Origin of the sequence: Thalassotalea euphylliae, assembly GCF_003390375.1 — a bacterium.
Classification (GTDB): domain Bacteria; phylum Pseudomonadota; class Gammaproteobacteria; order Enterobacterales; family Alteromonadaceae; genus Thalassotalea_F; species Thalassotalea_F euphylliae_A.
In genome coordinates, this window is the sequence record NZ_QUOT01000001.1 from 3,460,288 (window position 1) to 3,517,958 (window position 57,671).

Annotated in this window: 40 protein-coding genes, 2 tRNA genes, 3 rRNA genes and 1 pseudogene (2 of these 46 only partly in view); 36 read left to right on the top strand and 10 right to left on the bottom strand. The window is 42.4% G+C overall.

Annotated elements, in window-relative coordinates; all coding sequences use genetic code 11:
- The 7 genes from DXX94_RS15185 to rrf all read left to right on the top strand — a co-directional run.
- Window positions 1-79, top strand: partial view of a tyrosine-protein phosphatase gene (locus tag DXX94_RS15185; protein WP_116017178.1) — the final stretch only. It extends 647 nt beyond the left edge of the window; the window shows 79 of its 726 coding nt (coding positions 648-726); the start codon falls outside the window, past its left edge; the stop codon is at window positions 77-79.
- Window positions 76-771, top strand: a complete 696-nt coding sequence (locus tag DXX94_RS15190; protein ID WP_116017180.1) for a VpsP family polysaccharide biosynthesis protein — start codon at window positions 76-78, stop codon at window positions 769-771. Before DXX94_RS15185 ends, DXX94_RS15190 begins: the two co-directional genes overlap by 4 nt.
- A gap of 774 nt (window positions 772-1,545) precedes the next feature.
- Window positions 1,546-3,088: ribosomal RNA gene (locus DXX94_RS15195) — 16S ribosomal RNA — on the top strand.
- A gap of 92 nt (window positions 3,089-3,180) precedes the next feature.
- Window positions 3,181-3,256: transfer RNA gene (locus DXX94_RS15200), tRNA-Ala, on the top strand.
- A gap of 131 nt (window positions 3,257-3,387) precedes the next feature.
- Window positions 3,388-3,464: transfer RNA gene (locus tag DXX94_RS15205), tRNA-Ile, on the top strand.
- A gap of 375 nt (window positions 3,465-3,839) precedes the next feature.
- Window positions 3,840-6,724: ribosomal RNA gene (locus DXX94_RS15210) — 23S ribosomal RNA — on the top strand.
- Between the two features lie 179 nt (window positions 6,725-6,903).
- A 5S ribosomal RNA gene (gene rrf, locus DXX94_RS15215) occupies window positions 6,904-7,018 on the top strand.
- The 16S, 23S and 5S rRNA genes sit together here with 2 tRNA genes alongside, the layout of an rRNA operon.
- Window positions 7,019-7,261: 243 nt before the next feature.
- On the opposite strand, the gene DXX94_RS15220 is transcribed toward rrf, so the two are convergent.
- The 3 genes from DXX94_RS15220 to DXX94_RS15230 form a co-directional block, all read right to left on the bottom strand.
- A protein-coding gene (locus tag DXX94_RS15220; protein ID WP_116016061.1) for an IS3 family transposase occupies window positions 7,262-8,439 on the bottom strand; the annotation gives its coding sequence in 2 pieces (ribosomal slippage) (window positions 7,262-8,172 and window positions 8,172-8,439; 1,179 coding nt in all).
- 61 nt (window positions 8,440-8,500) lie between these two features.
- The gene (locus tag DXX94_RS15225; RefSeq protein ID WP_116017182.1) at window positions 8,501-8,698 is read right to left on the bottom strand and encodes a DEAD/DEAH box helicase family protein; all 198 of its coding nucleotides are present in this window, start codon (window positions 8,696-8,698) and stop codon (window positions 8,501-8,503) included.
- 3 nt (window positions 8,699-8,701) lie between these two features.
- Window positions 8,702-9,232: a hypothetical protein gene (locus DXX94_RS15230; RefSeq protein ID WP_116017184.1), complete on the bottom strand. Its 531-nt coding sequence runs from the start codon at window positions 9,230-9,232 to the stop codon at window positions 8,702-8,704.
- A 126-nt stretch (window positions 9,233-9,358) separates the two neighbouring features.
- On the opposite strand from DXX94_RS15230, the gene DXX94_RS15235 reads away from it, so the two are divergent.
- The 7 genes from DXX94_RS15235 to DXX94_RS15265 all read left to right on the top strand — a co-directional run bounded on the left by DXX94_RS15235 (window position 9,359) and on the right by DXX94_RS15265 (window position 19,025).
- Window positions 9,359-9,589: a helix-turn-helix domain-containing protein gene (locus DXX94_RS15235; RefSeq protein ID WP_116017185.1), complete on the top strand. Its 231-nt coding sequence runs from the start codon at window positions 9,359-9,361 to the stop codon at window positions 9,587-9,589.
- A 178-nt stretch (window positions 9,590-9,767) separates the two neighbouring features.
- Entirely contained in the window at window positions 9,768-10,352 is a 585-nt protein-coding gene (locus DXX94_RS15240; RefSeq protein WP_181901571.1) for a restriction endonuclease subunit S, read from the top strand.
- 27 nt (window positions 10,353-10,379) lie between these two features.
- Window positions 10,380-11,897, top strand: coding sequence for a type I restriction-modification system subunit M (locus DXX94_RS15245; RefSeq protein ID WP_116017189.1), 1,518 nt, complete (start codon window positions 10,380-10,382; stop codon window positions 11,895-11,897).
- A complete protein-coding gene (locus DXX94_RS15250; RefSeq protein ID WP_116017191.1) occupies window positions 11,887-13,098 on the top strand; it encodes a restriction endonuclease subunit S in 1,212 nt (403 codons plus the stop codon). Before DXX94_RS15245 ends, DXX94_RS15250 begins: the two co-directional genes overlap by 11 nt.
- Window positions 13,099-13,107: 9 nt before the next feature.
- Window positions 13,108-14,892, top strand: coding sequence for an anti-phage dCTP deaminase (locus tag DXX94_RS15255; RefSeq protein WP_116017193.1), 1,785 nt, complete (start codon window positions 13,108-13,110; stop codon window positions 14,890-14,892).
- A gap of 21 nt (window positions 14,893-14,913) precedes the next feature.
- Window positions 14,914-18,222 carry a type I restriction endonuclease subunit R gene (locus DXX94_RS15260; protein ID WP_116017195.1) on the top strand — a complete coding sequence of 1,103 codons (3,309 nt, stop codon included), beginning with the start codon at window positions 14,914-14,916 and terminating at the stop codon, window positions 18,220-18,222.
- Window positions 18,223-18,242: 20 nt separating this feature from the next.
- A complete protein-coding gene (locus DXX94_RS15265; RefSeq protein ID WP_116017197.1) occupies window positions 18,243-19,025 on the top strand; it encodes a M48 family metallopeptidase in 783 nt (260 codons plus the stop codon).
- A gap of 111 nt (window positions 19,026-19,136) precedes the next feature.
- On the opposite strand, the gene DXX94_RS15270 is transcribed toward DXX94_RS15265, so the two are convergent.
- The 7 genes from DXX94_RS15270 to DXX94_RS15305 form a co-directional block, all read right to left on the bottom strand.
- Window positions 19,137-21,329 carry an AAA family ATPase gene (locus DXX94_RS15270; protein ID WP_181901572.1) on the bottom strand — a complete coding sequence of 731 codons (2,193 nt, stop codon included), beginning with the start codon at window positions 21,327-21,329 and terminating at the stop codon, window positions 19,137-19,139.
- Entirely contained in the window at window positions 21,298-21,759 is a 462-nt protein-coding gene (locus DXX94_RS15275) for a hypothetical protein (protein WP_116017201.1), read from the bottom strand. Before DXX94_RS15275 ends, DXX94_RS15270 begins: the two co-directional genes overlap by 32 nt.
- Window positions 21,752-22,399 carry a hypothetical protein gene (locus DXX94_RS15280; protein WP_116017203.1) on the bottom strand — a complete coding sequence of 216 codons (648 nt, stop codon included), beginning with the start codon at window positions 22,397-22,399 and terminating at the stop codon, window positions 21,752-21,754. The genes DXX94_RS15275 and DXX94_RS15280 overlap by 8 nt, the downstream gene beginning before the upstream one ends.
- Window positions 22,392-25,478, bottom strand: a complete 3,087-nt coding sequence (locus tag DXX94_RS15285; RefSeq protein WP_116017205.1) for a hypothetical protein — start codon at window positions 25,476-25,478, stop codon at window positions 22,392-22,394. The genes DXX94_RS15280 and DXX94_RS15285 overlap by 8 nt, the downstream gene beginning before the upstream one ends.
- A complete protein-coding gene (locus DXX94_RS15290) occupies window positions 25,478-26,869 on the bottom strand; it encodes a tyrosine-type recombinase/integrase (protein ID WP_116017206.1) in 1,392 nt (463 codons plus the stop codon). The genes DXX94_RS15285 and DXX94_RS15290 overlap by 1 nt, the downstream gene beginning before the upstream one ends.
- Before the next feature lie 858 nt (window positions 26,870-27,727).
- Complete coding sequence (locus DXX94_RS15300) at window positions 27,728-29,293, bottom strand: sensor histidine kinase (protein WP_116017208.1); 1,566 nt, start codon at window positions 29,291-29,293, stop codon at window positions 27,728-27,730.
- Window positions 29,257-29,808, bottom strand: a complete 552-nt coding sequence (locus tag DXX94_RS15305; RefSeq protein ID WP_116001213.1) for a heme NO-binding domain-containing protein — start codon at window positions 29,806-29,808, stop codon at window positions 29,257-29,259. Before DXX94_RS15305 ends, DXX94_RS15300 begins: the two co-directional genes overlap by 37 nt.
- Window positions 29,809-30,223: 415 nt before the next feature.
- Between DXX94_RS15305 and DXX94_RS15310 the strand changes: the two genes are divergently transcribed.
- The 22 genes and pseudogenes from DXX94_RS15310 to DXX94_RS15420 all read left to right on the top strand — a co-directional run.
- Window positions 30,224-32,290, top strand: coding sequence for an LruC domain-containing protein (locus tag DXX94_RS15310; protein WP_181901573.1), 2,067 nt, complete (start codon window positions 30,224-30,226; stop codon window positions 32,288-32,290).
- A 105-nt stretch (window positions 32,291-32,395) separates the two neighbouring features.
- Window positions 32,396-33,031 carry a hypothetical protein gene (locus DXX94_RS15315; RefSeq protein ID WP_116017211.1) on the top strand — a complete coding sequence of 212 codons (636 nt, stop codon included), beginning with the start codon at window positions 32,396-32,398 and terminating at the stop codon, window positions 33,029-33,031.
- A gap of 382 nt (window positions 33,032-33,413) precedes the next feature.
- Complete coding sequence (locus DXX94_RS15320) at window positions 33,414-33,908, top strand: hypothetical protein (protein WP_116017212.1); 495 nt, start codon at window positions 33,414-33,416, stop codon at window positions 33,906-33,908.
- A gap of 1 nt (window position 33,909) precedes the next feature.
- A complete protein-coding gene (locus DXX94_RS15325) occupies window positions 33,910-35,439 on the top strand; it encodes a GumC family protein (protein ID WP_116017214.1) in 1,530 nt (509 codons plus the stop codon).
- Window positions 35,436-36,527, top strand: coding sequence for a glycosyltransferase (locus DXX94_RS15330; protein ID WP_116017216.1), 1,092 nt, complete (start codon window positions 35,436-35,438; stop codon window positions 36,525-36,527). The genes DXX94_RS15325 and DXX94_RS15330 overlap by 4 nt, the downstream gene beginning before the upstream one ends.
- Window positions 36,524-37,768 carry a glycosyltransferase family 2 protein gene (locus DXX94_RS15335; RefSeq protein WP_116017218.1) on the top strand — a complete coding sequence of 415 codons (1,245 nt, stop codon included), beginning with the start codon at window positions 36,524-36,526 and terminating at the stop codon, window positions 37,766-37,768. Before DXX94_RS15330 ends, DXX94_RS15335 begins: the two co-directional genes overlap by 4 nt.
- Before the next feature lie 101 nt (window positions 37,769-37,869).
- Entirely contained in the window at window positions 37,870-38,511 is a 642-nt protein-coding gene (locus DXX94_RS15340) for a sugar transferase (protein ID WP_116017220.1), read from the top strand.
- 160 nt (window positions 38,512-38,671) lie between these two features.
- Window positions 38,672-39,571 (top strand): gluconeogenesis factor YvcK family protein, encoded by a 900-nt coding sequence (locus DXX94_RS15345; RefSeq protein ID WP_116017222.1) that lies wholly within the window; start codon window positions 38,672-38,674, stop codon window positions 39,569-39,571.
- A gap of 362 nt (window positions 39,572-39,933) precedes the next feature.
- Window positions 39,934-40,281 (top strand): STAS domain-containing protein, encoded by a 348-nt coding sequence (locus DXX94_RS15350; RefSeq protein WP_116017224.1) that lies wholly within the window; start codon window positions 39,934-39,936, stop codon window positions 40,279-40,281.
- A 1-nt stretch (window position 40,282) separates the two neighbouring features.
- Entirely contained in the window at window positions 40,283-41,227 is a 945-nt protein-coding gene (locus DXX94_RS15355) for an OmpA family protein (RefSeq protein WP_116017226.1), read from the top strand.
- Complete coding sequence (locus tag DXX94_RS15360) at window positions 41,217-43,451, top strand: polysaccharide biosynthesis/export family protein (protein ID WP_258872187.1); 2,235 nt, start codon at window positions 41,217-41,219, stop codon at window positions 43,449-43,451. Before DXX94_RS15355 ends, DXX94_RS15360 begins: the two co-directional genes overlap by 11 nt.
- Window positions 43,452-44,201, top strand: a complete 750-nt coding sequence (locus DXX94_RS15365) for a tyrosine-protein kinase family protein (protein WP_116017230.1) — start codon at window positions 43,452-43,454, stop codon at window positions 44,199-44,201.
- Window positions 44,202-44,294: 93 nt separating this feature from the next.
- Window positions 44,295-46,817: a response regulator gene (locus tag DXX94_RS15370; protein ID WP_116017232.1), complete on the top strand. Its 2,523-nt coding sequence runs from the start codon at window positions 44,295-44,297 to the stop codon at window positions 46,815-46,817.
- A 212-nt stretch (window positions 46,818-47,029) separates the two neighbouring features.
- Window positions 47,030-48,934, top strand: coding sequence for a SpoIIE family protein phosphatase (locus tag DXX94_RS15375; protein ID WP_116017234.1), 1,905 nt, complete (start codon window positions 47,030-47,032; stop codon window positions 48,932-48,934).
- 89 nt (window positions 48,935-49,023) lie between these two features.
- Window positions 49,024-50,526, top strand: a complete 1,503-nt coding sequence (locus DXX94_RS15380) for a sigma-54-dependent transcriptional regulator (RefSeq protein WP_220348118.1) — start codon at window positions 49,024-49,026, stop codon at window positions 50,524-50,526.
- Window positions 50,527-50,562: 36 nt separating this feature from the next.
- Window positions 50,563-50,841: pseudogene (locus DXX94_RS15390) on the top strand (type II toxin-antitoxin system RelE/ParE family toxin).
- A complete protein-coding gene (locus DXX94_RS15395) occupies window positions 50,841-51,134 on the top strand; it encodes a HigA family addiction module antitoxin (protein ID WP_116017236.1) in 294 nt (97 codons plus the stop codon). Before DXX94_RS15390 ends, DXX94_RS15395 begins: the two are co-directional and overlap by 1 nt.
- A gap of 297 nt (window positions 51,135-51,431) precedes the next feature.
- Window positions 51,432-52,478 carry a glycosyltransferase family 4 protein gene (locus tag DXX94_RS15400; RefSeq protein ID WP_116017238.1) on the top strand — a complete coding sequence of 349 codons (1,047 nt, stop codon included), beginning with the start codon at window positions 51,432-51,434 and terminating at the stop codon, window positions 52,476-52,478.
- A gap of 62 nt (window positions 52,479-52,540) precedes the next feature.
- Window positions 52,541-53,878 (top strand): lipopolysaccharide biosynthesis protein, encoded by a 1,338-nt coding sequence (locus DXX94_RS15405; protein WP_116017240.1) that lies wholly within the window; start codon window positions 52,541-52,543, stop codon window positions 53,876-53,878.
- Window positions 53,860-55,257 (top strand): O-antigen ligase family protein, encoded by a 1,398-nt coding sequence (locus DXX94_RS15410; protein WP_116017242.1) that lies wholly within the window; start codon window positions 53,860-53,862, stop codon window positions 55,255-55,257. The genes DXX94_RS15405 and DXX94_RS15410 overlap by 19 nt, the downstream gene beginning before the upstream one ends.
- A 160-nt stretch (window positions 55,258-55,417) precedes the next feature.
- Window positions 55,418-56,779: a glycosyltransferase gene (locus DXX94_RS15415; protein ID WP_116017244.1), complete on the top strand. Its 1,362-nt coding sequence runs from the start codon at window positions 55,418-55,420 to the stop codon at window positions 56,777-56,779.
- Window positions 56,780-56,929: 150 nt separating this feature from the next.
- A protein-coding gene (locus DXX94_RS15420; RefSeq protein WP_116017246.1) for a glycosyltransferase family 4 protein crosses the window boundary here: on the top strand, window positions 56,930-57,671 show its 5' portion. Its footprint extends 431 nt past the window's final position; 742 of the gene's 1,173 nt are visible here — the first part of the coding sequence; it begins with the start codon at window positions 56,930-56,932; its stop codon lies beyond the right edge, outside the window.

Here is a 57,671-nt window from a genome sequence, read left to right on the forward strand (position 1 = left end):
TAGTCTTTTTGGAGAAGAGGTTGCGAATCTATTGTTTGTTACAAATCCTCAACTAATCGCTGAGAGTATGTTTAGGTGATATCAGCATGGCCTCGTAAAGCCGGTTTAGTAGTATTATCTTTACTATTGTTATTGATGGCTTGGCAAGCAATACAAATAGGTAGAGCGAACTTAAGCTACTTAGCTGCCCACAATGCCGCTGAATATTGGCGAAAAGAGAAGTTAACACCAAGCCAAGAGTCGCTTCAATCTGCACTAATGAGTGCTCAGAAAGCTAATTCGATAGACCCAAACAATCCTCATTACTTGTTAACTGAAGCATTAATTTGGGAGTGGCAAGGTATCACCTTGAATCAAATAGAAGACTTTTCAAAAGCGAAGTTATTATATCTTGAAGCAACTCAATATCGCCCAACATGGCCAGTTACGTGGGCAACATTAGCGATTTTAAAGTGGCGGCTTAATGAATTCGACGAAGAAATGTTGTATTTCTTATATCAAGCAGAGCGTTTTGGCCCTAATCGCAAAGAAGTACATGAAGCTTGGTTGGAAATTGGCTTGCACCTTTATCAACAAAAACACCAGTATACCGCTAAATTGATTAAGCCTATTCGGAAACACCTAAGAGCTATGCTAGGTAGCCATGATAAAGAGTATCATCGCTCAGCGGTGAATATCATAGAAAGGCACCAAGCGCAGCGATTAGCTTGTAGTTGGATTCAATATGATGTGAATTTAGCAGAGCAATTTAATACCAACTTTTGCAGCTAAGCATATCTCCATTTCACCCTCTAGTTAACAATTTATAGCTCACTTTATAAAACTTGAGTGTAACCTACGCTTAAATAGATAAATTACTATCAACGAAGTGGGTGGAACCACTAATATTTATTAGTTGAGTGTTAGGTTCTCAAAATTATTGTTGTTTACTTCTTTTATATTTATAAACCTGAAAATAGCTGATTTAGATGCCACCTGTTCTATCTATGTTCAATAAATATCTGGTTTGTACATAAATAAACCGAATAAATAGAAATATCAAAAAACTTTCAAAAAGGTGTTGACGCCCAGCTAAAAATCTCTAAAATGCGCATCCACTTCCACGGGGCAGCCCAACGAAGTGTTTTGATAAGTTTAGTGAGCAAGTTTGCTAAGTAAACGGGTCAGATAACTTAGAAAAATGAGTTAAAGATTTTTTTAAAAAGTTGTTGACATCAATACTAGGGAGCGTAAAATGCGCATCCGCTCTCGCAGCTTAAGTCACACGGCAAAAGGCGCAGAGCAACCACAAAACACGAGTGCGATGTTTTGTTTGAATCGAAAGATTCAGTTCTTTAACAATTAGTTATCATGCAATTTGTGTGAGCATTCACATGATGTTGATTTTACAAATATAGCTAAGCTTGTCTTAGCAAAAATTAACTCAGTGAACTCATGCAAAAACTACTTTTATATAAGTTTACTTTTTGTCTCACTTTTTTTAAAAGTGAAATAAAGAGTTGTACAGAATTCATTGAGCCGATGCTTAGGCATCACAAACGATTTTAATTGAAGAGTTTGATCATGGCTCAGATTGAACGCTGGCGGCAGGCTTAACACATGCAAGTCGAGCGGAAACGAAGAGGAGCTTGCTCCTTTGGCGTCGAGCGGCGGACGGGTGAGTAATGCTTGGGAATATGCCTTTTGGTGGGGGACAACAGTTGGAAACGACTGCTAATACCGCATAATGTTTACGGACCAAAGCGGGGGACCTTCGGGCCTCGTGCCAAAAGATTAGCCCAAGTGAGATTAGCTAGTTGGTGGGGTAAAGGCCTACCAAGGCGACGATCTCTAGCTGGTTTGAGAGGATGATCAGCCACACTGGGACTGAGACACGGCCCAGACTCCTACGGGAGGCAGCAGTGGGGAATATTGCACAATGGGGGAAACCCTGATGCAGCCATGCCGCGTGTGTGAAGAAGGCCTTCGGGTTGTAAAGCACTTTCAGTCGTGAGGAAAGGTTAGTAGGTAATATCTGCTAGCTGTGACGTTAGCGACAGAAGAAGCACCGGCTAACTCCGTGCCAGCAGCCGCGGTAATACGGAGGGTGCGAGCGTTAATCGGAATTACTGGGCGTAAAGCGTGCGTAGGCGGTTTGATAAGCCAGATGTGAAATCCCGGGGCTTAACCTCGGAACTGCATTTGGAACTGTTTGACTAGAGTACTGTAGAGGGTGGTGGAATTTCCAGTGTAGCGGTGAAATGCGTAGAGATTGGAAGGAACATCAGTGGCGAAGGCGGCCACCTGGACAGATACTGACGCTGAGGCACGAAAGCGTGGGGAGCGAACAGGATTAGATACCCTGGTAGTCCACGCCGTAAACGATGTCAACTAGCTGTTTGTGTTCTTGAAACGTGAGTAGCGTAGCTAACGCGCTAAGTTGACCGCCTGGGGAGTACGGCCGCAAGGTTAAAACTCAAATGAATTGACGGGGGCCCGCACAAGCGGTGGAGCATGTGGTTTAATTCGATGCAACGCGAAGAACCTTACCATCCCTTGACATCCAGAGAATTTTCTAGAGATAGATTAGTGCCTTCGGGAACTCTGAGACAGGTGCTGCATGGCTGTCGTCAGCTCGTGTTGTGAAATGTTGGGTTAAGTCCCGCAACGAGCGCAACCCCTATCCTTATTTGCCAGCGCGTAATGGCGGGAACTCTAAGGAGACTGCCGGTGATAAACCGGAGGAAGGTGGGGACGACGTCAAGTCATCATGGCCCTTACGGGATGGGCTACACACGTGCTACAATGGCGTATACAGAGGGCAGCGAGACCGCGAGGTGGAGCGAATCCCAGAAAGTACGTCGTAGTCCGGATTGGAGTCTGCAACTCGACTCCATGAAGTCGGAATCGCTAGTAATCGCGAATCAGAATGTCGCGGTGAATACGTTCCCGGGCCTTGTACACACCGCCCGTCACACCATGGGAGTGGGTTGCAAAAGAAGTGGCTAGTTTAACCTTCGGGAGGACGGTCACCACTTTGTGATTCATGACTGGGGTGAAGTCGTAACAAGGTAACCCTAGGGGAACCTGGGGTTGGATCACCTCCTTATCTTGAAGTAAAACGCACCATGTTGAGTGTTCACACACATTGCATTGATAACGAACGTATAAGAAGTAACCCTTTACTAATGCAGTAAATGAGGGGCTATAGCTCAGCTGGGAGAGCGCCTGCCTTGCACGCAGGAGGTCAGCAGTTCGATCCTGCTTAGCTCCACCACTTACCATTGGTACTGGCTCGAATAAAGAGCGCACCCCGCCACGTGTTTAAAGCGGTGAGGTCGGCCTGTTTTTTTTCAAGTCTGCCCAGACCTAGTAATAGGCAAAGGTGAACTCTTGAAATGATGATATAGGTCTGTAGCTCAGCTGGTTAGAGCGCACCCCTGATAAGGGTGAGGTCGGCAGTTCAAGTCTGCCCAGACCTACCACTACTTCTTAACAAAGAATGAGAAGCCAAATTAAAGGTATCGGAATGCTGATAAATTTAATTTGGTTTTTTAAACCACGATTTAAGCGAATGTGCCTTAAATTGAGTTCTTTAACAATTTGGAAAGCTGATATATATCCCGAATATACTTCTTGTTTTACATAAGAAAAATATTCGAATGGTGATTACAGTGTCGCGCTGTATGAACCAAACCTGAAATAAGATTTTTCCTTATCTTATTTCAATCTAATTCAAGCATACTCCATTACTGTTCTTTTTTAAGGATTGTTAATGAGTACGTGAAAATGTCAGTCATACATTAGCATCAAGATTTGTCTCTTGATGACTTAAATACGAAAACTATTTGGGGTTGTATGGTTAAGTGACTAAGCGTATATGGTGGATGCCTTGGCAGTTAGAGGCGATGAAAGACGTGTTAATCTGCGATAAGCCTAGGTAAGGTGATAAAAACCGTTATAACCTAGGATTTCTGAATGGGGAAACCCAGTGGCATAAGCCACTATCATTAAGTGAATACATAGCTTAATGAGGCGAACCGGGAGAACTGAAACATCTAAGTACCCCGAGGAAAAGAAATCAACCGAGATTTCCTTAGTAGCGGCGAGCGAACGGGAATTAGCCCTTAAGCTTATGGGCGTTAGTGGAACAAGCTGGAAAGCTTGGCGATACAGGGTGATAGCCCCGTACACGAAGACAAACATAAGTGAAATCGAGTAGGTCGGCACACGTGAAATGTTGACTGAACATGGGGGGACCATCCTCCAAGGCTAAATACTCCTAACTGACCGATAGTGAACCAGTACCGTGAGGGAAAGGCGAAAAGAACCCCTGTGAGGGGAGTGAAATAGAACCTGAAACCGTATACGTACAAGCAGTGGAAGCATGGACTTGTTCTGTGTGACTGCGTACCTTTTGTATAATGGGTCAGCGACTTATATTTTGTAGCAAGGTTAACCGATTAGGGGAGCCGTAGCGAAAGCGAGTGTTAACTGCGCGTTTAGTTGCAGGGTATAGACCCGAAACCCGGCGATCTACCCATGGGCAGGTTGAAGGTTGGGTAACACCAACTGGAGGACCGAACACACGTATGTTGAAAAATGCGGTGATGACCTGTGGGTCGGAGTGAAAGGCTAATCAAGCCGGGAGATAGCTGGTTCTCCCCGAAATCTATTTAGGTAGAGCCTCGGACGAATACCATTGGGGGTAGAGCACTGTTAAGGCTAGGGGGTCATCCCGACTTACCAACCCTTTGCAAACTCCGAATACCAATGAGTACTATCCGGGAGACACACTATGGGTGCTAACGTCCGTAGTGAAGAGGGAAACAACCCAGACCGCCAGCTAAGGTCCCAAAGTCATAGTTAAGTGGGAAACGATGTGGAAAGGCATAGACAGCTAGGAGGTTGGCTTAGAAGCAGCCATCCTTTAAAGAAAGCGTAATAGCTCACTAGTCGAGTCGGTCTGCGCGGAAGATGTAACGGGGCTAAACTATGCACCGAAGCTGCGGATTCAAACTTTGTTTGAGTGGTAGGGGAGCGTTCTGTAAGCCGTTGAAGGTGTGTTGAGAAGCATGCTGGAGGTATCAGAAGTGCGAATGCTGACATGAGTAACGATAAAGGGGGTGAAAAACCCCCTCGCCGAAAGACCAAGGTTTCCTGTCCCATGTTAATCAGGGCAGGGTAAGTCGGCCCCTAAGGCGAGACCGAGAGGTGTAGTCGATGGGAAACAGATTAATATTTCTGTACTTCTTTATATTGCGATGGAGGGACGGAGAAGGCTAAGCAAGCATGGCGTTGGTTGTCCATGTGAAAGTATGTAGGCTGAGAACTTAGGCAAATCCGGGTTCTTAAGGCTGAGATACGAGACGAGGCTCTACGGAGTTGAAGTTGTTGATGCCCTGCTTCCAGGAAAAGCTTCTAAGCATAGATATAAAGGAACCGTACCCCAAACCGACACAGGTGGTTAGGTAGAGAATACTAAGGCGCTTGAGAGAACTCGGGTGAAGGAACTAGGCAAAATAGTACCGTAACTTCGGGAGAAGGTACGCCGGCTCTGGTGATGGGACTTGCTCCCTAAGCTGAGGTCGGTCGAAGTAACCAGGTGGCTGGAACTGTTTATTAAAAACACAGCACTGTGCAAAATCGAAAGATGACGTATACGGTGTGACGCCTGCCCGGTGCCGGAAGGTTAATTGATTGGGTTAGCTCTGCGAAGCTCATGATCGAAGCCCCGGTAAACGGCGGCCGTAACTATAACGGTCCTAAGGTAGCGAAATTCCTTGTCGGGTAAGTTCCGACCTGCACGAATGGCGTAATCATGGCCACACTGTCTCCACCCGAGACTCAGTGAAATTGAAATTGCGGTTAAGATGCCGTATACCCGCGGCTAGACGGAAAGACCCCGTGAACCTTTACTATAGCTTGACAGTGAACATTGCTCCTACATGTGTAGGATAGGTGGGAGGCTTTGAAACTTGCACGCCAGTGTGAGTGGAGCCAACCTTGAAATACCACCCTTGTATGCGTGATGTTCTAACCTAGGCCGATTATCTCGGTTGGGGACACTGTCTGGTGGGTAGTTTGACTGGGGCGGTCTCCTCCCAAAGCGTAACGGAGGAGCACGAAGGTTGGCTAAGTACGGTCGGACATCGTACGGTTAGTGCAATGGCATAAGCCAGCTTAACTGCGAGACAGACACGTCGAGCAGGTGCGAAAGCAGGTCATAGTGATCCGGTGGTTCTGTATGGAAGGGCCATCGCTCAACGGATAAAAGGTACTCCGGGGATAACAGGCTGATACCGCCCAAGAGTTCATATCGACGGCGGTGTTTGGCACCTCGATGTCGGCTCATCACATCCTGGGGCTGAAGTCGGTCCCAAGGGTATGGCTGTTCGCCATTTAAAGTGGTACGCGAGCTGGGTTTAGAACGTCGTGAGACAGTTCGGTCCCTATCTGCCGTGGGCGTTTGAGAATTGAAGAGGGCTGCTCCTAGTACGAGAGGACCGGAGTGGACGAACCTCTGGTGTTCCGGTTGTTTCGCCAGAAGCATTGCCGGGTAGCTACGTTCGGAACTGATAACCGCTGAAAGCATCTAAGCGGGAAGCAGGCTTTGAGATGAGTTCTCACTGGGACTTTAAGTCCCCTGAAGGGTCGTTGGAGACTACGACGTTGATAGGTCAGGTGTGTAAGGGTTGTGAGGCCTTGAGCTAACTGATACTAATTGCCCGTGAGGCTTAACCATACAACACCCAAATGGTTTTTCACGTAACTGTTCCAGACAGTTACCTGATTTACTCCATCCATGGAGTTTGTAAGACTGACAGAATAAAGAAATTCACGTACTAACGTGTGCTTGAAATGATATATACAGCATTCCGAATTGAATTTACTTGCTTGTGCAGCAGGTAAATAACAGCTTCGCCTAGCGACAATAGCGTTGTAGAACCACCTGACCCCATGCCGAACTCAGAAGTGAAATGCAACTGCGCCGATGGTAGTGTGGGAGGTCCCATGTGAGAGTAGGTCATCGCTAGGCACTTAATTGAGAAAAGCCCCTGTCTAACGACAGGGGCTTTTTCGTATAGGCAAAACACTTTAGCGGCAATAGCGTTGTAGAACCACCTGAATCTTCGGCAACTGCTCCTTGCGTTGTACTAATCACCTACATCCGTGCAATTCGTACAGGCAATGGGCTCTTGCCACAAAAAGGCAGAAATGATCGCTCTTGAGTATCCATGCTATCGCGATATTAGATCTCTTTGCACATCAAGTGTAGTGGTCAACTTAAATTGGCCACGGTTTTGTATTCAAGCCAGTATCTTTTCTCTGACTCATTTGGGGTTAAACCAGCATTGTAGTGATGCGGCCTAACTGAGCTGTAATAACCAACAATATAGTGTGTTATTTCAGCTCTAGCTTCAGTAAAGGAACGGTAACCCGTTGTGGGTATCCATTCTGTTTTTAAACTTCTAAAGAATCGCTCCATCGGGCTATTATCCCAACAATTACCACGGCGACTCATGCTTTGCTTTATCTGACAACGCCATAGCAATTGACGGTAGCTTCGGCTGGTGTAATGCGTCCCTTGGTCGCTATGGAACATCACACCTTTAGGCTTACCACGCATCTCATAAGCCATCATCAGTGCTTTGCTCGTCAATGCTGTATCAGGCGATAGAGACATTGCCCAACCAATCGGTTTTCTCGCAAATAAATCAATAACAACTGCTAAATAAGCCCAGCGATTGCCAACCCAGATATACGTAACATCACCGCACCAAACCTGATTCGGCTTAACCACATCAAACTGCTGATTGAGATGGTTAGGTATCGCCACATGCTCTTGATTTACTTTTCTATAACGGTGCTTCGGTAACTGGCAACTCACCAAGCCTAAACGTTTCATATAGCCTGTCGCCCTGAAACGTGAAATATCATAGCCACGGTCTATCGCTATCGTGGATATTGTACGAGAACCCGCTGCGCCATTACTTTCACGGTGGATTTGCTTAACGACAGCGATTTCTTTTAATTGCTTGCTATTCGGCTTCTTAGAGCGCTTATTCCAATACTTAAAGCTACTGCGATGAACATTAAATGTTTGGCAAATGGTGAATTCCGCATAGCTCTCTTTGAGTCGTTTAATTAGTTTAAATTGTTCATCGAGTCCGACATCAAGAGAGCGGTAGCCTTTTTTAGAATTTCCTTTTCTAATTCAATGCGTTTTATCTTTTTCTCAAGCTCTTTAATCTTACACTGCTCTGGTGTCATTGGGCTGGCTTTGCTGGTGATGCCTTTGCGTTCATTACGAAGCTGACGCACCCACTTATCCATTGTCGACTTACCAACGCTCATCGCTTCTGCTGCTTCTCGAACGGAATAACCTTGATCAACAACTAATTGAGCAGCTTCTAACCGAAATTCTGGTGTGAAATTACGTTTGCCTGTTCTTGTCATTTTGTCACCTAATCAATTTTATGAGGTGATGATACCACCTCTAACTAGGTGGCCAAATTTGTTATACCACTACAATTGAAGAAGGAGAAAAGCAAAGTACAAGATCAATGTCACCTTGGTCATACATCAATTTAGCTAAGACTGAGGCCATCACGGTTTTGCCAGCACCTGGAGTAGCAAGGGCTAGAAAGTGCTTACTTGATTTGTATTTAGAAATTGCAGAGTGAATGCACTCCGACTGCCAATTTCTTAGTTTCATTTATTAGTTCTCTTTTATTGATTTAATAAGTTCGTATAAAACAGAAATCTTCCCTTTTAAGATATGGTTGTTCTCCTGAACCGCCATGTAACGACCTTTTAAATCTTCATGCTGATCAGGGTATATATCTTTCAAAGCGACATACTCTTTTACCGCACCCAATCCTTCTAATAGCGCAGAATTATATTGATTTAACCGTTGAAGAAGCATTTGGGAGTAACTGACAGGTGAACTCGCACTCGCCTCTTCATACGGAATTGGCGATACCATTTCTTTTAAAATTGCGTGATCAAACAAGTCGCTTTTGGTGTAACGAGTAAGACCTTTCTTCTTGGTTGTACTTCTTGTTAACCAACCCCTTCGGGTTAATTTTAAAAGCTCTTCATAAACGAAACGACGGGATACCGTTGGGTTAAGTTCTGCATCTTGCTTTATTGCTATATATGCCGTTCTAATTTCAGTTGCAGTGAAGTGATTGACGTTGGGCATAGACAAAATTTGGATGACTGTTTTGTCTAGTTCGAATTTTTCCATGCATAAACCTCAAAAAATATAATAAAAACACCTCAAATATGCATATATGCATTGATTAGGATTATATGCAATCGTGTAAAACAACGCAATGTGGGATATTTAATCTTTTGTGTTTGAGACAATCCAATGGACGATTTTGCGAAAAAATTAGGTAAAAATATCAAGATGATGAGAGTCTTCAAAGATCAAAGCCAAGCTGAATTATCATTTAAATCAGGCTTGGATCAGAGTTATTTAAGTAGAGTTGAGAAAGGTACAGTTAACGTAACTGTAATTAAGTTATGCGCTATCGCAAAAGCACTTGAATGTGAATTAACAGAACTACTGCCAGAAATAGATAAAACCAGTGCACTTTAAATTTCCTATTTACGCCACTCCTAAAATCAATACAACACAATTTTACTAAAAACATACCTCCTAAACAGTCAATTTCGATCACAAATAAATTGCACCATCCAAAAGATGCAAACTAAGTGTTGACTTAATAATCATTCCTCGCTATCTTTAATGCATCATTTATATGGTGCAATTAATAATGAATAAAACATTATCTGATATTGCGATTGTGAAAGCAGGCCACCCTTTTAGGGGAAAGATACCTGAAGACACGGAAGGTAACGCTTATGCGGTACAGATCAGGGATATTGATAACGATGGGATCATACAGTGGCATCAACTCATTCGCACAAATATTACGGGGCGTAAAACACCTGACTGGTTACAAAAAGGCGATGTGCTGTTTGCGGCTCGTGGTGGTCGTAACTTAGCAGGTTGTGTTGGCGAGATTAATAAACCAACGGTTTGCGCACCCCATTATTTTTTAATTCAAGTAACCGATAAATCAGTGTTACCTGAATTTGTAGCTTGGCAGCTAAATCAAGATGGTGCCCAGCGGTATTTTGCAAACTCTGCTGAAGGAAGCGCACAAACGAGCATTAGGCGAGCTGTATTAGAAGCAACTCCACTTGTGATTCCAACTATCGAAAAGCAGCGAGCTATCGTCGAGTTTGATAACAAAGTTAAACAGGAAAAACAGGTGCTAAATGCTCTAATAGAGAACAGAGCGAAACAGATGCAAGGCATAGCTAAAGAATTATTAGGCTCTGATTATCAGGGCTAAACAGAATTAAAATTAAGGACTTAAAAGATGACGACGACACAAATAAATCAAGACGAAATTAATAAGGCGGTATGGGCTGCCTGCGATACCTTTAGAGGCACGGTAGACCCCTCTATTTATAAAGATTTCATCTTAACCATGCTGTTCTTAAAGTATATCTCTGATGTATACCAAGATGAATACGACAAGCTTGTAGAGCAATATGGAGACAATCCTGAACTAATTCACGCAATGATGGCAAAGCAACGCTTTGTATTACCTTCAGGCTCAAGCTTTTGGGATCTATACGAGAAACGTCACGAAGCTGGTAACGGCCAGCGTATAGACCAAGCACTACATGCTATTGAAGAAGCAAACGGCACTAAGCTAAAAAATGTGTTCCAAGACATTAGCTTTAACACTGATAAGCTAGGTCAAGAAAAGCAAAAGAACGACATTCTACGTCACCTGCTAGAAGACTTTGGTAAAGACATTCTTAACTTACGCCCAAGTCGTGTTGGCTCACTCGATATTATCGGTAATGCCTACGAATATCTAATTAAGCACTTTGCCGCAGGTAGTGGTAAGTCGGCTGGTGAGTTCTATACACCACCTGAAGTATCAGACTTATTGGCAGCTATTTTAGAGCCAAAAGAAGGGGATGAAATCTGCGATCCAGCTTGTGGCTCAGGCTCACTATTAATGAAGTGTGGCGCAATGGTACGCAAGAACTCAGGTTCTAAAAAGTACGCACTATACGGGCAAGAAGCTATCGGCTCTACCTGGGCACTCGCTAAAATGAATATGTTTCTTCATGGTGAAGATAACCACCGCATTGAATGGGGCGATACCATTCGCCACCCTATGCTTTTAGACAAAGAAGGTACTGGTTTACTTCACTTCGATATTGTTACTGCAAACCCTCCTTTTTCACTCGATAAATGGGGCTTTGAAGGTGCGGCTAATGATGAGTTTGGTCGTTTCCGCCGTGGTGTGCCACCTAAGACCAAAGGTGACTACGCGTTTATCAGCCATATGATTGAAACATTGAAGCCAGAGTCAGGACGCATGGGGGTGGTAGTGCCACACGGTGTACTATTCCGCGCATCATCTGAAGGCAAAATCCGTACACAACTTATTGAAGAAAACTTACTCGATGCAGTGATTGGCTTACCAGAAAAGCTATTTTTTGGTACTGGTATTCCAGCGGCGATTCTTATCTTCAAAAAACATAAAGTTGACAACAATGTATTGTTTATTGATGCGAGTCGTGAGTTTAAGTCAGGTAAAAACCAAAACCAGCTAACTGAAGGTAATATTCAAAAGATTATAGACACCTACAAAGCCCGTGAAAACGTTGACAAATACGCTTATTTAGCAACATTTGATGAAGTTAAAGAAAACGACTTCAACCTTAACATACCGCGTTATGTTGATACCTTTGAAGAAGAAGCTGAGATTGATTTAGTGGCTGTTCGGAATGAACGTGTTCAACTACAGAATGAGCTAAAAACTCTAGAAGCAGAAATGGAAGGCTATTTAAAGGAGTTGGGTTATGGTGCCTAATGGTTGGAAACTTGGAGTAATAAGCGAACTTGCTGATACTGTTATGGGTTACGCTTTTAAGAGTGCAGACTTTACTAAAACAGGTATTCCGCTATTAAGAATGGGTAACCTTTACCAGAACACATTGAGTTTTGAGCGTAGTCCTATTTATTTACCTGAATCATTTAAAAACGAATATGAAAGATTTCTCGTTAAACCAAACGACTTGGTAATGTCCATGACAGGGACTATGGGTAAAAGGGATTATGGTTTTACCGTTGAAATTCCTGAAGGTGCCCCTTGCTCTCTGTTAAACCAGCGAGTAATTAAATTTGTACCAAAGCATGAATCTAGCTCTGGTTTTTTGCTGAACTTATTGCGAAGTGAAATAGTGTTATCGCGTTTATATGCAATTCCCGGAGGAACTAAGCAAGCTAACTTGTCTGCTAAACAAATACAAGAGCTGCCTGCTCCTATTCCGCCACTTCAAGAACAACACAAAATAGCTAAAATCCTATCCACTTGGGATAAAGCGATAAGCACCACAGAGTGCCTAATCGACAACAGTAAGCAGCAGAAAAAAGCGCTGATGCAACAACTGCTGACAGGCAAAAAGCGTTTGCTTGATGATTCAGGTAAACCATTTGAGAGTGATTGGGAAGATACCTTATTATCTGATTGGCTTGTCGAGTTTAAAGAAAAATCCATAAAACAAGATCAGCATCGTGTCTACACCTCTTCTAGAGCGGGTTTAGTACCACAAGACGAGTATTTCGGAAACTCTAGGATAGCGGATAGAAATAATATCGGTTTTCATGTGCTTCCTCCTGAGCATATTACTTATCGCTCTCGAAGTGATGACGGTTTTTTCACTTTCAATCTCTTTAAAAGTAATGAAAATGGGATTATCAGTCATTACTACCCTGTTTTTTCTACCAAAGGAAATAATTCATTTTTCATCGCACTATTTGAGCAGTTCCGAGGTGTTTTTGGGAAGCATAGTGTTGGTACATCACAGAAGGTTCTGTCTTTAAACGCTTTAAGAGGAATTAAATTAAAGATTCCAGCAAAAGAAGAGCAACGAAAAATAGCTACTGTATTAAACTCTGCTGAGAAAGAAATACAGATTTTAGAACAACAACTTGCTGACTTAAAACAAGAGAAAAAAGCTTTGATGCAGCAATTGTTAACGGGCAAGCGCAGAGTAAAAGTTAATAATTAAGGAGGATTTATGAGCCTAAAATTTACAGGAACATTTCAGGAACTTCAAAGTAAGCTTGCTTCGCTTAGCGGTCAGTGGGATGACTCACAGTCAAACAAAAAAGTTCTCCGTTTAGGCACTGGCATATTAAATTGGTTTGAGTCTACGGGCACGATTCAATTTCAAGGCAGAGGTACTGATAAAGAAAAATTGGTGAGTCAAGTTCCTCATTTGATTTACCCAGAGCAATTTGAGCAGAAAGAAGTTGTTGTCGCGCAAAATACGGATAGTTCATTAACTCAGGATATACCTGATAGCGACCTCACAATCGAACGAAAATACCTTAACTCAAAGATCAATGATAGCGAGTTAATTATTGGAATCGTTAGCGCTGTTGGAACAGAATCGAAGCGAGTCATCGATCCTTTGAAAGATAGATTACAAGGCTTTGGCTACAGCGTTGAAGAAATTAGGGTTTCAGGAATATTACCTGCATTCTCTAATGAAAGTGCTCATGAATATGAGCGTATAAAGCATTATATGGCTTCAGGTGATCAATTACGCAAAGAAACCGAAAATAATGCTATTTTGGCTGCGGGAGTAACTAAACAAGTTTCTACACAGCGTGACAGTCAACTAACCAAAAAAGCTTATATTGTTAACTCTTTAAAGCACCCTAGCGAAGTAGATTTACTAAGAAAAGTATATGGTGACGGTTTTTATTTAATAGGTATTCACGCTGATGAAAAAAGACGACACAAATACCTAACTGCCGATAAAGGCTGCACTCAAGAACAGGCAAGTGAATTAATAAAAATAGACGAAGATGAAAGCTTTAGTTATGGTCAAAAAACCAGAGATACTTACCACCTATCTGATTTTTTCTTAAACTTAGGCAAAAATGATGACCATGTTAAAAATCGACTTCAGCGGTTTTTGGAACTCATTTTTTCACACCCATATAAAAACCCAACATTTGATGAGTTTGCGATGTTTATGGCGTTTAACAGTTCAGTGCGCTCTGGCGACCTGTCTCGTCAAGTAGGGGCTGTTATTAGCCAAAATAATCAAATTATAGCAACAGGCGCAAATGATGTTCCTCGTTCAGGCGGAGGGTTATATTGGGCTGAGGCAGATCCTGAAACAGGAGAAGTAAACGATCACCCCGATGGAAAAGATTACACTAGAGATGGTGACTCGAATAAACAAGCTCAAGCTGAAATTGTAGAAGAAATAGCTAAAAAACTACTTGATGGTGGAGTGGTAGAAGCCGATAAAGAAATTGATTTAACGCAGGTTTTAAAAGGTAGTAAGATTTCCGATTTAACTGAATTTGGCCGTGTTGTTCACGCTGAGATGGATGCTTTATTATCATGTAGTCGAGCAGGCATACCTACAATTGGTACAACCCTTTATTGTACAACCTTTCCATGTCACAACTGTGCAAAGCATATCATTGCAGGCGGGATGAAAAGAGTTGTTTATGTCGAGCCATATCCGAAAAGTCGCGCACTTGACTTTCATTCAGAATCAATTCAATTGAGGTCTGAATTTGATACATCTCAACAAGATAATAATTTGATTGCGTTTGAACCATTTATTGGTGTAGGCCCAAGAAGGTTCTTGGATCTATTCTCTATGAGTTTAGGAGCAGGTTCAAAGTTAAAAAGAAAAGATAAGCAAGGTTCGACCCTTGAGTGGGATAAATCTCAGGCACCGATTAGAACACCTTTGGTTCCAAAATCATACATTGAGATTGAAAAGTCTGCTGCTGAAATGTGGGATGAAAATTCACAACCAGCAACTCCTTTTTAATTATTCAGGAGTGCATGACAAATGACTAATGAAATCGCAAATTTTAAAGAAGAATTCAGCTCTAAAATTCCCGCGCTGACCTTGCTTAGTAAACTTGGTTACTCGTTTATACCACCTAGTAGCTGTGAAGAAGTTAGAGGCAATTCTGTAACGGGAAAATCAACAAGCCAAGTGATGTTGTTGCCCGTTATGCGTGAGTTTTTGAGCAAACAAACGTTCCCGTTTGCAGGTAAAGACCATAAGCTATCAGATGCTGCAATCGATAAAATAATGCATGACCTCAGCCCTGCTATGAACGAGGGCTTAAAAGGTGCGAATGAAAAGCTCTACAATGCCATGATGTATGGCGTTGGGGTTACTGAGTTTGTTGATGGTAAGAAGGCATCACCAACCATTCAGCTTATCGATTGGCAAACACCTTCAAATAACTTTTTCCATTTTACTGAAGAAATGGTGGTGCAAAACAGTGAAGGCACAGGAAACCGTATTCCCGATATTGTTTGTTTTGTTAATGGCTTGCCTTGGGTGGTGATTGAAGCAAAGCGTCCTGACTCTTCAACTGAAGGAAAATCAACATTAAGCGAAGCGGTCTCGCAACAAATCCGAAATCAAGGCCAAAAAGAAATCCCACACCTGTTTGCTTACAGCCAATTACTGCTCGCAGTGAATGGACATGAGGGCTTGTACGCCACCTGTGGCACGCCTGAAAAATTTTGGGCGAAATGGAAAGAAGAAGAAATCATTGAAGCCGAGTTTATTCGGTTAAAAAATGCAGGTTTAAGCACCGAGCAATTGGATGCTATTTTCAACCACCGCCCAGCCGCAGCCAAAGACGAGTATTTAACTTTATTGGCAGGAGGCGACCTTGCGGTGACAGATCAAGACAGGCTAATTGTTAGTTTACTGAGACCAGACCGCCTTCTTGAAATGGCCCGTTTATACACTTTGTTTGACCAAAAAGCTGGCAAAATAGTGGCGCGTTATCAGCAGGTGTTTGGCATTAAAGCACTGATAGAGCGTATTACTAGCTTTGATGAAACGGGCGAACGCCCAGGTGCACGCAACGGTGGTGTAATTTGGCATACCACAGGAAGTGGCAAGTCATTTACTATGGTGTTTTTATCAAAAGCACTTATTTGGTTACGAGAACTTTCACAATGTCGCGTGATTATTGTAACTGACCGAGTTGACCTTGAAGATCAGTTAAGCCGCACTTTTGCCTCAGGTGGTGTACTCACCGAGCGCGATAAAAAAGATGCTATGGCAACATCGGGCAAACGTCTTGCAGAGCAAATTGGTAAAGGTAATGAGCGAGTTATCTTCTCAATTATTAACAAGTTTGGTTCAGCAATTAAATATGATGAATGCTATAACGATAGTCCGAATATTTTGGTTTTGGTTGATGAAGGCCACCGTAGCCAGAACGGTGAGAACAACATTCGAATGTTGCAAACTTTACCTAAAGCTGCGTTTATTGCTTTCACTGGTACGCCGTTGCTTAAAGACGATAAAACTGAAAACAAATTCGGCTCGATTATTCACTCTTATACTATGCAGCAAGCGGTTGAAGATAAAACGGTAACACCGCTGCTTTATGAAGAGCGTATTGCTGATCTTAATGTGAATGACAAAGCTATTGATGCCTGGTTTGACCGAATTACAGAAAAGCTCACGGAAAAACAAAGAACTGATTTAAAGAAGAAGTTTTCTCAGAAAGGTCAGATCTATCAAACAGAAGGCCGAATTGAGCTAATTGCACACGATATTTCTGATCATTTCCAAAACTTTAAGCAACAAGGTTTAAAAGGCCAACTAGCATGTGATTCTAAAGCCTCTGCAATTCGCTATAAGGAGCTTTTGGATAAAATAGGTAAAGTTACATCAGTTGTTGCAATGTCTCCTCCTGATACGCGTGAAGGGCACGAGGCGGTTGATCAAGAAAGTAAAGATATTGTTCAAAACTGGTGGAAGAACAATGTTGCCGAAATGTATGGGCAGGACGAGAAAGAATATACTAAAGCAATAATCAAAGACTATGGCCGTGATGATGGCCCTGACATCATGATTGTTGTAGATAAGCTTCTTACTGGGTTTGATGAGCCTAAAAATACCGTACTTTATATCGACAAGCCGTTAAAAGAGCATAACTTGATTCAAGCTATTGCTCGCGTAAACCGCTTACACAGTAAGAAGCAATTCGGCTACTTAATTGATTATCGTGGAATTTTGAAAGAGCTTGATATGACGATTGAGAAGTATCAAGAACTTGCTGAGCGTAATCAAAATGGCTTTGATGTTGATGATCTTAAAGGTTTGTATAACCGAATGGATACCGAATATAAAAAGCTACCAGGTTTGTACAACGATCTGTGGGCTATTTTTGATGGTGTTGCTAACAAAAAAGATCATGCCGCATTACGTCAAGCACTTGCACCTAAGATTGAGGATGTTCAAGGTCAGCTTTTAGATAAAAACCTTAAAAAGCGCGATGAGTTTTATGCTGCGTTAACGGCCTTTTCTAATTGTATGAAAGTAGCTTTACAGTCAGCGACTTTCTTCGATGATAAAAGTTTTGATAATAAGCGCGACCACTACAAAGAAACGCTTAAAATGTTCGTTAACTTGCGTAAGCAAGTACGTGAAGATGCTAATGAAACCGTAGACTATGACGAATATGCTGAAGACGTGCGTCAGTTGTTAGACAAGCATATTGCAGGCATTGAAGTAAAAGAGCCTGATGGTGCATACCTAGTTGGCAATTTAGGCAAAGATGTGAAACCTGAAGATCTAACTGACGACGAAGCTCGAAACCAAACGGATAAGATCACGGGCCGTATCACTAAAATGATCGAGCAAGATTTGGCTGATGATCCTTATGCGCAAGAATATTTCTCAAACTTACTCAAAAAAGCGATAGATGAAACCAAGGCCATGTTCGATGCGCCAGTGAAGCAATACATGCTATTTGCCGACTTTGAGCAAGAGGTTAAAGAGCGCAAAGTAGAAGGTATGCCGAGTGAGTTTACTGATACTGACGGCAAGCTAAACAAACATGCCCAAGCATATTTTGGATTATTTAAACAATTATTCGAAAAAGACGCTCACACAGGCAGTGATATTGATGAAGATAAACTTGTGAAATATGCCTTCGACATTGACGAAGTAGTTAAGACCGCAGTAGCAGAGTTTTCAATTAACCCAAGTGAAATTGAAAACGCTATTAGCGTAAAACTACTACCTATGCTATTCGCTGACTTCGGTATTGAGAATGCTCAAAAGCTTATTGAAGAGGTACTGAAGATCACGCGATTAGGGCTTTCTCGTCAATGATAGTGAAATTGTTGTTTTAAATGAGTGAAATAAACAAAACTACGCAAGAGCAAGGCGTATTTATGTACGGTGATGAGGTTATTAACTATGACATCATTCGCCGTACCTTTGAAAGAAATGATGCCAAGTCAAAGGCAAGAAAAGTCATCATCAAAGTGCACCCTGACCAACGTGTAGTTGCAACTGTACCGCATGACGCGACACCGGAATCTATTCGAGAGGCAATGCTAAAGCGTGCTCGATGGATCTGGGAAAGCATTAGTGAGTTTTCAGCTCAACATGAGTATGTAATGCCACGGCAATACATTAGCGGTGAAACCCAGTTTTATCTTGGTAGACGCTATGTTTTAAAGGTGATTGTTGACGGTGAACAAGTACCAAATGTGAAGCTTCATCGAGGAAAATTAACCGTCACCCTCAAAAAAGATAGTGATGATCGGGTGGTTAAAATTAAAGCACTTTTGAATAAGTGGTACACCCGTCGGGCCGACGCTATTTATCATGAGAGGTTACAAGCAATGTTACCCAAAGCGTCATGGGTAACTGGCTTGCCGCGCTTTCGAATAATGACGATGAAAAAACAATGGGGAAGCTGCTCAACAAAAGGCAACTTGATGCTAAACCCCCACCTTGTTAAAGCCCCAAAAGAATGCATTGATTACGTAATTTTGCACGAGCTTTGCCACATCGCTGAACATAATCACAGCGACAAGTTCTGGCGCTTGCTAACGCAAGTGATGCCTAATTGGAAGGAAGTAAAAGCTAAGTTAGATGACATGGCAGAACTTTATTTGAATGAATGACAAGATAAGGAATTAATATGAATAATCATCCTTAGAAAGAAGAGTAAAGGCGCTAGGAATTCTTAAGTTAAATGTAAAAACATTGGAATGTATGCTGTTGCTAAATTGTGACTAAACCTGAAAAGGTGATTTTAATAATTCAAATCTATTTGGTTTTTTTACCGCATTAATTGCGACTTTCAGTTTACCTGCAACTAAAGTAAGTTTTCTTGAGCGAGTGATTGCAGTATAAAACATACTTCTATCTAAAAGTTTACTGCTTTCGATTGCGCAAACAACTGTTGTGTCGTACTCAGAACCTTGGGATTTGTGTGTTGATATTGCGTAGGCTAACTGTAGGCCAAGCTCCCATGCGGTTGATTTAGTAATTGATATTTCTTTGCCATCAAACACAATATTGCAGCATATTTCCCCGTGTTCTTCTGAGTAGTAAACCGAGCTAACAATACCTGTATTTCCGTTGTAAAGGTTTATGTCATACAAGTTCTGATTAACAATTACCCAATCATTTTTCATGATCTTTAACTTGCCTAGAGACATGAAAACTTCTTGATTAGTTTGAATATTGCTTTGTATGAAATTATTGATAAGTCTAGCGGAGTCTTTACGGGACTCAGTAACATGTGCAGTTACAACTTGAGCATTAGGCATCAGTTGCTTTACTTGCAACAATCTATTGAATAGCTGAGTTTGGTCGTCACAAGGCAACAGGTAGACACCTTCAGTTTCACCTCTCCATTCTTCAAGCTTATGTAAGTTGCCAGATCTAACCCCCATTGATACTTTGTGAAGCATTCCCGTGGCCTTTGTTCTGTGTACTTCCCTGAGTTTGATAATCTTTATTTTATCATTATCACTGTTAACTAAGCGGTGAAAGAAAAGTCCAACTCCTACGGGGGATAATTGTGCTCTGTCTCCCACCAGTAGCAAGGAGTAGTCGATATCTTTTAATGACTTTATTAGTCTGTAAATCAGCAGTATATCTACCATTGAAGCTTCATCAATTATAATCCTGACTTTTTCATTTTGAGCTAACTTTTTTCTTTTTACTTTTTCAATAAAGCTATGTATGGTAAATGCTTCTGCACCTTCACCAATAGATTGTTTTGCTCGTTCCTTAGCTTTTCCTGCAAGAGCAAGAACATAGCTCGTTTCGGGTTTCGAAACGGAAACTACACCTTCCAAAATGGTAGTTTTTCCGGTGCCGCCATAGCCATCGATTATTACTAACCTGTTAGTAACAGCCCCTTTAATAGCTTCCAATTGTGCGTTTGTTAAATAGAACCCATCTCTTGTGTAAATTTCTTCTTTGAACACATCGATTGAAGAATTTACATCAATAAAAATGTCTTCTTGTGAAGGATGTTCAAGTAATGAGCGTATTTCCTTTTCGACTTCATATTCGATATAGCCAATCGAAGAAAGTTGGTAGTATTTGATCCCCTTATAAGTAACATGACAAATTGCTTTTTTCTTGAGTGCAGCCTTTAAAGCATTTATCGCTGTATCATAAGACCCAAGCTCTTTTTCCAAATAGGCTACAATGTCTTCTCTTCTGCAAGCGGTATGAGCCATACCTAATTGTTCATAGAGACAGTATTCAACTAGACCAATTAGCCGCTTTGGATCGTCTTGTTCTATTCCTAGTTTTGCTGCCGTTCTTTCAATGCTGTGCCAAATATTGGGAGCGATATCATAAAAAGCGACTAGAGAATACGGATTGGACTCTAGACGAGATACTGTATTGTAGCCACAGACCTTAAGTAAAGGCTTTGCAACGCTCAATGGAATACTATTTTCTTTCAAAAATTGAAGTGTTTCGAAGTGGTTTTTCAGGGCTTGCCAATTTCGGCAAAGCAATTTTGCAATGTGTTCGCTAAGCAGGTCAGTTAAGTGCTGCCATTTATTGTTATTGAGCAGTGTAATTAATGCTTCAGCACCAATTCCATGCTCGCCTAGTAGCTTGTCTATTTTAGCTTTACCCAGACCAAAGCCCCTGAACCTATGGTGTTTTAGAAGATGCCATCGTAATAGCTCTTTAGTTAAAACAGATTTGATTTCGATAGGGTGACATTCTGTTAAGTCGATATAGTTATTGTATTCATCGCTATTTACTTTCTGACCTGTTATTTCCCATACTTCCCCCGTAGCAGGTGAGCGTGTCGCAATTTGATACGGAACCTTACAAACTAGAGTTTTTCCGCCTTGAATAGGTTTTCCTGAAAATATATATCCACCGTAAGAGCCTAAACTTACAGAGGTGACTCTAATCTTATGGTTCAGCATAACTGAACGACCTTCCATTTTCAGACATTTCTTTATAGCGCTCATCAGATTCTTGTTGAATATTGGACACTTTGAACTCTAATTCTTCTACTTGCGCTCGCAACTTCTCAATCTCTGCTGTGGCTTGCTCTAAGGACTTCAATAATCTGCTATTTTCTTTTTTAACTTTTTCAGAAATATCGTTTAGAAGTGATTCTGGATTTTTAGGTGTATTTTGGCTTGTACCAACGGTTTTAGCATCTTCTTGAATAATTTGAGATAACTTTTTATTGGTATTTCCCATTATTTTATTAGTGTTTTCACTAAACCATTGTCTACGATTTCCACATTCTTTTGCCACGATAGTGAAGTTAATATCACCAAAGTTATTGCAAGGAAACTTTTCACCAGAGCTTTTGAGGGTAGTTACATAGGCTTGATAACGTTCAAATGGCGTTTTTTTAGTCATTTACGTTACCTATATGTTTAAAGTAGGTTTTTGCAAATTGAGAAGGCAACTTCCCGTGTAAATCATCAGCCATGTTGATGATGGTGTTGTTCTCTTTGTCTATAACAACAATGCCTTCGGTAGCTTTGACCAAAAAGTCAATTACACAGATGAGATCATCTAAGTCTTGTTTTAATTCTTGCAAAGAATTACTGTTTTCTATGCTTGTAGAGCTAAGTTTGGCTTCTCCAATTGCCTTAATTAAGGCTTCATTCTGTAAGGTTAAGTTGCTTATTTCGCGCTCAAGTTCTTCCCTTTTTTCCATATCAGAAAAGCTATTAAGTGCCTTAGCTTTTATTTTATCTAAATCGCTATGCTGGTCATCACCATAGTGGAGATAATAGATTGGCCCAAGCTCATTCCAATAAGGACTGTTAGCAATTGTGCGCCTAGAGATTACTTTCATATTTACTGGAAGATCTTCATTGAAAACCTCCGCACACATTTCTTGAAACTTAGTTTTATTTTTGAAATGTATGAGATCCAAGTAAGACTTCATTTTTGGTATGACAATTTCTTGTATTCTTTGAAGCCGAGCCTGTATTCTAGCTTCTTGAGAGGTCTTGAAGCGATTTTCTCCTTTTTTTGCTCCTTTAGTCATTACATTCTCCTTTGATGCTACTAGGGAGGCTTATAGTGTGCTGTAAGGTGTCTGGAATTACAGCTTTTTGCTCTTCTAAAGCTTTTGGCAATTGATTAACACTGATCCCCGTAATATCACATATTCCTTTAATGATACCTTTAAATTCGGATATTAAGTTTTTTCCAGTTGGGATATCAGATATTAGTTTTTGAAATTGCCCAGACTGCACAAGTATTTTATTGCGGAACAGTGAAACTTTTGCTCTTAATTGAGGAGTTAAAAACTCTTCACTATTAAGTGCCTCTTCAATTCGAACTAAGGTATTTGTCAACTCGTTGGAAGATTTCATCGACTGGAGTTTTTTCGTTAGAAATTCTGGTTTAGCGACTAGCCACTTGTCTTTGTGCTCCAAGCTATGGGCCATCTGTTCAAGACATGTAGCAGTAACGGTCCAAGCAGAAATTTCATTTGCATAAAACTTTTTGAGAGCAATCTCTCCTCGATATATGGATAGATCAGAGTTGGATTCTTTAGCTGAACTGATTATTTCCTCTAGTTCGGCAGATTTATCAGCGTATGCTCTTATTTTTGCCGCAATAGCTGGCAGATGATCTACTGTTTTCAAAGCATATGGACAACTACCGCAATTTTTGAATTCCTTTAATTCTGTATTTTCAATGTCAGAGGGGCATTTATTAGTAAAGGGGCACATATGTGTTGAGTTAAACGCAATGATTTCATGAACATCTTTATTTTCTCTAATATCATCCATAACTTTATTCAGTCCACTTTTTATTCCCGTGCCAAATGAAATTCCACCGAAGTCTTTTAATGCACCTAAAGGATCTGTTTTCATTGCGCTGGTTAGCGCAGAGTGATCACTTTTCGCATCAATAAACATAGGGCTTATAAAGTCTTTAAATTCTTCGTCTTGAGCTTTTTGTTGGTTATCTACCCAACTTTCATTTAGTTTGGCGTAGTAAAGGACATGCGCGTCATTTGAATGGCCTGTTATTCTTTGAATCACACTTGGAGGAAGCATTGTAATATTATCTGTTACTACCTGAGATCGCATACTGTGAGGTGTGTAATTTGTAGAAGTAGTTCTCCATTTTTTCATACACCCTTCAAGGCTGTCACAGTCGCTAATATCTAGTGGTGACACATATCCTATTTGCTTATAAAACCATGAAAAACCGATTAAGAAATTTTTAAAGTGTCTTCTGAAAGTATCGTCACTGACTACAGAAAAGTTGTCAGAAGTTGTGCTTGCACTATTTGCTGTAGCAAATAGTGGAGTAATGTCTTCAAACTCTGAGTTTTCAAAGTGGTCATAAGGTATTGGGCAGTCTTTCCCTGTGAGATATTTATTCCGCCATCTTAATTGCCTGTCGAGTATTCCTATGACAGATTCGGGTACATCGGCTACCCATGCCCCATGTGATTTATCTGTATTCACATATAGTTTGCTGGGCACGTATGATCTCTCTTGAAAGTCTACTCTTTCAACTTTTTCATCGTACAGGTTTTTGTCCAGCCACCTGAGATGCATATGGCGTATTCCTGTTTCAGCCATAACTACAGCTAGGTGAATAAAGTGAAGCATAAGTGACGTTTGGGTTAATTGACTATCTTTTGAATTATGTCCAAAAAGAGGGGAAACAAACTGCCTAGGAATCCTATCTATTGGCTTATATTGACCTTCAATATAAACCAAGGGCTGAAACCCTGTCGAGGCAGGTTCAATGCTTTGTAAATCGTTATTACCCTTTGTTAAAAAACTATCTTTATTGTCATAGCTTTCACTAATAAACCAAAGCCACTCAGCAATACCATACAAATAAGATAAAAATGCAGCGAAAACGTCTTCGTCAACGACTTCTTTGTTGGTTCCTTTCTGCCTACCAACGATTGGCAGATCTAATTTCTTTGAAATGGGATTTGAAAAACCTTGTTCAATTAGTGATACGTAGTCGAAAAAATCACTAACTTTACTGAACTGCTCTCGATAATGTTCTTTTCCTACACCATTTTTAAGAGCTTCTTTAATCAAGCCAATGTGGGCTTCTCTATTGATATCACGAATTAATGGTACTGGTAGTTCTTGTGCAATGAGCTTTTTTAAAACTTTACCGATAGCGAGAGAGTACGAGTAATACGATTTAGTCCCTTTATCGTACAGTTGTTTAACAAAGTCATTGCTAATCGTTGCCCAATTTTCAATATTAGGGTTAGACTCGATGACAAGTGGAGGAAAGTGTTCAACTGATAAATCAGGTGATGTCTTGTAACTAGTTTTACCAAAAGCTCCACCAGAGGACTTATCATAAACATCAGCAATGGTATATCGAACTTTGTCTGGCAACATGTCTATAAGAGCTATGTACCAGTCCACAGTTCTTGGCGTTTTTTGTTTGGGGGAGTTATTCATAAGGCTGAGAAGATCTGGTGTTATATCCTCAACTACCCATGCTGCACAGGCTCTAATATATCTATGTGCATACCAGTTTAAGTTTGTAAGGGATTTTTCACTGATATATTCCGTAATATTTTGACTTTTTAACTCTGAACAAAATGGCGAGCGAATATACCTTAACAACTCAGGGTAAGCATCAAAAGCCCATTCATACTGTTGTCCTTGACTATTGCGTAGAGTTGGAAGTGGACTAAATGAAACGGGAATAAGCAATAATTTTGAAACCCAGCAACAATGTATAAATAGCTGAAGATCTCGCTTTAATGCTCTTGCATGGTTTTGCGTTATAGGTTTATGTTTGGCTTCTTGAGGTAAGAATTTGACTACCTCAACACGTACTTGCTTATAATTGGACTTTGATAACTCAAATATACCTTCTATCCATTTTTTGTCAGTTTGTGTAGCTCTAATATCACCAAAAAACTTAAACAATGATAAGCGAGGTAGGGCTGCTCTTGCACTTTCATTTTCAATGTCATGTTGAGTAAGGTTATTAGCGTTTAAATCTTTCTTTATGCACTCCATTGCCAGGTTTAATGCTTTGATAGCTCTGTCACCAACTTCATTATCATGGCAAATAAACTGTAAGTTTTCAGTAGTGTTATAAATCGGGAACTCCATTAAAGATCCTCTAGTTTATTTTCTAGCATTTTCATTTGCTTTGTATAGTATTGGGATAAGAGTTGCTTAGGTGTTATCCCTTTTTTTCTAACATATGAATTTGCTGAAGCTATAACAAACTCTATTAAATCAATATCTTCTCTAGCATATACTTCTGTAGAAGATATTTGTGCATGACCCATTAATATTTTGACAAAACCTAGCGGCATTCCTTGTTCACCTGTAGGTTCTCCTTTACTGTTAACTATTGGAAGATAGTTGTAGACATAAAAACCATATAAGTGCCTTAAGCCATGCAAGTTGTGTTTGCCTAAACCCTCATCTACTGCTCTTAAATATCTTTTAAAGGTTTTGGATCTTTCAGACCTGTCGGCAGCGAAAAATGGTCTGCCATTAAATTTTTGAAAGAGATATCTATGATTAACATTCGTTTTGTAATGAGTGCTTATATATGTCTCTAATAAGCCCCAGAATATATGTGCGAAAGGCTGGATCAAGAATGTTTTTTCAGTCACTCTTCCTTTCCAAGAAAGACACTCTTCTTCTTTTTCAGTTAGTCCAATTTGAGTGCGAGTAAATGGGTTAACGATTCTTATTTCTCTTTTATCAAAATCAATATCATCAACGGTAATTTGTAAGCACTCAGACTGTCTCACTCCTGAGGCTGCTAAAAAAGAGTACATCAGCAGATCTCTAACTACGGAAAACTTATCAAAATGCTGTTCATTCAAATGATGAGTAAAAAAGTCAATGCTGCTATTAGCAGGGATCGCTCTCCTGTATGCCTTTTCTTTATTATTGTCTGAACCATTTTTATTCGCTCTTTTACTTGCTTTAGGGAAGAGCTTCTTTTTAATTTTGGGTTTAGATGCGGACAGTAATTTAGTGGTTGCATAGAGCCAAGAGTTTTTCTTCATCTTAGCTTTTTGTTTTGTGGAAATTTCAGAGGTGTATGTCAGAAAATCAAAGTGCTCTTCTTGAACATTATTAAATAACTGCATTTCCATGAAGTAGTTAAGTGCGGATTCAATTCCTTGCGAAATACTTACATAGCTTGTGTTTTTTGTCTTGTTTAGGTTTTTGGCGACTTGCTTTAACAGCTCATCTTCATTATGTTTCCCCTTGATTAAAAACTTTTCATAATTTGCAAATAGGCGGCTTGCATCAATATCCATCTGTTTTTCAATAGCTACAGCTTGGTATTCATAGAGGAAGTCGAGAAATCTACTAACATGCTCAGCATATTGCTTTGTTGTGGTTGTTGCACCTTCCTTATCTAGCAACATCCTTACATAAGCCTCAAATGGCTCGTAATACTCTGAGGTATGTACATTCATCAATGCCATTCCATCAGAAAGCAATCTCCCCTTAATCCTTACAAAATTTTTCATTTAATAATGACGCCTTCCAAGTACAACCGAAAAATCAAATGCAACCATAGCTAGGTTATAATTAAAATATTCAAAAGTGTCAAGGAGGATTATTTTACTTGGACGATGAGTGTTTGTATTGATAGGAAAGGAGAATTTAGTTGTGGAAGGAAAGATGGTGGCCCGTCCGTGACTTGAACACGGGACCTACCGATTCGGCTATTCCATTGTTTTCACAATGGGCTGGACTATATCATCACCCTCGTTATAAACGGTGGGGTGTCGGACGCTAATGGTGTATTACGTAACAAGTTCGTGTTACTCCACCTAGTCTCTGAACCTTCCTGATACGCTTATCAGGCTTGGCTGCTGATTGGCATGTTTATTTAGATAAACGAAGCTTTCCAGCAATTCATCCGATTTTTCCATATAACATTACTGCTAAAGGTCACAATAATTTATGAGTCGGGTGCTCTAACCAACTGAGCTAACGGGCCATCTTTTCTTTATTTTCCATATACCTATTTTTTATACTAGCTAAGTATATCAAACTAGTCTTTTCAAGCTGTTTGAATGCTACCATTCAGTAGTTCCAAATACAACCCTTAACTTAACCCCACATAAGAACTGGGGACCTACCGATTATGAGTCGGGTGCTCTAACCAACTGAGCTAAAGGGCCATTTTTTGTTTTGCTTGGTGACTTAGAGTAAAGTCTCCGAAATAAGCGGGGGCAGTATAAGCATTTTTACTTTTATTGTCACCCGCGTGATAACAAAAAATTAGTGGATAGCATTCAATAGCTTAATTCTTGTTCGTTTTGTTGGCGGTCACCATTTCTGAAAGGGTTTAACTTTGGCAATCGCTTTTGAATAAAGTGTTAACTACTCGCCATTAGATCTTTGTTCTCATACGCATTCATTTGTGCTAATTGCTGCTCAGCGATTGGGAATTTCAGTTCAAAGCGGGTCCCTTTACCTATTTCCGACTGTACTGTTATTTTCCCTCTGTGATGTTCAATAATGGCATAGGATACTGATAAGCCAAGCCCAGTCCCTTTTCCTTCTGGTTTTGTTGTGTAAAAGGGTTCAAACAGTTTCTTTTGGGTCGTTTTATCCATACCGCAACCATTGTCAGTGACGCTGACGTTCACAGTGTCTTGAAACCAAGAGCGAACGGTAATTTTGCCGCTATCTTCTATTGCGTGCAGTGCATTGACGATTAAATTAATAAACACCTGTTGAAGCTCGCCTTTGTGTCCCATTACCTCTGGTAAATTTTCGTCGAGTTCAACTACCATTTCACACGTGTGTTTAATATTGTTCCAAGTGATTTTAATGCTTTCCTGTAGCACTTGATTGAGAGAGACCTTAGCGATTTTAGTGCTGTCTTCTTTGCGAGCAAATGAGTTTAGGCTACTGACAATTTCGGCAACGCGGTCAACACCATCCAAACATGAACTAATGAGCTCTGCTACGTCTTGCTTTGCGAAGTCTAATTCATCGTCTACTGCAATATGTGGCCTCGCTTCGTTAATCGCTTTTTTAAATAATGTAATGTAGTCGCTTAGCACCGATAGGTTGCTTTTCACGTAACCTATTGGGTTATTTATCTCGTGCGCGATACCTGCTGCAAGTTGGCCAATAGAAGCCATTTTTTCACTGTGGATCAGTTGGTGCTGCACTGAGCTCAGTTTATGAACGGCACGTTGTAAGCGTTGATAGTTCTTGGCGAGCTTCTCTTCTGTTGCACGTTTTTGTATTGCAGAAACAAATTGCTGACCGGCAGTATCTAACGTTTGCTTTACCTCTTTGCTGTAGCAATAGTGCGGTAGGTCGATAACTACCAAGTTTTTACGTTGTTTTAGTCGTTGGTAACTGAAAACCAATTGGTTTTCATGGTGAAATAAGTCGTGCAAGCTTGGCTCTAAGGAGGAGTTTTCAGCAATTCTTTGCCAATGGCTACTCCCCGCTTCTGTAGGTTCTAATTGATCATCAGTTTGTGAAGAATTTGCAGCTTGATTAAGTAAAGCTGTGATATCTATTCTATTGCTATATGGCTTGACGAGTTTATTGCTGTCTTTCTCTAATAAATAGGCGATGGCACGCTTTGGATTTTTATAATCGAACAAGAGCACCGTCGCCCCTTCAAGTAGCAATGATATTTCCTTTAAGAAATTCACCAACATTTCAGCGGTTGAGCCTGAGCTGGCATGATGGTTGGCAAGATTTGACAGTACCTTTAGCTGTACTTGACGGTTATTAGCTTGCTCAAGCGCACTGATCAGTTCTCGGTATGAGTCATACCTGTGCTGGTCCACGTTATCAAGTTTCGCCTCCAGCGCTTTTTTGGCGCTTCTTTCGTCTTTTAACGCATTTTCTAACAGTGAAACTTGTTTGGTTAGTTGGGCTAGCTTGGCTGCACTGTGGTCACTTTCATTAGGCAATGCTTGTCTCCTTGATGCGTGCAGCTTAAGTGCTCGATGGTTACTTTCTGATTGAAATGTTTGGCGGCGCCATAAATTAGCCCTTCAGCTAGAAAGCAAACCTGGCGATGAGAGGTGTACTTAATCAACAGTTCACTGTTGGAAACCGTATCGAGAATTAGTGAGGGCGTATAAGCGAGCGGGTCGGCTTTTTTCACTTCGATGTGAATAACGTTTTCAACGTGATCAAGAAACTCAAATACGTTAGTGCATTCACCAATATGATGTTTAGCGCTGCCTAGCAAGGTAGGAAACAAAAACTCGCCAAACTCGGTAAGAATGTCGCTAAGCGAAACATTGAGTAACTCAGCGCTGATGGTAAGCAGCTCAACAAATATTTTATCTTCATAAATATCTGTCGCGATAAAGCTGCTGGACTCAGCTAACTCACTTTTATCAACGATATCTAACCAAGTAAGCAGGCCGTGCGCTTGTTCAATGTACTCGCTGTAACCACAGAATATAGCTCCTTTCATCAAACGACTCCATTTCGCTTTCACATTAGCTCTGAGTTTAGTCTTTGTTTTTCAATCTGTTAACTTTTTTCGCTAAGTTTTTTGCGATGTTCTTTGTCAAGTTACCTTTGATTTTCCTCTTAAGTAAGACAAATGCTAAACCTAGCTTAGTTACTAAATATGATTACTATCGCAAAGACTAGTGTGCCTAACCATTCCATAAATATGTATTGCACTGTAGACGCTATTCGTCTTGCATTGCAAATTGCGACATGCGCTTTGTAAAACTTCTCGTTAAACAGTTAAGCTGCTGAATAATAAGTATAAAGTTATCTGGAATGTAATTTGCTCCTGTAGTGGTAACACATTGTAGAAGGGGTTAACTATGTTCAGAACAAGTTTGTCAAAGTATGGTTTGATACTGGGAACATTAATCATGAGTACCGGTTTATTGAGCGCTCCTGCAAAGGCTGATGCCTTTGCAACTTGTCCGTCAAAGGCATTTCTTGTGCAGCAAAGTGTTGCCAAGCTTTATGGGGTTAACTTAGTGACTGGCCAGTACTCGTTGTTTTCTGATGATTTAGGCACCAATAATAAAATCAACGGTGTCGGTTTTAGCTTTCACGATAATTATATCTATGGTTGGGGCTATGAGTGGGGCACTTTAGTGCGCATCGGTGATGACTACCAAGCAACGCCAATCAATATAACAAATAACCCTGGTGGGAATTTTTACGTTGGCGATGTCGCGCTAAGTGAAAACAGTTACTTTTTCTATAAAAAAGGTAGCGGCTTGTACAAGGTTCCACTAGATGAACAAGATGCTAATTACCTAGCTGCAGAGAAAGTAGCGAGTGCCAATGCATTGCCGCTAACCATTTTCGATTTAGCCTTTCATCCAAACAACTCTTTTGCTTATTCGGTCGATAACAAAGGTAGACTACACAAAATTGATGTTGCTTCTGGCACCAGTGAACAACTGGGTAATGTTGGGCAGTCAGGCACGTTTGGCGCTGTTTACTTTGATGTTGATGGAAACTTTTATATTAGCCGCAATAGTGATGGCCACATCTTTATTATTGATGTTGATGCTGCTGCCCCTCAAGCAGAGTTGTTTGCTTATGGTCCAAGCTCGTCAAACAATGATGGTGCCCGCTGTGCAACAGCGCCAATTGTTGATGATTCAGTTGCTCCGACTGTCGATTACGGTGATGCGCCAGATAGCTATCGCACCTCGCTTGCCAGTAATGGTGCTCGTCACAGCATTGGCGACAACTTTTTAGGCACTCGTGTTGACGGCGAACACAATGCCCACTTGTACCCAGCAAGTGATGATGCCACAGGTAGTAATGACGACGACGGTGTGGTGTTTATTACACCGCTAATTGGCGGTATGAGTGGCTTGTTGCAAGTAACGGCTACTGGTGGTGGCTACGTAAATATCTGGGTTGATTTTGATCAAGACGGTACCTTTGCCGAAAACGAAAAGCTACTTACCGATCACTATCTATACGACAGCAGCGAAACCTTTTTAGTAGAAGCCCCTTTTGAGGCTGTGCCAGGGTACACATGGGCGCGCGCTCGCTTAAGTGTTGAGCCGGGAATTGTCGCCTACGGCGGTGTTACCGACGGTGAGGTAGAAGACTACCGCGTGTACGTAACGAATCCGAATTTAAGTCAAATTAAGCACAACACTTACTTCATTGCTTTTGAAGACAACTGGCCTGAAATGGGTGACTACGACATGAACGATGTTGTGGTGAAACAAGACTCGTCGTTGCTAGTCAGTGCCAGCAATGAAGTGCACCAACTTGAGATAACTGGTGAAATGATGGCGTACGGTGCGGCGTACGCGAATGGCTTTGCAATTCAAATTGATAATGTCGCACCAAGCACCGTGAATCAAGCACTTGTGCGCTTTGAAATCAACGGTGTTGCACAAACCACATCACTGGTTGAAACAGGTACGGATTCGTTAGTACTAATGATATCTGACAATCTGAGTGATTATTTCAGCGCTCGCTCGGGCTGTAGTTTCTACAAAACGCAGTCAGGTTGTAACAACAGCGAGCAAATGAAGTTCAGCTTGCAAGTACCTTTTATTGCGCCAATTGCCTATGCGACCTTTCCGCAAGCGCCATTTAATCCCTTTGTGTTCGCTAAACCTGCTACCTACCACGGTGATTCGTTTTATCACCCTGGCCGTAGCATGGAAATTCACCTTAAAAACAAAATGCCAACCTCAAAAATGGATACCGGTTACTTTGGCTTAGCGTCAGATCGCAGTAACCTTGCTACTGGCCACACTTTTCAAACAGAAACTGGTCTGCCTTGGGCATTAGCGATTAACCCTGGCTCTTCACAAAACTGGCGCCATCCGCTGGAAAAAGTCGACTTGTTAGAGGCGTATCCAATGTTTAGAGACTACGTAACGAGCAGTGGCGCATCATCGAGTGACTGGTATCTAGAAAGCAAAGCCAAGTCTGCAAATGTCTACAAATAACGGTGCGTATCAATAGCAGTGCTTACAAATACCTTCACTTACTAAGACCTGTACTTATCAATACCAATACAGGTGAATCGTATTAAAGAAAAATTGGGGTAGATTATGAATACACAAAATAATTTAGCTAAGCCAAATCAAACGATTAAACCTAACCAAGCTTTTATGACAAACCAAGCTTTTTTCCCAAATCAATTAGGCAAGCTGGTGTTAGCTGCTCTGTTTTCAGCAGCGCTAATGGCATGCGGTGGTGGTGAAAGCGGCGAGAGTACTAACTCGCCAGTTCCGGCAACTACGCCGCCTGCGCCAGCGACACCGAGCGACAACAATACCAGTAGCGATGCTAGTAACGAGCAAACTGAGGCAGAAGCTGCTAATGAAGCGGCAGACACAACAGCGGAGTTAGTGAGTACGCCTGATTTTGATTTTTCAGGTAGTTTTGAGCTTGATGTTACCATTGCAGCTGCCCCAGCTGGCAGCACGCAGTATTACGTTAACATTTGCAGCGACTTTGAGCAGATAGAGGCAAAAGAAGGTGCTCCAGCGAGCTGGCAAGTCAACTATGACAGCTGCTTATTGCGCACCTTTATTACCGGACAAGCGCAAGTGTTCACCTTATCGTTAAGTGAGTCGCAAAGTGAATTAATCGCCCAAGTTTGGCCGATGGAAAATGGCGCGATACCGACGGATTTGTTCTGGCAAAAACAATCACAAAACAATGAGTGGTTAATTACTCTTTAACAGATACGCTAAACCACAGCCTCGTCTCGGCTATTTTGTTAACCATAAGATTAGGTCTACTGTTGGCGCTTAGACCTAATCTTCTTACCTACACCCATTTCAACAGCCTTAAGCTGACGCTGAATAAATTTCACTCGGCTAAAAGTAAACAGCCTAGGCTGTATTCGCATTCTGCTTTTATTGAAGACGCATTGCAAAATGCAAAATACGTTTAGTTTTTAATTCTTACAATAATCGTGAGTTCTTATTTAAAAGCTTATTAAAGTCAATAAAAACAACTGTTTGGTGGTTTTGTGACTGATTGGTACACAACTTGAAGTACTAATGCTAACCACTGGGGAAATAGCTTTTCCTCGTTAAATTGGAGTTAAAGGTTAGCAAGATGCAAGCAGTAAAAAAAATGACTTTAATCGCTATCGCAATGAGTGCCCAATTGGGGCTATCGGGCTGTGCATCTACTTTATTAATCAATGCGCTAAAGGAAGAAAAAACGACAGCTAACCAAGCGCCTGCAGTGAATCATCAAATGTTGCATGCCATTCAATCACTGCGCGCATTGCAATCGAATCAACCATCAGAGCAATCATCAGATCAAGCGGCGCGCAAGAGTGAGCTTATCACCTTTGATTATGGCTTACGTGACGCAGAGTTGAATGTGGTTGACCGCTTAAAACTGATGCAGCTTTTAAATGGAAAGCAACAGCTAACCGTGAGTATTGCGCCAGCTAAAGCCAATTCTTTATGGCAGCAGCTATCGCTTACTCACAAACGCGTTGCAGCATTACAAGCGATCGCAGCACAGCGCAATACAAAGCTTGTCATCGCTTTTCAACCATCGCTAGCTGATGACACCTTGCAGATAAAGGTGGAGGTGTAACATGAACACATCTGTCATCGTTAATATCCACTTAATCTTGGCGGCATTATGGCGTAGACGTTACCTAATTGTCGTGCCGTTAATTGTCATGCCGATCCTTGCCGTTGTCGTCAGTTTAATTACGCCACGCAATTGGCAAACACATACGACGATTCTGGTTCAGGAAAGTGCCAAGATGAACCCATTCTTGGAAGATTTATCGGTTTCTACCGATTTAGAAAATCGCATTACGGCCCTCGACACCTTATTACACAGTCGTCATATGTTGCTGAAAGTTGGTGAAGACTTGGGCGAATTAACTAATGAATCATCGCCGCTAGCACAAGAGGAATTTGTGAAGCGTGTATCGAGTTCGTTAAGTGTTCAGCTAGTAGGTAAAGACTTGGTGAAGTTAATTTACCGTAGTCAGCAGCCAGAAAATATTGACACAACCTTGCTGGCTATTCGTCATCGTTTTCTTGAGAAGTTATTGGCGCCAGAAATCTCGGCAATCGCGGCTTCGGAAACGTTTTTAAACGAACAATTGGCAATTACCAAAGTCGACCTGCAAAGCGCAGAGTTGAGCTTAGCGAAATTTAAACAACAACATGCTGAAAGTTTACCGCGTTTATATGGCAGAAATAGCAATCGCTTAGCGGAATTAATTGAGCTAATTGCAAAGCGCAAAATCGACCTGTCAGGGGCGATCGCCGCTAAGAAAACTATTCGCACACGGTTGGCGCAAGTTGACCCTGTTATGAGTGAAATAGAGCAGAGCATAGTCGATACCAAAGGTGAGTTGGCCATTCTACGGTCGCGTTACACCGATAAGCACAGCAAGGTGCAACGTGCACTGCGCAAACTAGCACAGCTACAAGATGAGCGTGCAATTCAAAGTAAAGCTTCATACCAGCTAGACGAACAAGCGCTAAGTCGTTTGTGGGAAGTGGCTAGCCAGATGCAGGCAGGTGATTTAGACAATCAGCAGCATCCATTATTAGTGTCTCAATTAAAAGAATTGCAGTCAGCCGACGGCAAAGTTGAGCAAATTCGCGAAGAGCTGGTTTCTATCGAGCAGCAAGCGCAGCAATTGCAATCAGCGATTGCTGGCACGGGTGATATGGAGCGTCAACTGCAAGAGCTAGAGCGAGATTTAGCGGTTAAACGCTCATTGTACGATGATTTGTTGTCACGCTTTGAAAAAGCAAAAATCACCGGCGCACTAGGGCGTTTTGAGCAACCTGAGCGCATCAAAATCATTGATGAACCTTACCAGCCGTCGATTCCAAACAATTTCCCGCTAGTCATATTTTTGCTGGCTGGCGTAGTTGGCGGTTTGGCGCTTGGCACAGGTATGGCACTTTTTGCTGAACTCGCAGATACCTCTATTCGCGCTAAAAGACAGCTAGAGGCATTAACTCGCGTGCCAGTGCTCACACGAATTCCTAATTTATGTCCTTACAAATATTCGAAAACAAGTTTAGCTAACGAAACCTTATCAAATGAAAAGCTAAATAAAGTTTCGCAACAACAAGCAGGAGAGTCATTATGAAGCCTACGATCGTGCATGTGGTGCAACATCTTAAACCTGGCGGCATTGAAAATTTTGCCTTGGAGTTTCAACGCGCAGCCGCGCCATTTTATGATGTTCATATTATCGCGTTAGAGCGCAGTAATAGCCAAAGCATTAAAGGCAAGTATCACGGTTCAAGAAAGTTTATTCATGTTTTAAATAAACAACCGGGCTGGCGTCCTAGTTTAGTTGGCAAAATCAAAGAGCTGTTTGCTGAGATCAAGCCCATGTATGTGCACACGCATCATATCGGACCATTAATTTACGGTGGTTTAGCCGCTCGCATGCTTGGTATTGATTGCGTAATTCACACCGAGCACGACGCCTGGCATTTAAACCAACAAAAGCGCAGGTTGTTGCAAGAGCTATGTCTGAAACTAGTACGCCCAGTGCTAGTAGCAGATGCCGAATTTGTCGCCCAGCAGGTTAAAGCCCTGTTGCCGGCGGCTAAACCTTATGTGATCACTAACGGTGTTGACACCGATTACTTTAAGCCAAGTCCAAAGGCGAAATCTTTGCTGAAAGAGCAAGCAGATTTACCTAGTGAGTTAAGATTTATTGGCTGTGCGGCGCGTTTAGAACCAGTGAAGTCGCACCATCTATTAATCGATGCGCTGACGCAATTGCCACAAGATGTTGGTTTGTTAATTGCGGGCTCTGGCAGTTTAGAACAAACCCTAAAGCAGCAGGTTAAGCGTTTAAAATTAGACAATCGCGTGTTTTTCCTCGGTCACTTAGATGACATGCGCAGCTTTTACCAATTGTTAGATGTGTTTTGCCTGTCGTCGAGTAATGAGGGTTTGCCATTAGCGCCACTTGAAGCCCAGGCGTGCAATGTGCCAGTGGTACTCACCAATGTTGGCGGATGTAAAGAAGCTATTTGCGAACGCACGGGGAAAGTTGTTGAGCCAAACAATGTGCAAAAGCTGGCAAACGCACTAAAACAGCGACTGACCCAACCGTTACAAAAATCACCGCGTTTGTTTGTCGAGCAAAAACGCTCGATTAAATCCATGATCAAACAATATGTCGCGTTAACGCAACCAAGCCTTAGGGGGAAAGTATGAGCTATTTCACTTTTACCATGATGTTAGCAGCATTGTTCGTATTGGCGATATTTCTGGTGATTTATCATCATGTGTTTTACCCAGTATTACTTAGCCTATTGGCAAAGCATAAACGCTCTCCTTTGCGTGAAATTGCTACTCGCCATTATGTGCAAAGTGGTGAAGATAAAAGTATGCGCCGTTTTTCTATCGTGATCCCAGCGTATAACGAAGCTGCCTTTATTGCGGATAAAGTCAGGAATTTAGGTTGTTTGGATTACCCTAGCGATCGCTTTGAACTGATTTTATTGTGTGATGGTTGCCGCGATGAAACCTATCGCTTAGCCACGGAAGCGTTAGCTGAATTAGGCTTAGAAGAGCTTGACTATCAAGTGGTTAACTTTGATGTGAACCGCGGCAAAGTGGCAGTGCTTAAAGACGGTGTTAAACGCGCTAAACATGAATATATCGTGTTTTCTGATGTTTCAGCATTACTGCCAGTAAATGCTTTGTTAATGCTCGATACTAATTTTCAAGATGCTAGCGTAGGTGCGGTTTCAGGCGGTTATTGTTTTGCCAATAAAGGCTCTGTTGGTGAGCAAAAGTATTGGCAATATCAACGCCAAGTGCGCGAGCGTGAAAGCTCAGTAGCGAGTGTTATTGGCGCGCACGGTGCATTTTATGCAATTCGCTCTGACTGTTTTGAAGACATTCCGGCCGATACCATCAACGATGATTTTCTAATCCCTATGCAGGTAATTAAACAAGGTTACCGTGTACTTTATGATTCACGCGTCTCGGCGATTGAGCTTGAGCAAGTTGAGTTGGCGCAAGATATGCAGAGACGTTTACGTATCGCGGCGGGTAACTTTCAACAAATGTTGATGCTAGCGTCGCTAATGAACCCGAAATACGGGTGGAATGCCGTGAACTTTATTTCCGGTAAAGTGCTAAGAGCGCTGATGCCTTTTATCTTGCTTTTTATATTGCTAAGCAATGTGCTACTGGTGGGGGTTTTAGGCTTGTTTGCAGACTCTGGCACCGAGCTAAATACAAATTGGCAATGGCTATTTCAGTTAACACTTGCGGGACAACTGGTGCTTTATTTAGGTGTAAGCCTGCTTAATATCAGCCGGAAAGTACCGGCAAGCGGCATCATAAAAATGATTTGTTACTTGGTAAACGGTTATTGGGTCGCATTAATCGGCTCAACTAAGTACATGCTAGGTTTACAAGCCAAAGTATGGTCAAAAATTGAGTAAACAGTCGTCACATTCGTTGGTAACAATAGATTCGTAAAAAATAGACTAGTAAAAAAAAGCTAGTAAAAATTCGTAAGAGTCGCAAAGCTTAGGAGTAGTATATGAACAAGCAAGTTTTTATCACCCCAGAAGTTAGTCAAGCAAAACGCGTATTTGATGTATTCGTCGCAGCCGTTGGCTTAGTGTTTAGCGCCCCATTTTTTGTGGTTATTGCCATAGCCATTAAGTTAACCAGCAAGGGGCCTGTGTTTTATCGCCAAGAACGTATTGGCGCGATTTCAACATCGGGCGCCCATCATTTTGAAATGATCAAGTTTCGCACCATGCGCGTTGATGCCGAAGCTGGTACAGGTGCGGTTTGGGCGAGTGCTAACGATAACCGCTTGACGCTTGTTGGCCGGTTTTTACGCAAGGTGCGTTTGGATGAGTTACCGCAGTTTATCAACGTACTACGCGGTGACATGTCAATTATTGGCCCGCGTCCAGAGCGTCCAGAAATTGCTAAAGAGCTGGAAGATAACATTCCATTTTACCTAGAACGTACTTATGGTGTTATTCCTGGCATCACGGGGTTAGCGCAAGTGAATCAAGGCTATGACACTTCACTTGCCGATGTGCGTTCAAAAATAGCGTATGACTTTGCTTATGCAATGTCGTTAACCTCAGTCGCTCGCTGGCTATACATGGATATTAAAATTATGGTGAAAACCCTGATGATTATGGTGCTAGGACGTGGGCAGTAATACGGATAGTAAGGAGAACAGTAAGTTAAATTGACAACAATCCCTGCAAGCGCATAAATTAAAGTTAACGACAGTTTCTGAACACTATGCCTTTTTAAGCTGACGTTAGTTAGCATTAGCGGGCGCTTTAGCTTTTGGGATATTATCTATATTTAATGACATGGATTTAGTTAACCTTACCTGTATCGGCGGTGGCCATGGCCTTGGTCACCTGCTCAGCGTCGTCAACACATTTGAACATTGTCACCTCACTGGCATAGTCTGTACTACAGACAATGGTGGTTCAACGGGGCGTTTACGTGAACATAGTGAAGGCATTGCATGGGGCGATATCCGCTACTGCTTGTCTAAACTCAGTGAATCAAGCTCAATAAAATCACTACTTTTTGAGTATCGCTTTGACAATGCGGGTGACTTATCAGGTCACAGCTTGGGTAACCTAATGTGCAGCGCGGTGGACTCACTCTGCTTGAGGCCGACCGATAGTGTGAAGGTGATGCGAGAATTCTTGGGGATTCAAGCGGATATTCTGCCGATGTCAGATCAGGCGACCCATTTAGTTGGCTACTTGAATTGTGGCGAAGAGCTTGTCGGCGAGCTGGCAGTTGATAACAAAGCTCAACTAGGGGTTGAACGCTTGGCACTGCGCCCTGCTGTAAGTGCCAGTGAAGAAGTACTTGCTGCAATTGCTAAAACTGATGTGCTACTGCTTGGCCCTGGTAGCTTTTATACAAGCGTTGTTCCAAGCTTACTTGTCGCAGGTGTCGTTGAAGCCATCAATGCGAACTCAAATATTCGCCTTTATTTTATTGCCAATGTAGCGCCTGAGTTTGAAACAGCGCAGGGCGAATTAAATAAACAAATGCAGTTTTTTGAAACGCTAGGTATTGGGCACAAAGTAATTTTTCTTATTCCTGAGCAAAGAATGGCAGAAGTCTCACCAACAACTCAAGAGGTGCAGGGTAAGGTTCACCCCGTTTCCGTTTCAAGCGATAGCTTAGGTAGGCACAATGCCAGAGAATTAAAACAATTGCTGGCGCCGTTAATACAAGCTCTTTAGTTGATTTTACTTCACCCCTAACTCTCCAATTATAGAATTCTACAGGCCGCTAAAATCTTGGGCCTTTTTCTTATACTGCTTTCAATGCCCACTGTTCTTGAGCTTCTTGTCTAGTCTCAAGTTCCTAATTTCTAGTTACTAACTTTGAACTTTCGCGATTTGCATTCTGCAATTCAAGTTGCAGGTATTTGCAAAAACCTACATTGCCCAAAGAAGGTTTATTTTGCTAACTGCTTGTAAAATAAAGTTTATTTGTTTTGGTTCGAAGTTTGCTCTTTTTAAATAAGAAAATACGAATAAAGAAATATGAACAATAAATTTAAATCAAACAAAGTCGTATAAAGCGATAAGTCGAGGTGTTTATGCTGAACGAAATTTACAACTTAAATAATGATGTCGTCATTAAGTTATTCGAAGATTTAGACGCTGATGCAGTTAAAGCAATGAAAGCTGATCTAGCCAGTTACGCCGAATTATCTTCCGATATTGTTATTGACTTGAAAGATGTCGATTTTATTGACTCGTCAGGTATTGGTGCCATCGTATTTTTATACAAGCGTATGGTTGCTAAAGGGAAGTTAGTGGCAGTAGTTGGTTTGAACGAGCAACCCAAAGAGCTGTTTAAAATGCTGATGCTAGATAAAACTATTCACTGCTTTGACAGTTTGGAGCACTACGTAACGACCGCTAGTATGTTGAAGGCGGTGTAACATGAAACACACTTTATTGTCGGCCATCGTCCTTGCTAGTTCCGCGCTTGTCTTGACTGGGTGTAGCTCATCAAACGAGCGCACGGCTGATGGCAATGTCGCAGCGTTAAGCCCAGAACAGTTAGTGCTGAAAGAGTACTTGCAAGCATCGCGCTTAAAAATGATGTCGCTTACAACACGATTGAGCCATCAGTGTGTTGCTGGTCAGCTTGAAGTTGGCTACCGCTTGCTGGACAAAACTGAACAAGAGTTCACCGGGCAAATGTATGCTGATGCCTTTATTTCGCTTACTCAGTTAGACAGACAAGTACGCAAATTGGAATGCATTAGTCACTACATTGATGGGCGTTTCGGCTGTAGCGAGACAAATAAAGTGACGGTACTTAGAGACTGGTATAAAGAGGGCTCTTTCGAGCAATGCCAAGTAGCAATTTTATCGGCAGACTCATATAGCCAAGAGCAAAGCCAAAACCAAGGCCGAAAACAGCAGCAAGTTCAAAAAGCTGGTAACAATGTCAGCGTGCACGGTTATACGGTGATCACGGAAACCTTACACGACTTTGATCAGGCCAAGTTAAAATCGATTTATTATCCAGCGTTGGAAAAACTCGTGTTACTAATGAAAAGCTTTCCTGAGTCTACGCTGGTGATTACGGGTCATGCCGATAGCCGCGGCAGCACTGAATATAACCAGACATTGAGTTTAGCGCGAGCCGAACAAGTGGCTAGCTACTTTATTGATTCTGGCATTGCGGCTGAAAAAGTCACCATTGAAGCGTTTGGTGAAATGGCGCCTAGGGTAGGCGAAGTTAACCAAACGCAACAAGTCTTCAATCGCTATACAAAAATATCATTACGCTTGGCACTGCCAAGTCAGGCAGCTACTCAACAGTTAAAGAGTAACCAGCTGATAGCAGTTAACGGCAAGGAGAGTCATGATGAATAAGCAGTTTTTTCTATCTTGTTTAATTTTGAATGTGAATAGCTTTACTCGAAGCTGCTTAGCATTTGCTTTGCTAATACTCACTTGGCTAGCGCTAGCAACCTCGATCATTGCGTCATCATCTGCCTCAGCACAGGAGCAAGTGGTTCAAGAGCAACTGCTAAAGGAACAAGTAGTACAGAAGCAAGTGGTATTGCGCCCTGGTGATATTGTTCAGTTAAACCTGCCGGGTGAGGCTGATTTTGAAAAGCACTTTCAAATTAACCAAGAAGGTTTGCTGATGCTACCTGAGATTGGACAAGTCACCTTGGGCGGTATGCCGCTAGCGGCAGCAAGCTTGCATGTTAAGGCGTTGCTCGCTGAGCAATACCGCGCGATTGATGATTTTGACCTTGTGCTAATTGAGCGCCGCTTGCCTGTACGGGTACTGGGGTTTGTGAAAGAGCCAGGGATGATTGACTTACCAGCAGACGGTAATGTGCAACTTGCACTTCAGCAAGCTGGCGGGCCAAGCGCTGGTGCTCAACTCGATAAAATCCAGTTAAATCGCGCCGGTGAAGTTACAGCTTTTGATTATAAAAAATATTTAGATACGGGTGATTTTGCGATTTTGCCTGAGCTACAACCGCTAGATGTGATTTTTGTGCCAGCCTCTCCACTAATTGGCAATGTGCAAATGGACTTTGATGCTGCAACCTTATCAGCCAGTGGTGACGGTGCTGAAGCGGGTACAGCAATTAAAGTATTTGGCGAAGTGTTAAAGCCAGGCGTGTTTTCTTACAAAGCAGGTAATACGGTTGTTGATATGCTGATGCGAGCTGGCGGTGTTACTCGTTATGCGGGTGTTGAACATATTCGCGTGATTAACCAAGGTATTCCTCAGCTATTTGATTTAAAAAACTATCTTGATACTGGTGATGCCACTAGCATGCCGACCATTACAGCAGGCTCTACTTTATTTGTACCTATCCAAGAAGAAGAGATTAAAACGGGCTTGCGTACTATTTATGTGATGGGCGAAGTGTTTAAGCCCGGCGCATATGAAGCACCTGATGGTACTGCCTTTTTTGATATTTTAGCCAATGCTGGTGGTCCAACACGTTTTGCTGAAACGCGCCAAGTACGCATTATTCGCTCATCTGGACAAGTAGATGCCTTTGACTTGCAAGCTTACACCGAGGGCTTAGCCGCACGCCAAATTCCTGAAATTTCACCGGGTGACGCGATATTTGTTCCAGAAAAAACCGATATGAATGAGAAGTCATGGTTAAAGATTTCGCCAGATCGTGCTATTCGCGTGATTGGTGCAGTAATTAAACCGGGTCGATACGAGTGGGGTGATGAAATGTCATTTCTTGATATTTTGGCGCACGCCGGTGGCCCAACGCAAGATGCAGATATTTCGCAAATCAAGGTACTAAAAAACGGCCAAGCAAGCCGAGAAAAACCTTTTGATTTAGCGGCCTTTATTACCGATGGTGGTGACTTTTCATTACTGCCTCAAGTGTCTGCGGGTGACACTATTATCGTGCCGGAAAAACCAAGAGACGTGATTGATAACAAAGCGCGTTGGTTGCGCCAGTCACAAGAAAGTTCGATTTACGTATTTGGTCAAGTGGGTCAACCAGGCCGTTATGCCTTCGACAACAAACTGCACTTTCTAGATATTTTGTCGGCTGCTGATGGCCCGAATCAATTTGCAGATATTCATGCGATAAAAGTAACACACCGTAACGGTTACACCAGTAAAGTGACCACGGTAGATTTAGGTCTGTACTTTGAAACAGGTGACGAAACCTTGCTGCCACTGGTTCGTGCAGGCGATACCATTTATGTGCCGCAGCGCGACAAAGCGTGGTTAGATCAGAAAAAGGAACAAACGGTGCGCATTATTGGCGCGGTTGCTAAGCCTGGTCGTTACACCTTTAACGAAGCAATGACCATTTTAGATTTGTTGGCGGAAGCAGGCGGGCCAACCGATAAAGCGCATTTGACAGACATTATGGTGGTTAATATTTCAACCGCTAAGGCTAGTGAAAATCAAAGCCAACGTTTTGATTTAAAAACCTTTGTTAAACGCCCCGACTTTACCAAACTGCCATTGGTACGCAGTGGTGACACTGTTTACGTACCAGATATCAATAACAGTGACTGGAATGTGTTTGTGTCAAACGTGAAAGACATGGTCAGTGTTGTGTCACTTGTTGCCATCACAGGAGGCTTTTAGATGATTACTTTACCAAGTCATTATGCCGAAGTAGAGGCGGTTTATAGCCAAACCTTGGGGGCTAACTATCGCACCATTGCTATCACCTCGGCGGCTCCGAGTGAAGGCAAATCGACGCTCGCAGAAGCTTTGGTGAAACGAGCTCAGGCTTCCGATAAAAAGGTGCTTTTGGTCGAGCTCAATACGTTTAACCCCGTGTTAAAATCGCGACTTCAAGAGGCGGTTAACGCGCCAATGCCAACACAAAAGTCAGCATCACAAGTTGCACAAAGCCAAGCAGCACAAGGCCAAGTTAATACAGGCATTATCAATTTAAACGAGCAAGGGTATAGCGTGCTGCCGGTCAGCAATGATGCGATGACCATCAAAAAATATCGCGAAGCGAGTTTGCTGATTGAGGCTATCAATCAATGGTTAAGTGAATTCGATTGCATTGTTTTTGATACGGCATCATTGGCAATGCTTAATCAACACAATATTCCCGCCTGTACCGTTTGCCAAGTATGTGATGGTGCCATTATGGTAGTAGAGGCTGGTAAAACTCCTGCTAATCTAATAGAAGAAGGGATTGAAAAACTGGTGGCAAAACAAGTGAATATTGTTGGCACTGTGGTCAATGATAAATCAAATCCATCATTGCTTGATGAAATGATCCGCGAAAGTCACAAACTTGATGCTTGGCTGCCTAAAATGATGAGCAAGTTAAGAGCAAAACTGGCAAATGTTGTGATGCTCAATGTCGCGGTGTAAGGTAAAAATAATGACTGAGTTGGGTATAGCCGTATGCCGGAAAGCAAGGTGCAAAAACCATCAATTCAACAGCGGTAAGTAAAGGGAGATCATATGACGTTAATTGATCGCAATTCTTATTTGGCTAATCAAAACGAAACAGATAGCCAAAGCGCTATGGCAGATCGAAACAGTGCGCAAATTAGCCCAGGTATTGCTGACTCGCTAGCAACTGATAGCCAAAGTCGGGGTCAGAGCGAAAATGACAGCGCCGCGCCAGTGAGTATTTTATTTGTTGATGATGAACAAGCCATTCTAGCGGCAATAAAACGTTTAACTCGAAAAATTCCTGCGCATTTTGAATTTGTCACCAGCCCACTGCAAGCCTTAGCAATTATTGCTCAAAAGAACATTGATATTATCGTCTCTGATATGCGCATGCCGGAAATGGATGGTGTCACTTTTTTATCGGAAGTGGCAACCAATTACCCTGAAACTATTCGCATTATGTTAACCGGTAATGCCGACTCTGACTTGGTTATGTCCGCGGTTAATAAGGGGCGTATTTGGAGTTTTATTGAAAAACCGTGGGACAGCGAACAGCTGATTTTGACGCTGCAACAAGCTATTCAAACCCGTAATTTAATGCGCAGTCGCGTAAATCATTTATATCATGAATTAGAGCAGGCGAAACTGGCGGCAGACTCGGGCTCGCAAGAGAAAAGTAACTTCCTCGCAGTAATGAGCCATGAAATTCGTACACCAATGAATGCCATGTTGGGGTCGATGGAGCTACTAACCAGTACGCAACTTGACGACCAGCAGCGTCAACTACTTCATAATGCGTTAACGGCAGGTGAATCACTATCAACCTTGGTTAACGATATCCTCGATTTTTCCAAAATTGAAGCCGGTAAGCTGCAACTATCGCCTCACACATTTAACACGCTGGATTTGATGGATGACTTGCACAGCTTGTTTATTGAACGCGCTAAAGCCAAAGATATTGGCTTAATGTTTTGTTTATCACCGCAGCTTTCCAGCGAGTTGTTGCTAGATGAGCAGCGGGTGAAACAGATACTGATTAATTTGATCGCCAATGCCATTAAGTTTACCCAGCATGGCGGTGTTGAAGTGAGCGTTTATGGCAACGACACCGTGCTGCATTTTGAAGTGAAAGACACAGGCGTTGGGATCAAAAATGAAGACATTGCTAAGCTCTTTAACAAGTTTGTTCAGGCAGACTCTTCCTACAAACGTCAATTTGAAGGGACGGGGCTAGGTTTAGCTATTACCAAACAGCTTGCCGAATTAATGGGCGGTGAAGTGAGAGTTGGCTCGAAAGAAGGTGAGGGAAGTACGTTTTTAGTGGCGATACCACATAGCCACTTTACTGCGCCTATCGCTCAGAGTGAATCGATTAACCCGAAAAAAATAGCGTTTGTTAATTTTGCTCCCTTCTATGAAGTATCCATAAAAAAACAACTGCACTTATGGCAATGCCAAGTGGACTTTATTCGTGACTCCAGTGATAGCTGCCAAGTCATTAATTTGCACGATGAAAACGGCTCTGATGATGTTTTGCTCGTCAACGAAGCGGAAAATCGCTGGTTAGCGCCACCCAGTGAATTAATGGCGTTAGTATTAGGTGAAAAAGCAGTGCAAGCAGCATCGGAAATTAAAGCCGCACAAGAAGCGTCAGAAATTAGCGCTCAGCAGCATCAGCTAAGGGGTAATGGCGAACGAATTTTAGTGGTAGAAGATAGCCTGCCGAACCAGTTGGTGATCACCACCATGCTTGAGCGTGCTGGCTATCACATTGATATTGCTAATAATGGCGCTGAAGCGGTTAAGCAGGTTGAGTGTGAAAGCTATCAGTTAGTCTTGATGGATTTGTCGATGCCGGTTATGGATGGCGCGCAAGCATGTCGAATCATTCGCAGTAAATCGGCTCAATTCAGACATTTACCCATTTGGGCAATGACCGCTAATGTCACCAAAGATGATATGCAGCATTGTTTTGCTGCTGGGATGAATGAGTTTATTGAAAAGCCGATAGATCGTGAGCACTTGCTGCTAAAAATCTACAGCTACTTTGAACAAATACGCCAACAAGAAGCGCTAGCAAGCCCTGTTTCCTCCAGCAAAGTTCAAAAACAGCTGATAGTATCAGCACCCGTTAACCAAGCAAGCCAAGCCAGCCAAGCAAGCCAAGCCAGCTCAACATTAAATCGAGAGCCACAAGCCACCGAAAAAACACCATCACAGCCGCTAATCGAAAAAGCGGTAATTGACCAGTTGCTATGTGATACCGGAGCGGAAATCTTCAATAAAGTGCTGCATCTTTTTGTTGATGAAACTCGTCGTCGTGTTGAGGTAATTCAGCAAGCAAAAACAGAAGCGGATGCCAGTCAGATTGAAAAAGAGGCCCATGCGATAAAAAGCAGCGCGGCAAGTGTTGGCGCGATTGGCCTAGGGCAATTGGCGAAGCAATTAGAGCATGTCTGTCAACGGCAACCGAGTGATGGCAGTTTGTCTGATGCCACTATCGAGCTGATAGCGCAGCTTGCTGAGCTGGTCGCGCAGGTATTAGCGGTACTTGAGCAAGATTACTTGATTGCTAATTCTAGCGGCTAATTCGGTTAGCTAGCTCTGACCGTTAGCTCTCAGCGTTAAATAACGGCCAAAACATATGCTTGTCATAAACAGCTAATACAAATAGCCTATAGAGTGTTTAAAAGGACTTTAAATACACATAGCTGAGTTGTTCGCGAAGTGATCAAACAGTTATTCAACTTGGTATAACCATAGGCTAAACAGTAAGCCATACATGGAGTTATTAGCAAAATATGATGGATACCTTATTACTGACGTTAACTCGACCTGCATCGCTGAATGAAATTAAAACCATTCGAGATGCGGCAACGAATGTACTAACAAAATGTGGCGTTGACAGTGCCGAAGTCAATAAAGCAAAGCTGGTAATTTCGGAGTGGGCAACCAACATTGTAAAACACGCTATTGAGCCCGCAACATTTATTCAGCTAATGGTTTCTCAAGCCAAATTACTACCCTCTGTCGGTGGAGTTGGCAATGGCAATGACGAGGTGAGTAGTCAGCGCATCACTATTAGCCTTCAAGACAATAGTAGTTATTTTGACGAGTTTAATCAGCGCCAAATGCGGGTCAATGGTTTAAATAAAAGTAATCCAACCACCACATCGGAAGATGACGAGGCTAGGGCTAACACTCAACAGGCTTCGCTTAGCTTTGGCGAATCGGGTATGGGGCTTGATATCATTTTTAACTTATTTGCTGATTGCAAATACCAGCGAAGGCTAAGGGCGAGTGCACAAACTTTCTCGAAGCTGCCTATTCAAGGTTGTGGTGATAGTGCACCAGAAGTAAATCGCTTTAGTTTCTCGCTTCAGTATCAAACACGTTCGCAAGCAAATGTGCGTATTGCAGTGGTGGAGGATGAGCCGATGATGCGAGAATTGATCAAAGGTTATTTACCTAGCTATTATGAAGTCAGTGTTTTTAACGATGGCTTAGCGTTTTTACAGCACGTTGAACAAAATAGCATTGCGGATGTTAATCAGCTGTCGTCAGAGCAGACTGCACAGCATTTTAGACAACATTCTAAACCTCATGCTAGACCGCATTCTAGACCACAGAGTGGGGTTTATGACTTAGTTATCTCTGATATTTCGATGCCAAATCTTGATGGTTTAAACCTAAAAAAACGCCTAGCAGCCGACTCTAAACTTTCGCATATTCCGTTTATTTTTTTGACAGCACAAGATGACTTCGACGTTGAAATGCAAGCTAACCACTTAGGTATTGATAATTACCTGATAAAACCTGTGCAAAAAGAAAAACTGCGCCTGTCGGTAGAGCGGGCGTTGATACGTCATCAGCAATTGGAAGCAGAAAAAAAAGCGCGGCTTAACCGCTCACTTGATAACACGCTTAATCAAGCATTAAAGCCTGAGGTAAGTGACAGTATTTGCGGCTATCAAATTCATGCTCGCTCATTTTCGCCAAAGACTGGCGGTGGAGATTTTGTTTATCAGCAAGCAATAGGTGATAAAACCCTGCTAATACTGGCTGACGTTATGGGGCACGATGCACAGGCAAAGTTGTTTGCCCATAGCTTTAGTGGTTTTTTCTCTGGCTTTCTTTCGGGGTTATCACTGAATACGCAGCCATTTCCTCAGGCAAAGTGTTTTGACTTAACAGCGATGATGACTGCTTTGTCCAATAAGTTGTTTGAAGATGAACTGCTCAGTTGCAGTATGTTTACTTATTTGGCGCTACTAATTGATGAACAAGGTTTGGAAATTGCCAGTGCTGGTCACCCGCAGCCACTTTTGCTGACAGCTTCATCAACCGCTGATATGCCAATTTACAAAGTGCTTAATGTACAAGGGGCGCTTGCTGGTGTGTGCCCAGGTCTTGAATATCAATCAACCTACTTGTCAATACAGCTAGGTCAACAGCTTTTATTGTTTACCGATGGGTTAACCGATTGCCTACCAAAAGACATGAAACCAAACGCTTTTTTTGACCAATTGTTGAGTTTGAAAAGTACTTGCCAGGGTCATTCAGACGAGGCATTTTTACCAGAGTTTGAAATAGCGAGTAAGCACTGTAGTGCAGAGACTTTTATTGAGTTGAGCTTTGAGCATTTTTTAACACTTTGTCCAAAACCGAATGATGACGTAACTTTATTACTGTTAACTAAGTCCTAGTTGAGCTGTTAACATAAGCCTTAGACTTAAATATTTATGGTGTTTATTCGTTAGCTGTCATAGAGTTATACAGAGCACCTTGCCAAGGAATGAAGTCTGTGACGGAAAAAACACAAATCCTACTGCTTGAAGACAGTCCCACATTATCCGCGATTTACGCTGGTTTTCTTTCAAAAGAGCCTTATGACTTGCTAATGGCTGGCAATGGTCAGGCTGCTCTAGACATTATCAATACCCAGTGCCCACGCATCCTGCTGTTGGACTTAAACTTGCCCGATATGTCTGGCATGGACATTTTAAAATACATTCACAAGCAGAAATTGCCGATTGTGGTGGTGATTTTAACGGCTCATGGCTCGGTAGACGTTGCTGTAGATGCGATGAGGTACGGGGCCTTCGACTTTATTAGTAAACCAGTTGAGCCTAAGCGTTTATTGATCACCTTGCGTAACGCTATCAAAAATCAGCAAATGAGCCAGATTATTGATGAATATCGTGAATTAGACCGACAAGACTTCTGTGGTTTTATTGGCTCATCAATGGCAATGCAAGGGGTGTATCGTATTCTTGAAAGTGCCGCGCCTAGTAATGCGACTGTATTTATTACGGGTGAAAGCGGTACAGGTAAAGAGCTGTGCGCTGAATCGGTTCACCAACTCAGTGCTCGTAAAGACAAACCTTTTGTTGCCTTAAACTGTGCGGCTATTCCCAAAGATTTGATGGAAAGTGAAATTTTCGGTCACGTTAAAGGCGCGTTTACCGGTGCTTCTAGTGAACGCAAGGGCGCAGCTGCTCTAGCTGACGGCGGTACTTTGTTTCTTGATGAATTGTGTGAAATGGACTTGGATTTACAAAGCAAAATTTTGCGATTTATTCAGTCTGGTACTTTTCAAAAAGTTGGCTCAAGCAAGCAAGAGAAAGTAGATGTACGCTTTGTTTGTGCAACTAACCGAGAACCGTTAAAAGAAGTGCAAGAAGGGCGCTTTCGTGAAGACTTGTATTACCGCTTACACGTTATTCCTGTTGTTTTGCCTGCACTTCGTGAGCGCGGTAATGATATTTTGCAAATCGCGAAAAAATTACTGCAATCGATTAGCAATGAAGAAGGCAAAGCCTTTAGCCGCTTTGCCGCAGATGCTGAGCATGTCTTTTTATCTTATGGCTGGCCGGGCAATGTGCGAGAATTGGAAAATGTGATCCGCAACCTAGTGGTACTGAATAATGCTGAAGCGGTGACTGCTGACATGCTGCCCGCCCCACTCAACCAATTTTCATCAAGCACTAAGCAGCCTGCAACGAGCTTTACTCAGTCGGTCACACCTGTGGCTGAAGCAGCTATGTCTGATAATTCAGAACAAACCTCAGTTAATACGCTAGCAGCTAGTTCAGCAAATAACTCAGGAGATAAGTCAGGAGATAATTCAGCAGATAGCGCAGAGAGCAGCTCAAGCATTATGCCGCTATGGTTGGTAGAAAAGCAGGCAATTGAGCAAGCGATTACAGCATGTGACGGTAATATACCGAAAGCGGCCGCCTTGCTCGATGTCAGCCCATCAACAATTTACCGAAAAAAACAGTCTTGGGATGAATAGTTGTTGCGCGTTGCGCAACGCACTATAATTAGCCTTATAATCAAATCATTTAAGCATAAAGGGCTGCGCAAATTCTTTTAAACAGGAAGTAAAGCTGGTATTCAAGCTAAACATGAGCGTCGATTGAGAATGCAGCTAGCAGCAATAGATACTGCGACAATGATTGATGATATTGATTTACCTGGGTTCAAATTGCACCCGTTAAAAGGAAATCGCGATGGCGTTTGGTCAATAACTGTAAGTGGCAACTGGCGTATTACTTTTGAATTTATTGATGGAAATGCTTATATCTTGAATTACGAGGATTATCACTAATGAGCATGCATAATCCACCGCATCCTGGTGAATTTATTTTCGATGTATACATGAAGCCGTTTGGCTACAGTTGTCGTTTTGTTGCCAAACAGCTAGATGTATCGGCATCAACGCTAAATAGGATTCTAAAATGTCAGAGTTCTATCACACCCGAAATGTCATTGCGTTTATCTAGAACGCTAGGGCGAACTCCTGAAAGTTGGCTATTGTTACAGTCTAACTACGATTTATGGCAAGCTAAACAGCGTGTGAACCTGTCAAAAGTGCATTCGATAGACTTCGCGGCAGTTTAGGAAGAGTCTGGTTTTGACTTAATTGGTTTGCTATGCCTCAGCTGATGGCCTTCCCCTGAAAAGTATCTCTTTTAACTCCTCTATTTTACATGCCTCTCTGTAAAAGCCTTAGTCAGTTTCGTTTCGTTAGCAGCTTGCAAATATCCTCTTATTTCTCAACAAATATAGCATTGCAGTTTGCGAATACCTTCCCACATTAAAAACTTAACTGATTGTAAAACAATATAAAAATAGATTGGCGCATATTGTGCTGATATTCACCTCAAACAGCTCGGATGCAACATAAGGTGATTATCAATGAGTCGTTCTTCGCTAAATATTGTTCTGTTAGTCGATAGCCGCAGTTTTGGTGGTATCGAAAGTCATATCGCTAACTTAGCCTTGGGGTTAGAGCAAGCGAGTCATAAAGTCTTAATTATTTTGATGGCGAATTATGGGGAACATCCCGTGTTTGATGTTGACCCTAAATTGCGCACGAAAACCATTAAGTTAAGTGGCGGTGCGGTAGAGCTTTACCAAACATTAAGTAGACTCTCCATTGACGTTGTTCATACTCACGGTTACAAAGCGGGTATTATTGGTCGCTTTATTTGTCGTATGTTGGATAAGGCGGTGGTATCGACGTTTCATGCGGGCGAGCGTGGCACGTTAAAAATCCGCTTCTATCGTTGGTTAGATCGCATTAGTGCCAAGGGCACTCAATGCATTAGTGTGTCTCAACCCATTGCTGATGAGTTGGGAGTGAGTAGCGATGTGATTCAAAACTTCGTTGAACCTGCACCACTCAAAACCGTGTCATTTCGCTGCAATCAACTGGCCTTTGTCGGGCGTTTTAGTCATGAGAAAGGCCCAGATCATTTCTTACAAGTGGCCGAAGCCATGCCGGAACATATTTTTTCAATGTACGGTGCAGGGCCACTATTTTCATCTCTTGATAAAAGTAAACCGCTGAATATGTGCTTGTTGGGGCAGGTACCGTCGATGTTGCCACACTGGCAAGAGATTAAAGTGCTTTGCATTACAAGCCGAGCAGAGGGGTTACCGTTGGTTGCTCTAGAAGCGATGGCACACGGTATTCCTGTAGTGAGCTATGCCGTAGGCGGCTTACCCAGCTTGGTTGACCACGGAGTTAATGGCTGGTTGGTTGATGAACACCAGCCTGCAAAGTTTATCGAAACGCTACAGCAAGTCATGGCACTTAGCCCAAGTCGTTTCAAGTTGATTAGTCAAAATGCGCGCAAAACGATTCTTGATAGGTTTTCGACGACAGCAGTGGTGCCGCAAATTGAAACGGTTTATCGCCAAGCACTGAGCCATGAAGTTTTGGCTCAGCCAGTGAAGTAATCAGCAGCACTAAGCTGTATTACTAATTTGGATCACCAATTTGGTTGGTAGGAGTTTTTGCCATGTTATCTCGACAAGTGAAAAGTTTACTCAGCGATTCAGCCCTCTATGGCTTAGCGATTTTTTTAATGAAGGGGATTTCATTATTAATGCTGCCTGTTTATACCCATTATTTATCAACGGCAGACTATGGGCGCTTAGAAGTCTTAGTGGTGTTCGCCAACGTTTTTTCTATTTTTCTGGGCTTTGGTTTAGTTGAGGCGTTATATCGTTTTGTCGGCTTGGCTGAAAGTGAAGCTACAAAGCGACTGCACGCCGGTGAATGTTTGTTGTTGGCAATGTTTGTCGGTGGCGGAGCCTATTTAGTTTTCCATTTTTTCAGCCCACAATTGGCAACCTTATTGCCTGATCAAATTCAGGGTGAAGAAGTTTATTTACTTGGTGTTGCGCTAGCGCTTGGCGGCATTATTAATGTGCCACTGGCATGGCTGCGAATTACTAATCGTGCTCGCCTGTTTTTTTCAGTCACTATGGTAAAAGTCGTGATTCAAGTCGGGCTGTCTTTCTATTGGTTGGCTGAGGGCTGGGGGGTAAAGAGTATTTTAGCATCTGGCGCGGTATCTTCAGTCGTGGTTGCCATTTGGCTAAGTGTGATTCAAATCAAAGAAACAGGCTTGTCGGTAAGCACTAAGCACTTACTCGCTATTTGTAACTACGGTTGGCCGATTTTCATTGGTGGCGTAGCTACCTTTGCGCTTTCCGGTATGGATCGTTGGCTGTTAGCTGCGCATTTCAGTGCTGCTGATATTGCAACCTATGCGATCGCCATAAAATTTGCGCTGGTGCCAACGTTACTAATTCAGCCGTTTACGCTGTGGTGGTACCCAAAACGTTTTAGCGTGCTAAAAGCAGACGATGGCAAAGCGGTTAATGCGCGCTTTGCCATGTTAGGAGCTGTACTGGCGGTATTAACGTGCGGCCTTCTAGGGCTAGTAGGACCAAATCTTATTCGCTGGTTAACGCCTAGCGACTATCATGGGGCGGCGTTGATTTTACCTTGGTTATTGCTTTGTACGGCACTTAAGCTGGTTGCTGAACTACTGAACCTTGGGTGTTATATCGATGCAGACAGCCAGCGACAAATGTATATAAACTTGATTGCTTCTGCTGTCGGGGCAGTGTTATTGGTGCTGCTTGTTCCTGACTTTTTCATTAACGGTGCGCTGGCGGCCTTAGTAATCGCCTACACAGTTCGCGTACTACTGTTTTATTGCTGGAGCCAACGTCGCTTGGCGTTACCCTATCAATTTGCCTATTTTAATCTGGCTGTCGCGGGTGCGTTTTTAGCAAACTTTGTTGGTCAATTTATTGAGGTATCGCCATGGTTTGGCCTGTTTTAAGTACCTCGCTTTACGGCTTTTTCTTTGTCTTAGCTGGCGCTGCGCTGTACTTTTTTCCGCATCCTGTTTTGTTGGTAGCGATAGGCTTAGTGCCGTTTGTTATCTGGGGCGTTGTGCGTTTTTCTTTCTACGTGGTGCTTGGCTTTGTGGTGTGTTCATTTTTTCGAATTCACGAAGTTTTTCCGATGCTGTCGCCACTTAAATTGCCGCAGTTGTTTGCACTCGGTGCTTTGATGGTGATTTTTCTGCGCTTGGCCATTATTCAAAACTTAGCGCCGTATTGGTGCCGCCAATTTACTTACCTGATGGCGTTTTTTGGTTTGGTCACGGTTGCGTTGCCATTCTCGGCCAATGTTGGGGTCGCAATGAATTCATGGTCAGGCACTTACAGCAAGATTATTCTCATGACCTTTGTCATCGCCTGGATGATGCGAGCTGAGTCTCATTTTGTTAATGCTTGTCGAATCTACTTATTAGCAGGAACCTGTGTGGCTATAGTTGCATTGATGAACAAAGCTAATGGCATTGGTTTGGTTGAAGGAACACGCGTTACCATTGGGCGCGATATTGGCTCTTTGTTAGGTGACCCTAACGATCTTGCGTTGGTATTGCTTTACCCCATGGCGTTTGCAATTGGTGCTGCGCTTGAAAAAGGTTTATCTCGATTTGAACGCTTATTCGGGGCAGTGATTTTTATCGTATTAGTGTTCGCATTGCTGGCCACACAAAGTCGTGGTGGCCTATTGGGCATGGTTTCCGTTGTTGGCTTGTTTGCCTATCAAAGAGTGAAGTCAAAAGTCTTACTGTTTAGTGGTGGTGGGCTGGCGCTAATTGTTTTATTTGCTGTCGCTGGTATTAGTGAACGTTCGTCTGGCGGTGCGGCAGAGGAGGGTATAGATGAGTCTGCGATGGGGCGCCTTTACGCTTGGCAAGCGGCGTGGAATATGGCGTTGGACAATCCCATTGCCGGTGTTGGTATTAGTAACTTCTATTTTAATTACTTTTTCTATAGTGCTCATTGGGATGGTCTAAACCACGCGGTACATTCTACTTGGTTCGGCGTGTTGGCAGAAACCGGCTTTGGCGGCTTGATTTTGTTTATCTGCTTAATTGTGTCTACTTTTCGGGTGAGTTGGCGTTTAGTTAATGATCCACGAAGAGTGCTGTTGGCACCTATGATACGTGTGGTTGTTTGTGCCGCACCTGCCGGTATCGCAGGGTTTGTTATCTCAGGTACCTTCCTAACGCAAGGCTTTATCTGGCCGATATACCTGCAAGTGGCTTTGGTTATTGCCCTCAATAAATTTACTGAGCAGTTTTTTGCAAACTGCAGTGACAAGCCCACTCACCCCTACATGCAAGTTGCAAATCGCAAATAAGCGGTTGTGTTGGTATTCAAATAATTTTTCCAAAATTAATAATTATTTAATTATTACAGGTGCTTAGTTGATGATTTAAACACTTGGTCTGCCATTTGCTCAATGTTAATAAGCAAACGTCCTTACGGGCGCATAACGTATATCAGTTGTTGAGGTAGTTATGGTTCATGTGATTAGCGAATACAGAAACAAAGCAAGTGTCGAATGCGATCGTCAGGTGACGAGAGTACTTTACGTGCATTTTGGTGACAACTGGCTACGAGGCAGTGAAATTGTATTACTTGATATGATCAGCAGCGCTCAACAACAGGGTTATCAACCTGTGCTTTGGTGCAATAGCCAATTACTGGCTGATGAAGCTAAACAGCTAGGCATTGAAGTGATTTGCCAGCCAATGGTTTGTATTGGCTATTGGTTCAAACCAAGGTGGCAGTTTGGATCGTTTATTCGCCAGCTAGTAACTGCTAGAAAATTGATTAAACGCTGTGGTATTCAGCTGGTGCATTGTAATAACGGCGCACCGTGTCAATGGCTCTCATTAGCTTGTAAATACCTAAAGGTGCCTTTGCTACTGCATTTGCATGCCCGTTATCAGTATTTTGATCGCCTAGCACTTGGTTTTGCTGGCGCCGATTTTACGGTTGGGGTTAGCCACTCAGTGACAGAGGTTTTTCGTCAGGCTGAGCCCAATCAAAAATCCTATTCTGTTATTTATAACGGTATTGAGCAACAACGTGCAGTTTCTGAACAGCCTACCGATTTACGCTCAATTGTAGGCGCAACGGACAAAGATACTGTGATGCTCTACGTTGGCTCGTTAATCGCACGTAAAGGTCTGGCAACGCTCATTTCAGCTATTGCTCAAGTTTCTTCTCAAGACTCTTCTCAAGTAACAGCACAAGCATCGCGTCAAGTGATGTCGGGAGCGACAAGCCAGCCACAAGTTAAACTTGCCATCGTTGGTGAAGGCGAAGAAAAGCACCGCTTGATGATGCAAGTTGAGTCGCTAGGGCTCAGTGAACAAGTCTTCTTTTTAGGGGAACAGCAAGATGTTGCAGCGCTTTATTCAAGCAATGTCGATTGTTTTGTTTCTGTGCCTAGTGAGGAAGTCTTTGGTTTAACACTGGCAGAAGCGAGTCTTGCTAATTTACCTGTTATCACAACAGATGTGCCAGGTGTCAACGAAATCTACCAAGACAATGTTAATGCTCGCTTAGTACCTGCTGGCAATATCAAAGCCTTAGCTGAAGCAATTAGCGAATATACCCGCCATCCATCAAGGTTTAAAGGTTTTGCTAATGCTGCGCAGCGCCATATTGCTCAATCATTTAGCTGCCAGCACCAGTTCCAACAATTCGACACTTGTTATCACGAAACTGTCGCTAGAGGCAGCCAAAAAAGTTTCACATGGTTTGTGGGTTATCAATTGTCACAAGTAAGCAATGCATTGTTGGCAAAAGTGACTAGCAAAATTTCTCAAGGGCTCAAGCAGCTTGGTGTGCGTCAAGTGACAGCCAAATAATCGCTCCGGTAGAACGTAAGCGGATAGGTGGAGAGTACTCACCTAGGTCGATAAGTAACTCAGTAAATAAGCAATTTAGTAGATAAGCATAGTCGTCATTGATACGCGTTAGGGCGCATCAGGGTGCATCAGGGCGTGTTGGAGGTTGTTATGGCAAAGCGAATTTTAGTGTTTGATCCAGTCGCCTATTTTGGTGGTTCGAAGCAAGTGGCGAAAAGGCTCGTAGCCCAATTACCTCGCGATATTGAAGTTTGGGTTGCCACTAATGATGTTGCTACGTGGCAAGATGAAGCTGTGTATTGTTATCCGCTATCGACACCGGCTGGTTTACGCGACAAAAAATATGGTGTGGCGTTTTATTTCAAACATCTCTGTTACGCCTTGCAATTATTGCGATTAAACAAAGAAGCGGGTGGTTTTGCTCGTATAGTTGGGCTTTCTGGTCCAACGGTTGATTTCGCGCTGGCTATTTTACAGTTTTGTAAACGTTCCACCTTAATTCAGCTCGTTCAAGGGCCTGTTCCTGATTCAAGATCGGCGGGCTTTGGGCTTTCAAGAGCCGCGCGAATTTTCTCGCTTACAACGGCAGTACCGTCCGTAAAACGAGCGCTTGGGCGATTTCTCAATAGTTTTTCGTTTGCGAGCAGTCGCGAGCCCGCAATAATGGTCGAGCAATTTACCAATGCGATTGACCAAGGTGAAATCAAAGTTCATCGCGAGTGTAGAAGCAACGGAAAAGACAACGCCAAAAACCATTCTAAAAACAACGGCAAACAGCAAGGTATCGAAATTTTATGGAGCGCCTCGTTGATCAAATGGAAGCGATTAGATGTGCTGCTAGAGGCGCTCAAGATACTGCGTAATACCTATGGGCTAACCGAATTTACCGTCA

Excerpts from the sequence above, each read along its gene's own strand:
- DXX94_RS15315 (WP_116017211.1), top strand. The coding sequence starts at position 32,396 with ATGAATACACAAAATAATTTAGCTAAGCCAAATCAAACGATTAAACCT.
- DXX94_RS15415 (WP_116017244.1), top strand. The coding sequence starts at position 55,418 with ATGGTTCATGTGATTAGCGAATACAGAAACAAAGCAAGTGTCGAATGC.
- DXX94_RS15235 (WP_116017185.1), top strand. The coding sequence starts at position 9,359 with ATGGACGATTTTGCGAAAAAATTAGGTAAAAATATCAAGATGATGAGA.
- DXX94_RS15370 (WP_116017232.1), top strand. The coding sequence starts at position 44,295 with ATGACGTTAATTGATCGCAATTCTTATTTGGCTAATCAAAACGAAACA.
- DXX94_RS15350 (WP_116017224.1), top strand. The coding sequence starts at position 39,934 with ATGCTGAACGAAATTTACAACTTAAATAATGATGTCGTCATTAAGTTA.
- DXX94_RS15245 (WP_116017189.1), top strand. The coding sequence starts at position 10,380 with ATGACGACGACACAAATAAATCAAGACGAAATTAATAAGGCGGTATGG.
- DXX94_RS15380 (WP_220348118.1), top strand. The coding sequence starts at position 49,024 with ATGAAGTCTGTGACGGAAAAAACACAAATCCTACTGCTTGAAGACAGT.
- DXX94_RS15230 (WP_116017184.1), bottom strand. The coding sequence starts at position 9,232 with ATGGAAAAATTCGAACTAGACAAAACAGTCATCCAAATTTTGTCTATG.
- DXX94_RS15305 (WP_116001213.1), bottom strand. The coding sequence starts at position 29,808 with ATGAAAGGAGCTATATTCTGTGGTTACAGCGAGTACATTGAACAAGCG.
- DXX94_RS15395 (WP_116017236.1), top strand. The coding sequence starts at position 50,841 with ATGAGCATGCATAATCCACCGCATCCTGGTGAATTTATTTTCGATGTA.
- DXX94_RS15275 (WP_116017201.1), bottom strand. The coding sequence starts at position 21,759 with ATGACTAAAAAAACGCCATTTGAACGTTATCAAGCCTATGTAACTACC.
- DXX94_RS15265 (WP_116017197.1), top strand. The coding sequence starts at position 18,243 with ATGAGTGAAATAAACAAAACTACGCAAGAGCAAGGCGTATTTATGTAC.
- DXX94_RS15310 (WP_181901573.1), top strand. The coding sequence starts at position 30,224 with ATGAGTACCGGTTTATTGAGCGCTCCTGCAAAGGCTGATGCCTTTGCA.
- DXX94_RS15355 (WP_116017226.1), top strand. The coding sequence starts at position 40,283 with ATGAAACACACTTTATTGTCGGCCATCGTCCTTGCTAGTTCCGCGCTT.
- DXX94_RS15335 (WP_116017218.1), top strand. The coding sequence starts at position 36,524 with ATGAGCTATTTCACTTTTACCATGATGTTAGCAGCATTGTTCGTATTG.
- DXX94_RS15340 (WP_116017220.1), top strand. The coding sequence starts at position 37,870 with ATGAACAAGCAAGTTTTTATCACCCCAGAAGTTAGTCAAGCAAAACGC.
- DXX94_RS15290 (WP_116017206.1), bottom strand. The coding sequence starts at position 26,869 with ATGAAAAATTTTGTAAGGATTAAGGGGAGATTGCTTTCTGATGGAATG.
- DXX94_RS15260 (WP_116017195.1), top strand. The coding sequence starts at position 14,914 with ATGACTAATGAAATCGCAAATTTTAAAGAAGAATTCAGCTCTAAAATT.
- DXX94_RS15345 (WP_116017222.1), top strand. The coding sequence starts at position 38,672 with ATGGATTTAGTTAACCTTACCTGTATCGGCGGTGGCCATGGCCTTGGT.
- DXX94_RS15255 (WP_116017193.1), top strand. The coding sequence starts at position 13,108 with ATGAGCCTAAAATTTACAGGAACATTTCAGGAACTTCAAAGTAAGCTT.
- DXX94_RS15280 (WP_116017203.1), bottom strand. The coding sequence starts at position 22,399 with ATGACTAAAGGAGCAAAAAAAGGAGAAAATCGCTTCAAGACCTCTCAA.
- DXX94_RS15225 (WP_116017182.1), bottom strand. The coding sequence starts at position 8,698 with ATGAAACTAAGAAATTGGCAGTCGGAGTGCATTCACTCTGCAATTTCT.
- DXX94_RS15285 (WP_116017205.1), bottom strand. The coding sequence starts at position 25,478 with ATGGAGTTCCCGATTTATAACACTACTGAAAACTTACAGTTTATTTGC.
- DXX94_RS15375 (WP_116017234.1), top strand. The coding sequence starts at position 47,030 with ATGATGGATACCTTATTACTGACGTTAACTCGACCTGCATCGCTGAAT.
- DXX94_RS15250 (WP_116017191.1), top strand. The coding sequence starts at position 11,887 with ATGGTGCCTAATGGTTGGAAACTTGGAGTAATAAGCGAACTTGCTGAT.
- DXX94_RS15330 (WP_116017216.1), top strand. The coding sequence starts at position 35,436 with ATGAAGCCTACGATCGTGCATGTGGTGCAACATCTTAAACCTGGCGGC.
- DXX94_RS15320 (WP_116017212.1), top strand. The coding sequence starts at position 33,414 with ATGCAAGCAGTAAAAAAAATGACTTTAATCGCTATCGCAATGAGTGCC.
- DXX94_RS15240 (WP_181901571.1), top strand. The coding sequence starts at position 9,768 with ATGAATAAAACATTATCTGATATTGCGATTGTGAAAGCAGGCCACCCT.
- DXX94_RS15405 (WP_116017240.1), top strand. The coding sequence starts at position 52,541 with ATGTTATCTCGACAAGTGAAAAGTTTACTCAGCGATTCAGCCCTCTAT.
- DXX94_RS15365 (WP_116017230.1), top strand. The coding sequence starts at position 43,452 with ATGATTACTTTACCAAGTCATTATGCCGAAGTAGAGGCGGTTTATAGC.
- DXX94_RS15270 (WP_181901572.1), bottom strand. The coding sequence starts at position 21,329 with ATGGAAGGTCGTTCAGTTATGCTGAACCATAAGATTAGAGTCACCTCT.
- DXX94_RS15360 (WP_258872187.1), top strand. The coding sequence starts at position 41,217 with ATGATGAATAAGCAGTTTTTTCTATCTTGTTTAATTTTGAATGTGAAT.
- DXX94_RS15325 (WP_116017214.1), top strand. The coding sequence starts at position 33,910 with ATGAACACATCTGTCATCGTTAATATCCACTTAATCTTGGCGGCATTA.
- DXX94_RS15400 (WP_116017238.1), top strand. The coding sequence starts at position 51,432 with ATGAGTCGTTCTTCGCTAAATATTGTTCTGTTAGTCGATAGCCGCAGT.
- DXX94_RS15410 (WP_116017242.1), top strand. The coding sequence starts at position 53,860 with ATGGTTTGGCCTGTTTTAAGTACCTCGCTTTACGGCTTTTTCTTTGTC.